Below are 47,704 nucleotides of genomic sequence, written 5' to 3' on the forward strand. Positions count from 1 at the left end.
GCCAGGATTACGACAAGTGCAATGGCTGTAAATAAATACTACCTGGGCCTGTTCCTATGCAGTGTTCGTGGAGTTTGATGGAGCAGCAGAAGGTGATGATATGCACCTCTGCATCGACCGATCACCGATATGAGCCTGCCAGAGTCGAACGCAAGCCTGCCTGTGTTATTTCCGCCCCACCCGTGCACGAATCTATGGCGATATTCATGATCCTGACTCTGAAGTGTCGGTGGCGATCCAGAGCAGGGGGTATCCGCTGCAGCCTGAGTGGGGACTGTTCTCAAACTAATTATCTGCCACGGCGCAAGACCCGGATTCAGATCCACGAGGATGAGCTGGTGCGTGTCGATAATCCGTTGAAGAAAGAGGCGCTGCCGACGCTGCCTGAGGCCGGTGAGACTCTGGACGATGTGGCTTGGTAGCTGACAGGGCCGAGGGTATAGGGCCAAGGGCTTGGGAATGAATTTTGGAATTTTTTGGAAGATGAATGAAGTGACGGAAATGCGATCCGGTTCGCCGAGCCTTTTTCCTCGGCCCTCTGCCCTTGGCCCCTGGCCCTGTTTCAGGAGGAACTGACCATGCATCCCGCGTTCTCTGTTATTTTTCTAACCACCCTCATTGGTGTGGGCCAGGGGCTGTTTCTGGCGCTCTATACCGGTCAACTCTATGCGCTGGCAAATTTGCTGCCTGCGCAGAGCAGTAACTTCTATGCGGTTGGGAGCATGATCTCTCTGGTACTGTTGTTTGCGGGTCTGATCGCCTCGCTGTTCCACCTGGGGCATCCGGAGCGTGCCTGGCGTGCGGCCACCCAATGGCGTACCTCCTGGCTCTCCCGTGAGGTGCTGGTCCTGCCGGCCGCCATGGGACTGATCTTTCTCTACGGTACGGTGCACTTTTTCGATCTGACGAAACCGCTGTTTGTTATCTCCGGCACCCTGCCGGTCGATTTCTCCCTGATTATCGGTGGTCTGGGTACGCTTGCGGTTTTTGGCCTGTTTCTCTGTACCGCGATGATCTATGCCAGTCTGCGCTTTATCAAGGCGTGGTATTCACCGCTGACGGTAGCGAACTTTCTGTTTCTCGGCATTGCTTCAGGGTTCATGCTCGCTTCGGCTTTCTCTGCCTACCAAGGGAATTCACTGGTGGGTTTCTACGGCACTTGGGCGGTGATTGCGACTCTGTTCGGCCTGCTGACCCGTGTTGCTACCCTCTACCGGAACGGCCGGTTCAGATGCAAGGTTGATTTGAAGTCGGCAGTGGGTGTTCATCATTCCCAGCTGGAGCAGAAGGCCCAGGGTTTCATGGGTGGATCATTCAATACGCGTGAGTTTTTCCACGGTAAATCCCAGGGATTGCTGAACCTGATCCGGTATGCATTTCTGCTGATGGTGTTTGCCGCGCCCGTGATCCTGATTCTGCTCGCTTATGCCCTGGAGTCGGAAACCTTGCCGCTGCTGGCTTTTGGGATCCAATACCTCGGCCTGATTTTGGAACGTTATCATTTTTTTACCGAGGCGCAGCATCCGCAGAATCTCTACTACCAGAGCATGGCGTAGCAATCTGGCAATATTTGACTCACTTGATGTGAAAAGAGGTGAAACCATGAGACGCGCAGTAAAAGTCTTCATCCTGTTCTTTCTTGGCCTGCAGAGCCTGCCGGCCAGCCCTGATGTTTTAGTCCTTGTGCATGGTTATCTGGGCAGCGCATCGTCCTGGGAGACCAGTGGCGTCAATGCGATTCTGGCTCAAAATGGCTGGCAGCGTGCTGGTCTTGCCACTCCTCAGGGGATTCTTCCGGGACCGGGAAGCAACGCTGTCAATAAGGTCTACCCGGTTGAGCTGCCGTCTCTTGCACCCATTGCGGTACAGGCGAATCTCCTGGGTGGCATGATCTCTGCGATCTCTGCCCGGCATCCTGATGAGTCATTGATCATGGCAGGTCACTCCGCTGGCGGTGTGGTGGCAAGAATGGTGCTTGTCCAAGGTCGGACTCCCAAGGTCAAGAGATTGATCACCATCGGGTCGCCTCATCTCGGTACTATTCGTGCGGTGCAGGCCCTGGATGCGACAGACAGTTCCGGACCCTTTGGCATTATCAAGGATTTCTTTGGGGGAGATCTCTACGATCTGGTCCAGGACTCCTGGGGAGTGTTGATCGATCTTACACCAGCCCAACCCGGTAGTCTGCTCTACTGGTTGAATGCCCAACAGCATCCGGATATCGACTATATCTCTGTGGTGCGTCCTGGACCGGTGGGTATTGGAGATGAAATGGTTCCGGTCTTCAGTCAGGACATGAATAATGTTCCCGCTCTGGCAGGCAAGTCCCAGCGTTTCGTTGTGGCTGCCAGTCATGAACTACAACCGGTAGATGGGGTGGGACTGGTGAATATTCTCAACAGGGAAGATTAACGCAGCGATTACGGGAACTTTTTTCTGCCTGCGTGGGCTTATAATCAACGAACTGCCGTGGTGGTGAATCCCTGCGGCCAATATTCGAAACATGAGTATTCAGTATGGGTAAAATTATTGCGGTTTTGGTGCTTCTGTCCGTTATGGCCGCACCTGCGTTTTCGGCATCTTACTATTTGGTGGAAAGTACCTTCAGGGATGCAGGTTGCGACTCATTCAAGACAAAGTTGCTGGCCGCCATGGAAGGGCAGGAGATCTATGTCGGTTGGTGTTCTGCCTTGGAAAACTATCTGCTGGTAATCGAATGTAGTTTTGCAGACTGTCGTGTGCTGAGAAAGAATCAGGAAAGGAAAATTCATGGTCTCGACCGTAAATGGTGAGTTACCTGACCAGTATGCCCTCCATCAACAGACTCTCCACCTTTGCACTCAGGTTGCGCACCTGATCTTGCTCATCCGCAATCCCGCATAGCTGGCCACCGGTGATCAGCATGGCCAATCCATGCACCATGGACCAGGTTGCCAGCGCAAGCAATTCAGTCTCTTCATTGCGAAAAATACCGGACTGCTTGCCGCTTTCTATCAGGTTTACCAAGCCCTGAAAGGCGTTATCCGCTGTAGAATCCAAGTTCTCTTTTGGACATTTTTCCATATCGATGAAGCCCCCGAACATCAACTGTGTGATCTCAGGGTTGTCCAATGCAAGTTCTACATAAGCGACACCGGTTTCGATCAGTTGCCGCTTCGGGTCACCGTCAAACTGCATGGCGGCGTTTCGCGTGCGCTCTGTCAATGTTTTGAAACCTGTTTCGGCAATCGCCACAAGCAGTGCATTTTTATCTTTGAAGTGACGATAGGGCGCAGTGTGACTGACACCTGCCTTTTTAGCCAGTTCCCGAAGACTGAACGCATTCGGGCCTTTGTCGCGGATCAGTTCGATTGCAGCGGCGATCAGCGTGCCATGCAGATTCCCGTGGTGGTATGTTTCGCCTGATCTCTTGTTCATTAACAATCTCCTCGGAGGGAGTATATCAGTCGATGTTGACATTGCATACATCTATGTATACGCTGTCAACATTGCTGTATGCATGTTGATACCGGGCTTTGTCCGCCATGAGTTCGTAGGCCTGTTCAAGCGTAGCGGATCAGGCAATAAATTAGGTACAACGCATAGCGTTTGCCGCTTCCGCTATGCTTGAACCGTCCTACATCTGAAATAGAGCAAACAGTGACAGAAGGGAGTGGAAGCGATGCAGAAGGTTTTGGGAGTGCTGCTACTGATCAGTGGCCTGATCGCTACTGAAATCCATGCGCAGGCGTTGGTGACGGCGCAAATCGCCACGCAACGGGAGGTGTTCTCAGGGTTTACCAGGGCACGCACGTTGCTGACACTCTCCGCTGAAGCCTCAGGCAGGGTGGAGGAGATAAATGCTGATGTGGGTGACCGAATCGACGCCAAGCTTCCGCTGGTTTGTCTTGATGACACCTTTATCAAACTGGATCTGCGTGCCAACAGAACTGAGACACAACGTCTTGAAATCGATGTCCGCCACTATCGAAAGCAGGTGAAACGTTTCAGTCAGTTGCTGAAACAGAAGAGTTCCTCCGAGAGCCAACTGGACGATGCGCAACGCAATCTTGACAGCGCCCGCAGTCAGATTGCTTCCCTCAAGGTGCAGAATGAGAAACTGCGTGAGAAAAAGAGCGCCACTGCATAAAGGCGCCTGAAGGTTGGCATCTGGTCGAGCGCCATGTGGAGCAGGGGCAGTGGATCAATGCCGGTGAACCTGTGGCTAAAGTTGGAGATTACAGTCGGTTGCTGGTGCCTTTTGCTCTATCGTTGGCGGAATTTCAGACCCTGCAGGGGCTGGGTGAGAAGCTGGCGCTCTTTCTGCCCGAACTGGGTCAGAGGATGGTGGCAAAGATCGAGCGGGTCTCCCCCTCCTTTGATGAAGCCTCCCACAAGATCTATGTTGAGTTGGAGATAGCGGTAGACGCCGGGACTGCAAGGGGCGGACTGCGTGCTGAGTTGACGCTCGATCTTCCCGCCCGTTCCGGGGCAGTGGTATTGCCTGCAGGGGCAGTGTCGGAACGATATGAGGAGCACTGGCTGAAACGTGCTGACGGCAGTGATATACGGGTTGTATTCCTGGGTCGTGCCAAGGGCAGGGAAGGGGAGTGGGTCAGGGTGACGGCTCCCGGGGTCAAGCCAGGCGATGAGTTCGTCATGGGTGGGGAGTAATCCGGTATGGAATCGGTGGTCCAATTCTCGTTAAGACAGAAGGTTTTCTACAACCTGATGTTCGTCGTTCTGATTGTGGTGGGATTTATCTCTCTCTTTTCTTTGCCGGCGGAACGCTATCCCAATTTTGGTTTTGGAGAGGTGATCATCTCCACGGTCTATCCGGGGGCCTCTCCGGTCGATGTGGAGAGTCTGGTAACCCGCAAGATAGAAGAGGCGCTCGAATCGGTAGATGATGTGGAGTGGATCAGTGCCACATCATTCAGCGGCCGATCCCACATTCGCTTAAAGTTTGTCGATGACGCCGATTATGACGTGCTTTATAACGAAGTGCGGTTTGAAGTGCTCAACGTTATCAGCGAACTGCCGGAAGGCGTTGACCCGCCCAACCTGATCAATGCCAAGGTGCAGGACTGGTTGCCGGTGATCGTGGTGAATTTCACCGGAGATCATGAGAATCGGGCGCTGGCACTGATGGCCAGGGAGATGAAAACCCGGCTGCAGAAGATCGGCGGGATACAGGAGGTTGAACTCTCGGGAGAGTATGTCCAGGAGTTTCACGTCAAACTCGACCCGGAGAAGCTTAAATCCCTTGGGGTCAGTTTCGATGCTGTTGCCAATGCATTAAGCAAGGCGAATGTGTCACTGCCCGCCGGTAAATTCAGTAACGTCGCAGGCGAATTCCTGGTCAAGGTTGATGAGCGCTTCGACTCTCTGAAACAGGTTTTGGGGACAGTGATCCGGGTTGATGCCGATGGCAGCCTGGTACGGGTTGAAGATGTGATAAGCCGGGCCGGGATGGGCTATCGGGATCCAACCGTAATCCCATCGGTAAACGGCAAACCTTCACTGGCGCTGAAGGTGACCAAGTCGGATGCCGGCAATGCCATGGATATCCGTGATGCTGTCGCGGCTGTGGTCGATGAGTATCGTCCCTTGCTGCAGGCGCAGGATGTGGAACTGGTCCTGACCCAGGACTCCACCGTCTATATCAAGGACGGGCTGAACACTCTCGGTATGAATATGCTGGTGGGTATCTCGCTGGTCTCCCTGATTATCTGGTATTTCATGGGCATACGTAATGCCGGTCTGGTTACCATCGGCATACCCTTCTCTTTCATGATCACCATGCTGATCATGTATCTCACCGGCAACAGCCTTAATGAAATCACGCTCTTTTCCTTTGTTCTGGTGACGGGGATTGTGGTGGATGATGCCATTGTGGTGACGGAAAATATCTATCGCCATGTGCAGGAAGGGCGTCCGCTGCGGGAGGCGATCGTCAAGGGGACTTCCGAAGTGGCCCTGCCGGTGATCGCCGCAACCATGACCACGGTGGCAGCTTTTCTGCCGATGCTGATCATGAGCGGAACGACCGGACAGTTTTTTGCCTTGGTGCCGAAGGCGGTCACCTTTGCCATTGTGGCCTCGCTGGTCGAATGTCTGTTGATCCTGCCCATTCACTACCTCGACTTTGGACCCAGAGCCGATAAGAAGATTGCCACTATGAAGCGGGACAATGCTCTGATGCGGGTGTTGCGGCGTTTTACCAGCAGACTGCTGAAACTGACAATGCGCTTTCGCCTGACCAGTGTGACCTTGGTGATGCTGCTATTCGCTGTTGCTGTGGTCGTGTTGGGTCTGTCGGCCAGCGGCAAGGTACCGTTGATCCGTATTCAATTCTTTCCCGATGACTACAAACTCTACTATGTCGATGTGGTGGGACCAGGCAACATACCGATCAGGGTGGTGGACAAACGTGTGCGGAAGATCTCTGAGGCAGTGATGGCGGATGGGCCGGGGATGGCCAAGGCAGCGGCCGGTTATGCCGGTTTCTACTTCAATGAGGATTATGAGCCGGTCTATGGTAACAATCACGGTTCGGTGATGGTGACCATGCCATCGGTGACTGAACAGACGTTTGATGATCCCCTGCTGCACTTGGATCGGATGCGGGAAAAACTCAAACCGATCTTTGAGACAGATGGATTTGAACTGCATATTCACCCGCAGAACGATGGCCCTCCAAGTGGCAAGGACATCAACGTGCGTGTGGTGGGTTCAAATATCGAATCGGTATCGGCCCTGGCGACGGATCTGCTTGATCATATGCGCAAGGATCCGGATATTGGAACACATCTGCTTGATCTGGCAGATGACCGGGGGCTACCGAAACGGGCGATTCAATTTGAAGTACTACAAGATCGAGTGGCTGAATATGGACTCGACAGCGCACAGGTGACGCAGTTGGCGGCCAGTGTATTGGATGGCCGCTATCTGGGTAAATACCGGCACATCGATGAAGAGGTTGATCTCAAACTCTATATCGACCCCGAGCGGCTGAAAGAGCCGGAAAATGCGCTCTATATCCCGGTTGTGGAGGATGCTGAACGTCCTCTCCATCTGGCCGATCTTGTCAGAATCCGTACCTACAATGAAGCTGGAGAGATAAAACGCTATCGAGGGCAAAGAGCCATCAGCCTGAAGGCAAATATCAAACCGGGTGCACCTACCTCAACGCCAACCATCGTGAACGGGGTAAAGCGCTATTATGAATCTGTTCGTGATTTATATCCCGGCGCAACGGTCACTTTTGGTGGAGAGCATGAAGATACGCGGCGATCATTCGAGTCGTTGGCCTACGCTTTCATCATTGCAGTGTTGGTCATGTATGTGATCCTGGCGACGCAGTTTCAGTCCTATCTACAACCGTTGATCATTCTGTCTGCAATCGTCTTTGCGTTGATTGGCGTGGTGTTCGGCAAGCTGGTGAGTCAGACACTCTTCACAGTCAACAGTTTTATTGCTGTCATCGGCGTGGCGGGTGTGGTGGTAAACGATGCACTGGTACTGGTCGATTTTATCAATAAACGTTATCGAAGCGGTATGTCACGCCGGGATGCCATCGTTGACGGTGTCCAGGTTCGATTGCGTCCTATTGTCTTGACGACGCGCACCACTACCCTGGGCCTGCTGCCGATGGCAGTAGGTTTTCCAAGTTATTCGCTCATCTGGGGCACCATGGCTTCGACCTTTGTCGCCGGACTGGCGACGGCAACCGCCTTGACCCTGTTTATCGTGCCCGTTTTGTGGGATCTGTTGCAGGGCTTGCAGGAACGCCGTGAACGCAGAAAAGCGTTGCGGGCAACGAACTGATAAAATCGGTGTCCTGTTTGGTGATTTGATACCCCCCAATGAAATTGCTTGCGCTCGAAACTGCTGCCGAAGCCTGCTCCGTCGCCCTTTCAATCGATGGTGAGATTCACTTGCGCTACGAAGTGCGCCCAAGAGGTCATAGTGAGCTGGTGCTTGCCATGATGGACGAACTGCTGAATGAGGCGGGTTTGGTGCCGTCGCAGCTGGATGCCATAGCATTTGGTCGGGGTCCAGGATCATTTACCGGAGTGCGGATTGCCACCGGCGTGGTTCAGGGCGTGGCATTTGCAGCTGACCTGCCAGTAGTGCCGGTCTCCACGCTTGCTGCCTTGGCCCAGCGTGCCTGCCGGGAGAGCGGCGCTAAACGGCTGTTGCCGGCGTTTGATGCGCGCATGGGTGAGGTCTACTGGGCGGCCTATCATCTTGGTGCGGTTGGGCTGGTTGAATTAGAGGGAGTGGAGGCAGTCGCGAAAGCCGAAGAGGTAAACCTTCCGGATGGCGATGGCTGGTATGGTGTCGGGACAGGCTGGGCTGTGTATGGTGAGCTGCTGGCAGAACGTATGGGCGCAGGTTTGGAACAACAGATGCCTGATCTCTATTGCAGTGCGGAGGATGTGGCCCTGCTGGGTGTGGCGGGTTTTAAGGCGGGGAATAGTGTGGCGCCTGAATTGGCTTTGCCGATCTATCTCCGGGATCGAGTTGCCAAAAAAAAATCGGCGTAACTATTCAGCACAATTCAACATACTAAGGAGAACGCTGGATATGCACCCTTTAGTAATCCGGCCAACTGTTGATGGGTTATGCTGGGCGCAGGGCTTTGTGGGAAAGCGAAAATTAGTTAACGTCTATCCGGAAACCCATATCTAACCACGAAGCGCACGAAGTACACGAAGAAAATTATTTCCGGATGGATGCCAGTTAACGAGTAGGCTGGTTCAAGCGCAGCGGAACCGGCAATGCCCGATCCGCTACGCTTGATCGGGCCTACATTATGGATAGTGGCTGTTTTGTTCAGTGATGTGGCTACTCTCTCGTGGCCAAGGCACTTTTCCAGGATTTCCTGTCTTCCGAATATCGCATGATCGCATCAAGAATCACATCGTTGCGTTTTTTTCTGTGAGACGCTGAATTGATAAGTGCATAGCATCGGGAACCATTCCCAAAACTATTTTCTATGTTATTTATAAATTAATTCACTGACTTGGATTTCCATCTGATTTTATTGTTTTTCAGCCTTCGAATCAGATGTTTTCGTTTCAATAATTTCTGAAAGTTGAAGGATTCGCTGTTCGTTGGATTCGACTTCCGCTTCGATCGCCTTCGTATCGGATTCGCTGTTGGTTTTTAGCAATTCGCTGAGTTCCTGATTACGCGATTTGCGGCGCTCAAGCTCATCACGGAATTGATCGAGCTCTTCTGCCTCATCGGCCTTGTCGAACATGATGGTTTCCGGTGAATCGTCACTGGCTACCAAATCATCCGGCTTGGCACTTGTGTCCGTCGGAATAAATCGGCTCTCCAATCCATATTGGCGCTGGTTCATAAAGGACGGAGAGACGATTTCGACACCGTTTTGGTGCAGTACATCCAATACCATCTTTCGCAGATTCGAGCGGGCAGTCAATAGATGTTTCACTTCCGGCAGAAATCCTGCGATTCGATAGGTTACCGCGTAATCGCCAATCTCGGTGACTTGAACGAAGCATTCGGATAATTTTACCTCCTCTGCTGCTTCGGTTAATAACGCCTCGACACGGGCGCGGGGTATTTCATAACCAAGAGAGAGGGTTGTTGAGATAATCGTGCCAGATCTGCGGACGACCGTGATGGGCGTCGTGATCAGAAACAGATTTGGAAAGATTGTCAGATCCCGGTCTTCGGTCTGGATCTCGGTGTGAAACAGCCCCCGGTCAGTGACTTTCCCGAATTGATCGCCGATACGGATGAAATCCCCAGATCGAAAACTGCGCACCACCCGCAGCATCAGCCCCGCCATGATATTGGTGACAAAGGTGGTGGATGAGAGGCCGATGACACCGGTAAGTACAATGCCGAGCAGACTGAGTATCTGTCCTCGTGCAGTATCCGACATCGGGATTTGAAAGAGCAGGATCAGTATTCCGACCAGTGTCAGGCCTAGAATGAGTAACTGGCGGGGCAGTTTTGCCTCTGCGCCCAGATTGGTGCGCTGGGTGATGAGGAATCTGTTGGATGTCCAGACAATCACGACAATAACTGCGGCAGTGATAAGTGCCGGCATATAGTGGCTGAACATAGGGAATGTATTAGACAGCCATTCCATGATCATGCCTTTCTACAGATTGCAGCACGCATGCGGCTGCCAAGTCGTGTGACGCTCAAAAACCGACTCCGATCCCGACGCCACTGCGGGAGTAGCCGCCGCTACCGACGCCTATGCCGAAGTGTATTCTGGGTTTGGTATCGCGTGCGACTGCTTTCGGCCAAAGATGGGCATCGGCTGTTTTGATGACCGGGAATTGATAATCCGCTTCGCCAACCTTGCCCGTTCTGATTTCACTGACAGGACCGCTTATGGTGACTTGGCGCCCCTTGCTATAGTCGACACTCTCAAGGTATCCCGGTGTGACCGCGATAAAACGTCCGGTTGGAGCGGCATCGAGATCCGGTTTGCCGTTCCCTTGCAAAGGGTAAGCGATCACTTCGAGTTCACTGCTGCTCTTCAGGTTCCGCAATTCCATGATGACACCACCCCATTCCACTGGGGATGTCCCGATACTCTGGTTTTTTTCAGCTATCTGCTTTGGTGTGACTGAGCGATCTCCTGCCGGCGCCCGGGTTTGGGGAGCGGCGCAAGCAGCCAAAGACAGGCACAGGGTGACGAAGAAAATACGTTTGAAATACTTTGTCATAGAGTTGCCCTACCAGTAGTAAGGGTACCTGTATCCAAAAGGATACCAGGGGTCATAAAAGGGATCACGATAGTAGCGATAAGGATAATCCTTCTCTTCCGGCCAGAGAAAGTAGACTTCCGCCTCGACCACTGGATAGGTGTAGTTATAGTCGCCGACACTGCGCTCGATCACCTGGGTGACAGATCCGGTTACGGTGAGTAATCGGTCTTTTGGGTACTCCTCCGGATCGAGAAACCCCTTCACTTTGACCATGAAGCGCCCCTGCCCATCACTGCCTGAATCCGGTTTTCCCTCCGAGGCCAGAGAGCGCGCCAATACTTCGATGAGGGTGCTCTCTTTGCGATTATCCACTCTGATAATGGTGCCGCCCCAGCGAACCCGGGAGCGATTGAAACGCCCGGATGCCTGTTGGACCTCGGCAACCTGAATATCTCCTGGTGGAGCCTTTTTGATCAGTTCTGGCACACTGGAGGAACAGCCGTTCAACAAGCCAGCCAAAATGCAAACGAACAGGCATCGTTGAAAATATGGAGTGCCGGTGCTGATCAGGTATCTGGTAAACATAGAAAACCGCTTTCTGGAGCTATTAGGCCTTTTCCAATATGGCAGAACAATCGCTAATTCAATTGTAGAACGATTTTGCTTACAGAGGGAGTTCCTGCAACCCCCAACAAAGCACGATCCTTTGCGCTGTCTACGGTTTTTATCGGCACAAATGAGCCTGGAGGTCTATTTTGTGAAAATAAACTCTGTCATCTGGTCTTTCAAAGCCTCAATTTCATCGCTGCTCAGTGCCAGCTCATTGATCGCATTGCCAAAAAATTCGGGTATGTTGCTTGCGGTTGTGGATTCTCTCAACAGAATTACGTCAAGAATGTAGTTGGCCGCCTTAATGGTCGCAATCAGCTCTCTGAGTTTTTCATCTTCAATTTCACTGCACGATTCTTGATGGTGGTGAAGAATAGTCAGGCAGATGATCTCGGGTAACTTCCAGCTCTCGGCCAGGATAAATCCGATTAAGGTATGGTTGGTCCCATATCTTCGCTCCTCCTCTTCTATCCACCTCCCAGGGTCTGACTTCGCTATCCTGAGAACCTGGTCATAATCGCTGAAGCGCTTGGCCATAAGGAGGGCGCCGGATTTATGAAAGAGGCCAGCAAGATAGGCTTCATCCTTGGCAACTGAACTGATTGAGCTGGCGATCCAGACAGCGCACTGGGCAACAGCATTGACATCTTCCCAGATCATCTGCACTGCGGGCTCAGTACTGTCGAATACATGTTTCAGCGCAGAAGCGATCACCAGGTTCTTGATGTTTTCCAGGCCCAGCAGAACCGAGGCATGTTGAATGGAATCAAATTTTCGGCCCATGCCGAACGCAGGGGAGTTGATGGTCTTCAGTACCAGTCCGGAAATTGCAGCATCCTGACTGATCATGTCGGCAACTCTAGCTATGTTGACATCTTTCTTCTGCATCTCCTGCTCAATGTTGAGTGCCACCTTGGGCAGGGAGGGAACGGGACTGCCTTTCATTATTTCATAGGCATTTCGCAGTTCTGATTCGGTTGGATAGAGCGCTGAATTCACAGAAGATTCTCGTGTGTTAGGCATTCGTTATATTTTAGCTGTTTGGAGAAGGAATTCCATGCAAACAGGTTGCTTGAGGAATCTAAGGGTAGGATGACAGCTGTTACGGGATCAGGCTGTCCCGCCGGTCGTGAGTGCTTGCAGTTTACTCATTGATCATCCGCTCTTTTTTTGCATCTTCCTGGAAGTAGTAGTCATACTTCCTGTGCATCTGATTCGTGAAGGTCCAGGCCTCATTATAGGACAGGCCGCTGTTCTTCGGGATGATGACCTTGACGTAAAGCTGGTTGGATTCCTGTGCTTTCAAACGAGTCAGTGACTGATCGAGCTGTTTGCGCGACACGGTATTGAAGACTTCGCTCCCGGGCGCCTTGTAATCGATGACAAGCTGCCCTTTGATCTTGGCGAAACGCACCACCACGACAAATTTACCCCGGGAGGTGCGGGCGGGCCGGACAAGTTTGTCGTATTTGATCTTGAGTGCTTGGAAGTCAATCTTCAGATCGGCAAGTGTCTGATCCGAGTCCATATTCTGGGCCTGTGCCACCGCCAGCTCCTCACTTTGAGCGCGATAGGATGTGCGCAGGCTCTTCAGCTCGCCCAAGGTCAATGTATGGCGCTTAGTGAGCCGATTCACATCTTCACTCAGATTTCCAACGCTACGGGTAGCGTCGTCGATGAGTACTTGCAGACGGTTGGTGTCTGTTGTCAGCCGGGTGACCTGCACATTGAGACTGTCTTTGTCGTGGGTGAGCCGGCTGACCTGCACATTGAGATCATCTTTGTCATGGGTAAGGCGGGTGATGTTGCTCTCCAGGTCGTCCCGTTCCAGTGACAGGCTGCTGATCTGGTGCAACTGGCTGGCGATGGCCGCTTCCTGCTGCTCCTGCTGCTCCTCCGCGCGCATCAGCTGCATGCGCATCATCGAGAGCTCATATTCGCGGGAGAGCAGGCGCTCCTCCAGCGTCTGGTTCTCCTCGCCTGCGGTTTTGACCAGTTCCATCGCCTCCTGCTCTGCGGCCATGGTTGAGCGCAGCTGGTCCAGCAGCTCCATGTTGCGGATCAGCAGAACCACCATTGCGAGCATGAATATCATGAGAATTACCGTCATGATATCGGTGAAAGAGGGCCAGAAGCCCTCCTCAGCCTGGGCCGCGTGGTGATTTAGTCGCAGATCGACGAAGCTGTTATCCATGCCGTTTAGTCAGGCTGGCGCAGTCGGAAGCCGCGAATCAGGATGTGTTTGATATCGGCCATGTCGCGGGTGTGCGACTTTGACTGTTCGGCAAAACCATCCAGCGTGTTGAGCATGTGCTGTTCCATCTCCTGAACGGCCTGCTGTGACTGGCCCATCTGCTTGACCAGTTCCTGCATGGAGCGGATCAGGCCGGTGAACTCGTAGAGCACACTGTCGGTATGGACATGGAAACGCGGGATCAGTTCGTTGACCGTGACCTGTTCCACGGCACTGACCAGATTGGTCTGGACGTCGGTGAGCTTCAGGTGGAAATAGCCGAAGATGACGTAGCAGACAATCGCGGTAATGGTGGTGGAGAGCGCCGTGGACATGCCGTGTATCATCATGCCCATGCCACCCACATTGATCGCATTCTCCAGCAGGTCAGAGGCGCCGATCAGGGCGATGGAGAGGGAGACGATGGTGCCGAAAACACCGGTCAGGATCAGGATGTTGTTGATGAACTTCGGCAGGCTGTTGCGCGTGCTCTCGTTGGCCAACAGGGTGGACGCCAGTGAGCCGTGGTTGACCGGGCAGTTCGCTTTGAAGAGTCCTTCCATGATGCGGTAGCGCATCACGATAATGGATTTTTTCGGCAGCTGGGCGTAAGGCTCCTCCATCCCCTCCCGCAGATTGCGCAGGAAACGGATCAGCGCATTCTCTTCGCGGACATAGTGGATGAAGATAAGAACCATGCGCAGAATGCCGATGAAGAACAGCCCGACAATGGTGCCGTTGATGATCAGGCCGGTGCTGGTGAGCTGATCCCGGAAATAGACCTGGTTGATAAAATCGAACTTCCAGACGATCAGTCCCGCGACCAGGGTGGACATGATGACCATCCTGATCAGGATGTTTCGACTGAAGTTACGACGTAACTGTATGCTTCCCAACGCGGCTTCTCCGACGGTGCTGCAAATCGGTTCAGTTTACCTCAGGAGAGTCTGGGAATTAAGAAGAAGATGGTAATTCTTTTCGGGAGACTGCCTAGAGCGGCTTATGAGGAAGATGTCTACGGCTATTTGACGGCAATCGTGGGAAAATCAGACCATGAGCACGCCCCGCATGTCACTGCTGGAGATCTTCGATGCCGCGCTGCAGGCGGTGGACGGCCGCCGCTGCGTAAGGGAGAGGCTGCGGCAGAGGCCGTTAAAGGGCCAAATATCCCTCGTGGCCGTAGGCAAGGCGGCGGGTGCGATGGCCGCGGGGGCCAGAGAGATTTTGGGTGAGCGTATCGTCTCGGCGCTGGTGATCTCCAAGTCTGGCCATCTGGACAGTGTTTCGGCCAGCTTGCCGGGCTGGGAGCTGTTTGAGGCTGGTCATCCACTGCCTGATAATCGGAGTCTGGCGGCAGGTGATCGTCTGATCGCTTTTCTTCAACAAGAACCACAACGACCGCTGCTTTTTCTGCTTTCAGGGGGGGCGTCCAGCCTGGTCGAGTCTCCTGTCGATGGTGTGGGGGGGGATTTTCTGGTTCGCTCCAATCGCTGGCTTCTGGGTAGCGGCTTGGCGATTGGCGAGATGAACCGGGTGCGCAAGGCGCTCTCCCGGATCAAGGGTGGTGGGTTGCTGCACTGGATGGGTGATCGACCGGTGACTGCACTGGCAATCTCCGATGTGCCGGGTGATGAGCCTGGCGTGATCGGTTCCGGGCTGTTGACGCCTGAGGTGATAACCCCCGATGGAATGGAAAACTTTGGTCTGCCAGACTGGCTGGATTCAGTTGTCAGGCAGGCCATTCGACAGCGGCGGATTTATGGGAACCAGAGCCCAGCCATCGAGATCATCGCCAACCTGGGGCAGGCAAAGGCTGCTGCCGCCCGGGAAGCCCGGAAACTGGGCTTCCGGGTAAAGGTGGTGGATGAGTTCGTTGCAGGAGATGCGACGGCGGCAGGCGTGCGGCTGGCTGAAGAACTCAAAGCTGCAGAGCCGGGTATGATGATTTGGGGTGGCGAGACAACGGTGATTCTGCCGCCTGAGCCGGGGCAGGGCGGCCGTAATCAGCATCTGGCCCTGGCCGCTGCTGGGGCGTTGCAGGGCCATGACAATCTTTGGTTTCTCGCTGCCGGTACGGACGGCACTGATGGTCCCACCGAAGATGCGGGTGCATTGGTGGATGGTGCCACGCTGACCCGGGCACGAAATGAGGGTTTCGACCCGGATCAGGCACTGCGCCGGGCCGACTCCGGTTCACTGCTGGAGGCGAGCGGAGATCTTGTGACCACCGGGCCTACCGGGACAAATGTAATGGATCTGATGTTGGGACTGAAATTGTAATGGTGAATGAAAAGAGCCTCTATCAGGCTGCCCGCCGCTGTCTGCTGGAAAAAGAGGTGGAAACAAAGCTGAATCTTACAGACCAGGTGGCGCAGGCCTGGCGGTTGGGGGAGTTGGGACTCAGCGACTGGAGCCCTGCGGACGCTATCGTCGAAGCAGGTCATCCCCCCCGGCCGGAACTGGTGCATCCAAGCCAGTTGCCCCGTCGTGGTCTCGGCACGGAGCAGGGACGTGTGGCACTGATCCACGCCATAACCCATATCGAATTCAATGCCATCAATCTGGCCTGGGACGCGGTGCAGCGTTTCCCCGACATGCCGGAGAAGTTTTATAGCGACTGGATACAGGTGGCGGTGGAGGAGGTGCGGCATTTCCGCCTGCTGCGGCAACGTCTGCGGGATGTCGGCGCCGATTACGGCGATTTTCCCGCCCACAATGGTCTTTGGGAGATGGCTGTCCGTACTGCCGATGATCCACTGGTCCGCATGGCATTGGTGCCCCGCATGCTGGAGGCCCGTGGACTGGATGTCACGCCGGGCATCATGGCGCGCTTCCGCAAGGCGGGGGACCAGGAGACGGTGGTGGTGTTGCAGGTGATCCTGGACGAAGAGGTGGGACATGTGCAGTTCGGCAGCGACTGGTTTGCCTGGCTCTGTGAGCAGCGGGGGGTGGACCCAGAAACCACCTATTTCGATCTGCTGAACAACTTTCTCAACGGCGAAATTCGCTGTCCCCTGCATCGGCAGGCGCGGCTGGATGCAGGTTTTTCGGAACAGGAGCTGGAACGTCTGGAGGCGTTATGCGCGAAACATTGAGATTGCTGTCTGAAAGCCCTAAACCGGCTTGAAGATTTCCACCCTAAGTCCTTCAGGCGACACCACTAATAATTCGGCATGATCGGGATGCCACTCCCCCAAAACAAAACGGCTGACTGCCACGTCGGACAACATGAAGTCGTGTCGGCCGGGACGGTGGGTATGTCCGTGGATCAGACGCCTGACGCCGTGATCCTCCATATATTGCGCCACAGTCGCTTGATTGACGTCCATGATTTCTGCCGCCTTCAGTGAGGTTGCCTCACCGCTCTTCGCCCGGTACTCCCGGGCAATGGCAATACGTTCCGGAATGGCCCTGGAGAGAAACTGTGTGATGAAGGCTGGATCGCGAACCTGTTTGCGGAACGCCTGATAGGGCAGGTCATCGGTGCAGAGCAGGTCGCCATGCATCAATAGCGTGGCTGTGCCGAAAAGATCGATCTGTGTTGGATCATCGATGAGTTCCGCGCCGGTTTGAGCGCAGAATTGCTCGCCAAGCAGGAAATCCCGGTTGCCGTGCATCAGCAGGATTCGGCTGCCACTGTTGTAGAGTCTCTTTAGTGCGGCCTTAATTTGTGGCGCGGGTTCGACTTCCAGATCGTCACCGATCCAGGTGTCGAAGAGGTCACCCAGGATAAAGAGCCTATCTGCGCCAGGGGCGCGGTGTTCGAGAAAATCGAGAAACAGCTGCACCGTCGACCGCCGGTCGCTGGAGAGGTGCAGGTCGGAGATGAAGAGGGTTTCGCCCAATTTAATGCATCCGGTAACTGGCTATTGAGCCAGTAATTATATGGATGATCCCCCTCACCCCAACCCTCTCCCCGAGGGAGAGGGAATGGTAAGGTGGTTTGTGGCCGACATTTAGTCGGTAATTTCCGCCTTCTCGATGACGATATCTTCGGCCGGAACGTCCTGATGACCCGCGTTCGTGGTGGTGTCAACGCCCTTGATCCTGTCGATCACGTCCATACCAGAGGTCACCTTGGCGAAGACGCAGTAGCCCCAGCCGTCCTGTCCCGGATGGTCGAGGAAGCTGTTGTTCGCCACATTGATAAAGAATTGGGCGGTGGCGGAGTGGGGGTCTCCTGTGCGGGCCATGGCGAGGGTGCCGATCTCGTTGGAAAGTCCGTTTTTCGCCTCGTTTTCGATCGGATCGCGGGTCTGCTTCTGGATCATTCCCGGCAGGAATCCGCCACCCTGGATCATGAAATTGCCTATGACACGGTGGAAGATGGTGCCGTCGAAAAAGCCATCCTCGACATACTGCTTGAAGTTGGCGCAGGTGTTGGGTGCGTTCTCTTCATCCAGTTCGATGACGATAGGGCCGAGGTTGGTGGTCAATGTAATCATGTAAATTGCCTGTCTTTTTAGTTAGATTGAAATAGTGCTGGGTCAGATATTATTTAACCACGCTGACCTTTTCGATGACGATGGGAGTGGTGGGCACATCACGCATGCCGCTTTTGATACCGGTCGGTTGGGATGCAATGCGGTCCACCACGTCCATGCCTTCAATCACCTCTCCGAAAACCGCGTAACCCCAACCGTCAGGCTTGGGGTAGTCGAGGGAGAGGTTGTCCTTGTGGTTGATGAAGAACTGGGCAGTGGCAGAGTGGGGATTGCTGGTGCGGGCCATGGCGATGCTTCCGCGTTTGTTCTTCAGACCATTCTTGGCTTCGTTGGAGACCGGATTACGGGGCTCTTTTCTATCCATATCGCTGGTAAAACCGCCACCCTGGATCATGAAACCTTTGATAACACGATGGAAGATGGTGCCATTGAAGAAGCCGTCTTCCACGTACTGGACAAAGTTGTCGACAGTTTTCGGCGCTTTTTCACGATCCAGCGCCAACAGGATATTTCCCTGACTGGTCTCCATCATGACCCGAACCGTCTCCGCCGCTACAATATTTGCAAAGATGCCGCTCAGCAGCAGAGTGAGTAGTGTTTTGAGAAAAAATTGCTTCATGAAGCGATGCCCCGTTAAACCTGATAATTTGAAGATGGCTATGATATAGCTTCTCTCAGGCAGGAAAAAGACCTTTCCGGCTGGGGGATCATCCCACCGATACCTTTCTCGACAAATGTTGTAGAAAACAGGTCTAATAAAAACTTCAAGTTTTCTTGGGGGATGCCGAATTAAATTGTATCGATTAATTTATATTGATGCGCTACGCCTGCGCATTCGGATGAGTTGACAATGTCGCAGTACTCTTCTGTTCAATGGAAAATCTTGCCTGCCATGGCCTGATATTCCTGATTATCATGGCAATTGCCACCGTCTATTCGGCCTATCAACCCAGAAAGCTCAGCTTCTGCCTCCGCCAAGCAGATGACCGATGTGCTAAACGGTTATCTGGACAGCATAATGATGTTGCAACACCATGGCCAATCGGGAGATGCTGCGGGAGAAGATTCTGTCCGCGAAGAGATTGTTGATGTCCGCATGCTCAGAGGAGGCGGTCGTAAGATTTATGGTCAGCTTTGATATCGAAAAGCCGACCAGTGATCTCGCCAGGCGGGCGTTGGTGGGAAGCATCGTTGAGCTGAAAAAGGTTGATGGGGCCAGAGTGCTCACCGTCATCCAACCTTTTTTGCGGAATCAACCACAACGGAACCAACTGCCTGACCACCGCCACGCGCTGCCGGAGGTACAGTGCTGAGTGCCAGTCGGATAAAACCTTTCACTGGCCAAACGGGACGCCGCAATCGAGCGGGAACTCTGGATTGGCGCCGGGATAAATCTGGTGATCCTGTTGATTGGTCTGGGTATAGTCAGTCTGATCATCCACAAAGTCGTGTATCTCCCCTCTGAGCCGTCTGCGCATGACCATGGAGGAGATCGGTTCAATAGCGTGGCTGTGCCGAAAAGATCGATCTGTGTTGGATCATCGATGAGTTCCGCGCCGGTTTGAGCGCAGAATTGCTTGCCAAGCAGGAAATCCCGGTTGCCGTGCATCAGCAGGATTCGGCTGCCACTGTTGTAGAGTCTCTTTAGTGCGGCCTTAATTTGTGGCGCGGGTTCGACTTCCAGATCGTCACCGATCCAGGTGTCGAAGAGGTCACCCAGGATATAGAGCCTATCTGCGCCAGGGGCGCGGTGTTCGAGAAAATCGAGAAACAGCTGCACCGTCGACCGTCGGTCGTTGGAGAGGTGCAGGTCGGAGATGAAGAGGGTTTCGCCCAATTTAATGCATCCGGTAACTGGCTATTGAGCCAATAATTATATGGATGATCCCCCTCACCCCAACTCTCTCCCCGAGGGAGAGGGAATGGTAAGGTGGTTTGTGGCCGACCTTTAGTCGGTGATTTCCGCCTTCTCGATGATGATGTCTTCCGCCGGAACGTCCTGATGACCCGCGTTCGTGGTGGTGTCAACGCCCTTGATCCTGTCGATCACGTCCATACCAGAGGTCACCTTGGCGAAGACGCAGTAGCCCCAGCCGTCCTGTCCTGGATGATCGAGGAAGCTGTTGTTCGCCACATTGATAAAGAATTGGGCGGTGGCGGAGTGGGGGTCTCCCGTGCGGGCCATGGCGAGGGTGCCGATCTCGTTGGAAAGTCCGTTTTTCGCCTCGTTCTCGATGGGATCGCGGGTCTGCTTCTGAACCATGCCCGGCAGAAACCCGCCGCCCTGGATCATGAAGTTGCCGATGACCCGGTGGAAGATAGTGCCGTCGAAAAAGCCGTCCTCTACATACTGCTTGAAGTTGGCGCAGGTGTTGGGTGCGTTCTCTTCGTCCAGCTCGATGACGATAGGGCCGAGGTTGGTGGTCAATGTAATCATGTAAATTGCCTGTCTGTTTAGATTGAAATTTTGCTTGGAGGCTGTCGGATATTATTTAACCACGCTGACCTTTTCGATGACGATGGGAGTGGTGGGCACATCACGCATGCCGCTTTTGATACCGGTCGGTTGGGATGCAATGCGGTCCACCACGTCCATGCCTTCAATCACCTCTCCGAAAACCGCGTAACCCCAACCGTCAGGCTTGGGGTAGTCGAGGGAGAGGTTGTCCTTGTGGTTGATGAAGAACTGGGCAGTGGCAGAGTGGGGATTACTGGTGCGGGCCATGGCGATACTGCCGCGCTTGTTTTTCAGACCATTCTTGGCTTCGTTGGAGACCGGATTACGGGTCTCCTTTTTATCCATATCGCTGGTAAAACCGCCGCCCTGGATCATGAAACCTTTGATGATGCGGTGGAAGATGGTGCCATTGAAGAAGCCGTCTTCCACGTACTGGACAAAGTTGTCGACAGTTTTCGGCGCTTTTTCACGATTCAGCGCCAGCAGGATATTTCCCTGGCTGGTCTCCATCATGACCCGAACCGTCTCCGCCGCTGCAATATTTGCAAAGATGCCGCTCAGCAGCAGAGTGAGTAGTGTTTTGAGAAAAAATTGCTTCATGAAGCGATGCCTCGTTAAAACTGATAATTTTGAAGGGACCAATGATATAGCTTCTCTCAGGCAGGAAAAAGACCTTTCCGGTAGGGAGATCATCCCACCGATACCTTTCTCGACAAAATGTTGTAGAAAACAGGTCCTAATAAAAAACTTCAAGTTTTCTTGGGGGATGCCGAATTAAATGGTATCGATTAATTTATATTGATGCGCCCTACGCCTGCGCATTCGGATGAGTTGACAATGTCGCGGTATATTTCTGTTCAATGGAAAATCTTGCCTGCCATGGCCCTGATATTCCTGATTATCATGGCAATTGCCACCGTCTATTCGGCCTATCAGCAGAAAGCTCAGCTTCTGCGCTCCGCCGAAACCCAGATGACCGATGTGCTAAACGGTTATCTGGACAGCATGAATGCCATGATGTTTACCGGCACCATGGCCAATCGGGAGATGCTGCGGGAGAAGATTCTGTCCCGCGAAGAGATTGTTGATGTCCGCATGCTCAGAGGAGAGGCGGTCAGTAAGGTTTATGGTCCCGGCTTTGATATCGAAAAGCCGACCGATGATCTCGCCAGGCGGGCGTTGGTGGGAGAGCGCATCGTTGAGCTGAAAAAGGTTGATGGGGCCAGAGTGCTCACCGTCATCCAACCTTTTTTTGCGGAATCCAGCCACAACGGTACTAACTGCCTGACCTGCCACGCGCTGCCGGAGGGTACGGTACTTGGCGCCGGCCGTCTAAGCCTTTCCCTGGCCAAACGGGACGCCGCAATCGAGCGGGAACTCTGGATTGGCGCCGGGATAAACCTGGTGATTCTGTTGGTCGGTCTGGGCATCGTCAGTCTGATCATTCGTAAAGTCGTTATCTCTCCCCTGAGCCGTCTGCGCAGGACCATGGAGGAGATCGGTCAACACGCCGACCTGCGCCCCCGGGTGGCAGGTGGTGCGCATGATGAATTTCACTATGTCGGCAAGGCAGTGAACGATATGCTCAACCGTTTTCAGCCCACCATCCATGAACTCAGCACCACGATGGATAATCTGGCGGTCTCTTCCGATGAGTTGGCTCAGGTGTCCGCTTCAAGCCGTGAGGATTTCTCTGAGCAGGGAACCCAGACGTATCAGTTGAAAATCGCTATTGGCGAGATGGCGACCGCTGCCGAAGATGTGGCCAGGAACGCCGCTGGTGCTGCGGAAACGGCAAAAAGTGTTCGCGAACATGCAGCCGGTGGCAAAAACGTGGTGTCAGAGGTCTCCGCGTCGATCAACAATCTCTCAAATCGCGTCGCCGAGGCGTCAGAGGTAGTGCAGAAACTCGCAGGAGATACCCAGAGTATCGGGCAGGTTTTAGCCACGATCACGGGTATTGCGGAACAGACCAATCTGCTGGCGCTCAATGCCGCTATTGAGGCGGCCAGGGCGGGTGAGCAGGGACGGGGTTTCGCGGTGGTGGCCGACGAGGTGCGCAATTTGGCGCAACGAACCCAGGAGGCGACTCGGGAGATCCAGATCAGCATCGAACATCTCGATAGCGCCACGAACCAGGCTGTGACTGTGATGCGGGAAAGTGGAAAGGAGGCGCAGCAGAGTGTCGAGGATGCGGCGCGGGCAGGTGCTGCATTGGATGAGATTACCCTGGCCGTTGATGCAATCACTGACATCAATGCCCGTATTGCTACAGCTTCGGAAGAGCAGTCTGCGATGGTTGTGGGAATCAACAACAGCATCCTTGCTATCAGTGAAGTCACGGATCGTACGGCAGAAGGGGCGCTGAGTATCTCCGAGACCAGTGAAAAAGTTGCCGTTATTGCCGGACAACTGGATCAGATGGTCAATCAGTTCAAGGCCTGATTTCGCCGCAACAATCCTCTTCGGCATGGATTGCCGGCTGTCTCTCTACCCCACTGTTTTGTGAAGCGGGCAGGTTTTCGCTACCATGCGCGCATTTCGCAGACACTCTCAGGGTAGCGGGCCAGCCATGCTCAAGATCTACAACGACCTCAACAACCGCAAAGAAACGTTTGAACCTCTGGAAGCCGGCAAGGTGCGGATGTATGTCTGTGGTATGACCGTCTACGACCTCTGCCACCTGGGGCATGCGCGGGTGATGGTGGTATTCGATGTGGTGGTCCGCTACTTCCGTCACCTCGGCTACGATGTCACCTATATCCGGAATATCACCGATATCGATGACAAGATCATCGCCCGCGCCAATGAAAATGGCGAGCCTTTCATGGAGTTGACCGATCGCTTTATCCTGGCGATGCATGAGGATTCGGACGCATTGGGCATTCAACCGCCGGATGAAGAACCCAGGGCTACCGGCCATATGAGCGAGATTCTCGCCATGATCGACAAGCTGATCGCCAGGGATCACGCTTATGTGGCGGAAAATGGTGATGTCTATTACAGCGTGCGCAGTTTTGCCGGTTATGGAAAACTGTCGGGCAAGTCGATCGACGATCTGGAATCGGGGGCTCGTGTCGAACCGGGGGATGCCAAACGCGATCCGTTGGATTTCGCCCTCTGGAAGGCCGCCAAGCCAGGCGAACCGGCATGGGATTCTCCCTGGGGACAGGGGCGTCCGGGCTGGCATATCGAGTGCTCGGCCATGTCCTGCACCGCTTTGGGCGATACCTTCGATATCCACGGCGGCGGGGCCGATCTGACGTTTCCCCATCACGAAAACGAGATCGCCCAGTCAGAGGGCGCGACCGGCCACCCGTTTGTAAAATATTGGATGCACAACGGTTTTGTGCGCATCAACGACGAGAAGATGTCCAAATCACTGGGCAACTTTTTCACCGTGCGGGAGATTCTGCTGCGATACCAGGCAGAAGAGGTGCGCTACTTCATTCTCACCAGCCAATATCGCAGTCCTCTCAACTACGATAGTGAGCACCTCGACAACGCCCGCGGTGCACTGACCCGTTTCTACACTGCGATGCGGGGCTTGCCGCAGGTTGAGTCAGTCGGAGCTGAAGCTTTTTCCCAGCGTTTTCACGATGCTATGGGTGACGACTTCAACACGCCTGAAGCGCTGGCTGTGTTGTTTGACATGGTGCGTGAAATCAATAAGTTGCGTGATACTGATCAGGCGGCGGCAGCCGGTCTGGCGGCGGAACTGCGTCGCCTGGGTGATGTGCTGGGTATCCTGCAGGATGATCCGGAGCGTTATCTCAAGGGGGGAGAGCCGGGTGCAGATGATGGACTCATGGACGATGAGATTGACGCCATGATCCAGCAGCGTATCGATGCCCGCGTCAGCAAGGATTGGGCCGAGGCAGACCGCATTCGAGACGCGCTGCAAGAGGCGGGAATCCTCCTCGAAGATGGTGCGCAAGGCACCACTTGGCGCAGAGGCTGAATCTCTAATTTTCATAGATTACTCTGAGCGTAGGCCCGATCAAGCGTAGCGGATCGGGCGTTTACTCCGTGAGCAGAGACTGAGGGTATTAATTTGGAACGGCGTCTCGCCGCGATTTATCCCTCTACGGAGATATCGTGACGAAGCATCACTCCGATACCTGACGCTATTATTAAAGAAATCCCCTCCCCGGACGATTATCAAGGACAGATCCTTTGTTTTCTTACGACGCCCAACCAACATTAAAGGGGCGCCGGAGAGACAAAACCTGCTTTTATCGATCTTGATGAGGGAATTTTAATGTCTATCAAAGGACAATCGCTTAGCTCCAGGCTGCTGCTATTGGCGCTCGTCGGCACCCTGCTGATGGGCTCGGCTGCCGCATACGGCGTGATTTCACTGCTCAATGTGCTTGAAATCTATGACTATGCCCTGGACCGCCAAGTCAGCAATGAACGCCAGATGCTCATTATGCAGAGTGACTTTAAGAAGCAGGTGCAGGAGTGGAAAAATGTCCTGCTACGTGGATCTGATGCCAAGAATCTTAATAAGTACTGGGGTAAATTCGAAGCCCAGGAGGCCTCGATAAAGGCAAGTGGGGCAAAGTTGCTGCCCCGGCTGGAAGATGATGCTGCGAAGCAGATTTTGCGATCGTTTCTCGCCTCCCATGAGCAGATGGGGCGTGCCTATCGAGCGGGGCTGGAGAAATTCAAACAGTCTGGCTTTGATCCCAAGGTGGGTGACAAAGCGGTAAAAGGGATCGACCGGGAACCCACCAGAAAACTGGCCGAAGCGGCGGAGAATATCTCGCAGCGGCTCTACCAATCCACCAGTCACTTGCGCGACCAAAGTAGCGATGCGCTGTACGTCAGTCTGTTGATTGCGTTGATTGCGCTGGTTGCTATGGTAGGTTTCACTGTCTGGATGTTAAAACGCGTCATCATCAATCCCACAAAGGATATCTCTGTTTCCCTCAAGCGATTTGCCGATGGGGATTTCAGTGATCTTGATATCAAGCATCATGGCGGTGAACTGGGTGAGGTGGCGGAGAGTGCGATACAGGTAAAAGAGCATCTCGGCGGTATTATCCGTGAGGTCAGGGGGAGTGCCCATGAGTTGACCCAGGCAGCGGGTAGGCTCTCAGTGGCAACCCGCAGCACCCAGGACGATCTGGGGCGGCAGCAGGGCGAAATCCAGCAGGTGGCAACGGCAATGGATCAGATGTCTGCCGTAGTCAGTCAGGTTTCCAGTAACGCCCAAGCGGCCGTTGAGGCCGCGCACAGCGCGGATGCCGCCGCCACTGAGGGCTGTAGGATTGTGGAGGCGGGTATCATTGAAGTCAGCGGGCTGGCACAGGATGTGGAGGGTGCTGCTGATGTGGTGCAGAGCCTGGAAGGGGATGTGGCCAACATCAGCTCGGTACTCGATGTCATCAAGAGCATTGCGGAGCAGACCAATCTGTTGGCGTTGAATGCGGCCATTGAGGCGGCGCGGGCAGGCGAGCAGGGACGGGGTTTTGCTGTGGTTGCTGATGAAGTCAGGACGCTGGCGGGGCGTACTCAGGAGTCAACCAATCGAAGTCGCTGCCAGCATCGCCAGGCCAGGCATCGAACAGCGCCCGGTCTTCAGCAGGCAGACTATCCTCCATCCGGTCTTCCAGGGCCATCAAATCCTCCACCACAGCAGCCCACTGCAGTGCAAATTCCTCCTCCACTCCAATACAGGGGTCACCGCACTTGCAGTCAGGCACTCATCAGATCAGCAGGGGATGAACGACTACCGCCGTGCCCAGAGCTGCCTGGAGCACCGGCATGTCCCTGCAGAAAACGGGTGGGGGGCGCCACGCCCTCCATGGCGACAAGTTCACCACTCGCCTGGGCATGGGTAATGGCGCCCGCAAGCGGCTGTGCGGCGAGGGTGAAAAGGATTACCTCGTTGTCATCGAAGGTGCGCTGCTCAATCTGACGCACCACCAGTACGCCGAGTACCCTGCGATTCTGGATAATCGGCACACCGAGAAAACCATGATAGCGGGTTTCGCCTGTCTCATGGGCAAACAGATAGCGACGATGATTGGGGCATCCGCAACATTGACCGGCTCGGCGCGCTCGCACACCAGCCCAATCAGTCCCCGATGCAGCGGGAGTCTGACTTTACCCAGCAGACTGCAAACCTTCGGTGGCCCGCAGTACATGTTCGCGCCGCTCGAAATCGGTCAGGTAGACGGAACAGACATCGGCGCCCACCGCTTTTTTCACCCGTGTTACGATAAGTTCCAGCGCCTCGCCCAGATCGGGGGCAGCGTTTACCTCTTTGACGATTCGATGCAGGGTTTCGAGCATTAGTCCTCAGAGATCAGGTCAAATAAACAACATGCTGGGGCTGTAGGCATGATCAAGCGTAGCGGATCAGGCAATAGACTAAAAAACGGTATTTGCCGGTTCCGCAAGCTTGAACCGGCCTACGGGCTGCCGATCTTTCAGCGCCGATTTTGCCGCAAAAAGTTCGAATGCGAACGCGCCGGCATACCTTCGGGATAGAGCAGCGGCGCCAACTCCTCCAGAGCACGGGCATAAACACTGCGTTTGAAATAGATCACTTCCCGCACCGGCAGCCAGTATTTCACCCAACGCCACTCATCAAATTCCGGCGTGTCGGTACTGTCGAAACAGAACGAATCCTCTGGACATTTTGTCTTCAACAGGAACCAGACCTGCTTCTGCCCAATGCAGAGGGGTTGGCAGTTCTTACGGATATAACGTGCCGGAAGACGATAACGCAACCAATCCCGCGTTGCGCCCATGATCTCGACCTGGTGGGGCTTCAGGCCGACCTCCTCTTCCAGTTCCCGGTACATCGCCTGTTCAGGCGTCTCATCGCTATTAATTCCGCCCTGAGGAAACTGCCAGGCATTCTGACCCACACGGCGTCCCCAGAACAACTGTCGATGGTTGTTGCAGAGAATGATGCCGACATTGGGCCGAAAACCATCAGAATCGATCAAAGGTTCAACTCTTATCCAGTTAACAGGGTGCTGTGATTTTTCCATAAACCCAGTTTATCGGCAAGCAAATCAGACAACATAAGACTTTGCTTATAAATAAAAATCCGGTACCTTTGGGCTATTGGGACTCTTCGTAGGAAGATCTCAGCAACCAACAGGACTTAACCTATGGCCCTTGCCCTCTTCGACCTCGATAACACATTGCTGGCCGGGGACTCCGACTATCTCTGGGGGACTTGGCTGGTGGAGAACGGGGTTGTGGATGGCGAATTCTACGAACGCGAAAACGAACGATTCTACCAGGAGTACAAAGAGGGCCGGCTCGATATCCTCGAGTTTCTGCGTTTTTCTCTGCGACCGTTACGTGACCATGAACCGGATCAGTTGCTGAAATGGCGGGCAGCATTCCTGACCGATAAAATCGACCCGATCATCAGCACAGGCGCCCGACAACTGCTACAAAAACACAGGGATGCAGGCGATGAGCTGATGATCATCACTGCCACCAACGCCTTCGTCACCGCTCCCATCGCCGAAATGTTCGGCGTGGAGAACCTGATCGCCACCGAACCTGAGAAAATCGACGGCAGATATACCGGCGAAGTGGCGGGAGAACCCTGTTTCCAAATCGGCAAGGTCAACCGGCTCACCCAGTGGCTTGCGCAAAAGGGAATGGATCTGCGAGGCAGCTGGTTCTACAGCGACTCCCACAACGACATCCCTCTGCTGGAACGCGTCGACCATCCCGTGGCAGTCGACCCGGATGAGACACTGCTCCGCCATGCCGGGGAAAAGTATTGGCCCATTCTCAACCTGCGTGACGCAAAATAGGCCATACTTAAGGGGAGTTCTGAATGACTCGGTTATTGTCATCTCGACCGTATGGAGAGATGACAGGTTTCTCTATTCATCCAGAGTTTCCTTAAAGCATCAGCTTATCCAGGCAGACCGCAAAGCATGAACAGAACCGCCTTTTTCGCCGTCTTGATCGTCCTGATTGGCGGCATCTATTATGTACTCAAAACCTCCGACGCCCCGCCGGAACAGGACATCACCCTGACACCCAAGCAGTACATCGAACTGGTGGAGCGAAAAAAGGCGGCCCGCCTCGCTGCCTCAAAGCTGGAGGCATCCATACAGCGCTCCGAAGAAAAACTGAAACAGGCGCGGCAGGAAGCGAATCAGCGCTGACAGATCGAACGCTGGCCAGGGTTTTCCACCGCATCGGCGATAGCGTTTACCAGATCCCCCAACTCTTCTGCGGTCACGACCTCCAGCAGACGCCGCATGACCTTCGGATCGATAGCCGCCTGCACGGTACGGCCGTCCTTCAGGGTGATATTGACCCCGGCCGCATGCACATGATCCTCTCCCTCGGCTTCCGCAACCAAAATCTCGTTGAAGTCCAGCATCTTGTCGTAGAAGGCCTCAACCCGATCATTGAGATCGTCGTCGATATCCTCCGGCAGCATCACCAACCAGCCCTCATCGCCTTTTGATGTCTCCGGCACCATCTCCTGATCCTGCAAAAACTCAATGAAACGCCGCCATGGACGCTCATCGAAAAAGATATATTCCAGCACCTTACCCCTCTTCTCATTTCATAGAGGTCGGAGTCAATTTTGACTCCGACCTTTTCACCTGCCTTACATAAGCACCATTTAACTTACCCTAAAAGCGGGAAATTTTTTAGTTGCGGACTCACGGTTTGAGCCACCCCCCTTGTTATGGTGACTGTAGCCGCTAACAAAAGGAGCAACAGATCATGCAACGCCGGACCTTCCTGCACACCCTGTTTGGCAGCCTGGGCATCGGGCTGAGTGGACAAATCAGTGCCAACACCCAACTTCTGGAACCGCAACGCCGAGTGTTACTGCAAGAGTCACCTCTGGCCGGTTACCAATACTACCGCGCCTCAGGCATCTGGCAGTTTCTTCAGCTCGGAGAGACCCTGACACTGCGCCGCGAGTCCGCCAACCGATACGACCGCAACGCCATCGCCGTCTGGTTCAAAAACGAACACCTGGGATACGTCCCGCGCAGCGAGAACCGCACCCTCGCCCAGATGATGGACCGGGGCGAACAACTGGATGGGCGTATCGTAAGACTTATGGAGGATGACAATCCCTGGCGGCGGATACGGTTTAGTGTTTTTTTGAGCACATGAAACGGGTTCGGTTATGCTGACATAACAAACCTCTTTAGAGTAAGGTTATTCACGCATGGATGAGAAGGATGACAAACAGATGGGTAACTTTCCGAAGTGCCAGAGCTGTAGTGGAAGTAGGACGGGGCTTTCTCAATGCTACCCCTGGTATGCACAATCAAGGTAAAAGACAGGGTAGGGACGAGAGGTTCTCATGAAAGAGATCTGTGCCAACCAACTGCCCCCAGACATATTCTGGGGCAAACTCAGAACCAGGGATGACCATGCTCCAATAGCTTTTCTTCCTCTGGTACACCATTGCCTGGATGTTGCCTCGGTATTCCGCAAACTTACCGCCCTACCCCTCATCTCACAGCGCCTGGAAACTGCCGCCAGCGTGGTTCTTTCCCCAGCTCAACTTGACCGCCTGGCGGTTCTGGCCCTGCTTCACGACTTCGGCAAGGCCAACCTCGGTTTTCAGAAAAAACCCTTCGATCCCAAGGCACCACGAGCCGGGCATGTTTTTGAGACAGCGCCATTGCTCAATGTGGAGCACTTGGCCAACCAGCTCGCCCAATCACTGGATTGGGGTGAATTGATGAGCTGGTTCGCAGAGCAAGAGACACTGAAAGCCTATCTCTTCGCCATCCTTTCTCATCATGGGCGGCCCATCCATGAAAATGGATTGGGTACAGCTGCACAGAATTACCGCCGGGCAAAAAAATATTGGTGGGTCAGCGATGGCCAGCGTGATCCCTTCCACGCCATCGCCGAACTCATGGAGGTGGCGCGTAAAGCATTTCCTGCCGCCTTTGCCGGAGATGTCCCACGCATCCCGAACCCGCCACAGCTACAGCACCGCTTCGCCGGACTGCTGATGCTGGCCGACTGGTTGGGTTCTCACGACGCTTACTTTCCAATCGACAACGGAAGGGCAAACCGACTGAAACTCGCCCCTGACACCGCCACCCGCATACTCCGGGACGTGGGATTGGATGTCCGCGCCAACCAACAATCCCTGCAAAAACAATCATGGCAATTTGAGCCCCTGTTCGGCTTTCCACCCCACCCGTTACAGCAGGCCCTGGATCAGCTGCCAACGGATGATCCCGCCCACCGCCTGCTCATTGCCGAAGCGGAGACCGGCTCTGGCAAGACCGAAGCGGCCCTGATCCGCTTCTTCCGGCTCTTTGCCTCCAAGGAGGTGGATGGCCTCTACTTCGCCCTGCCGACACGGGTAGCTGCGCGGGAACTCTATCAGCGTGTATTGAAGTGTGTGGAAAAGGCTTTTCCCGACCCGACTACCCGCCCCATGGTGCTGCTGGCAGTGCCTGGTTATGCCAAGGTGGATGGAATAGAAACAAAGCTGCTGCCCGACCGGGCGGCAAGATGTAGTGATGAGAGCGATCAACAGCTCCAGGAACGTACCTGGGCTGCCGAACGCCCCAAGCGATTCCTCGCCGCCACCATCGCCGTCGGCACCATCGACCAAGCCCTGCTCAGCGCCTTGCAGACGCCTCATGCCCATCTGCGTTCTGTCTGTCTGGACCGCCAACTGCTGGTGGTGGATGAGGTCCACGCCTCCGATCCCTACATGCGCCACCTGCTCAGCGAGTTGCTCCGGCACCATCTGGTTGGCAGCCATGCCTTGCTGCTCTCCGCCACCCTGGGAGCGGTGGCACAGGATGCCTTTCTCGGTGCCGCCGGGGCAAGGCGATCTGAGTCTAAACTCAATGATGCGCTCAAAACGCCTTATCCCGCCCTGACCAACGGCGTGGGCGAGCGCCTGCCCCTCGTGGCAGCAAGCACTCGGTCGAAGTCCGTGACGGTTGAGTGTGTCCCCCACCTCTCTGATCCGGGCGCCCTACTGCTAACTATCCAGCAAGCGCTGGCACAAGGAGCCCGTATCCTGGTGGTGCTCAATACCGTGGGCCGCACCCTGGCGTTGCAGCGAGCGGTGGAGGATGCAGTGCCAGCGGATACCCTGTTTCACTGCCGAAATGTCATCACCCCCCACCATGGCCGTTACAGCCCGGCAGACCGGGAACTGCTGGATGGCGCCGTCAGTCAACGCCTGGGTAAGGGGAGTGCCCCCGGCCCCCTGCTGCTCATCGGAACCCAGACCCTGGAGCAGAGCCTGGATATCGACGCCGACCTGCTCATTACCGACCTCTGCCCGATGGATGTGCTACTGCAACGTATCGGCCGCCTGCATCGTCATGATCGAGAACGCCCGACCGGCATGAAAGAGGCTCGTTGTCTGCTGCTTACTCCCGAGAGCGGCAGCCTAGAGGATTGGCTACAAAGTGATGGCGAGGCGACTGGAAGCGCCAAGCGTATTGGACTGGGAAGTGTTTATGCCGATCTGCGAACCCTGCAGCTCACCTGGGACTATCTCCAGCAACACCCACAGATCGAGATCCCCCGCGACAACCGGCTGCTGGTGGAGAGTGCCACCCACCCGGATGCACTGGCGCAATTAAAAAATTCACGTTGGCAAAAGCACGCCCAAAAGCAATTTGGTGCTTTGATAGCTCAAGAAGACAAGGCGGATGGAGTTTCCCTTATTGGCTGTTATGACAAATCTTTTGGCACCTTTGCATTTCCAAAAAAGATGGAAGAAAAAGTTTCAACCCGGCTGGGCTTAAATGCATTACGACTCCCGTTGCCTGTGCCTATCGATAGCCCTTTTGGCATCCATATCACAGAAATGATAATACCTGGCCACATGGCTCCAGAAAGATTGAAAGAAGAAGAGATAACTGACCTAAAACCAACCGAAGGTGGCTTCAAGTTCCGCCTTGGCCCCAAATACTACCGCTACAGCCGTCATGGATTGGAGATCCTCGATGAATCTACTAACTGACCCTGTCTTTCATGCTCAGACCCGCCAAGGGTTGAAGCAGCTTAGTCTGCCAGCCCTCCTTGTTGCACTGGGCCGGGATGAGATTGACTCTCTTACAGGTCTGCAACGCCATCAGGAGGATGCATTTCATATCTTTCTCTGCTATCTCGCTGCCGCAGTATTGGAGCGTGAGCAGAAAAATGACCCAAAACAGGAAAAAGCTTTTTGGTGTAACGCCATCCGCCGCCTTGATGGTGGTGGAGATTCTGCCTGGACTTTGGTTGTTAAGGATATAACTCAACCAGCATTTATGCAGCCAGCCTTGCCTTCGAGAATCTTGTATGAGGAAAAATTCACAAAAAATGGGAAGGCTGAACCGGATGCTTCTACGCCAGATGTTCTTGACTTGTTAGCCACGTCAAAAAACCACGACATTAAAGCACGCAGAACAAACCATGATAGCGAAGAGGCATGGGTTTATGCCCTCATCAATCTACAAACAATGACTTGTAGAAATGGGGCTGGTAATGAGGGCGTTGCACGCATGAGTGGCACCTTCAGTGCTCGAATGAGAGTACAGATCTTGATTAGCAAACGCCCCGGCAAACAATGGGTGAGAGACGTAAAAAAGTTGCTTAAGTACCGCCCCATTATTCTTAATCGAAAGTTACGGTATAAGCCCGATGGCATTGTTTTGACATGGGTTGAACCATGGGATCTTGAGTCCAGTTATATAACCACTGATCTTGATCCTTTCTTTATTGAAATAAGCAGGGCAAGACGACTTGTGATAACAAATAGAGGGATCGCAGCTTATAACGCTAGCGCCTTGCATAGAGTGTTGCCAAAGTCAGTCAGAGAGCAAATTAATGGAGACTTGGGTGACCCATGGATACCGATAGATACAGAGAAATCACAAGCCTTCAACGTTTATTCCGAGGGGTTCACTCCTAGAATTACAAGAGACTTGCTGTTTGGCATTATTGACAGTAGTGAGATTATTAAAAGGCCATATATGCAAGAGCCAGAAGCGGATGACTCCGATTGTTGGTTTTATGCGTCGGGTCTTTCCAGGCGAGGGAAGGATAGTAATACGGAAGGATTCCATAGTGTTTGCATCCCGATGAAAAAGGAAGCTACTCATTTACTTTTCAGTGCAGGTAAAGATCGTGACATGCTCGCTGAAATGAGCGAAGAGGGTCTACATTTAGCCGCAATAATAGAAGGGCTATTAAAGAAAGCCTTACACTCTTTATTGCTTGGGGGGGTGAAGGAAAACGAACTGCCGAAAAGAAAAAAGGATATTCCAAGAGAAGTACAGCAATGGACAAAGGAAGCCCTTCTTGTCTACAGCGAAGCCTGGTCCCGCTACTACTTCGACTGGCTCTGGCGCACACTGGATCACGACGATGAGGATCAGGCCCGTCTGGAGTGGCTGACCGCCCTCAAAGAGAAGGCAGTCAAGGTGCTTGATGACGCCATCGACCGTCTGCCAGAGCGCCAGGGCCGCCGCTACCGGGCGCAAGTCAGGGCCCGCGGCCTCTTTTACGGTTCCCTCTACAAACAGTTCGACGAACTCAAGGAGCAACGTGATGCAAAACACACAGCCTGAACGTGCTGAACACCGCAGTAACCCACTCGCTTCGATCATCGGCTCGATCAGCGGCCTGATCGCCAGCGAACATTTCCCCAACGGCGACCGCGCCGCGCTCAAGCGGATGAACCCGAAGAAAGAACCGCCTCTGAGCTTCTACCGCTTTGCCTTCCGCCATCTGCCGCAGAACTGGCAGGGCCAGCGCAAGGCGTGGCAGGCGATCCTCACCGGCATGGCTCTGATGTCGCCCCATATTCACAACTTGAAACAACCGCTGGGCAAGGTACTGGCAGAAGAACACTTCTCTGAAGCTCGGCTGGAACGGCTGCTGGCCGCCGAGGGCGAGACCCGGCGTACCCTGACCCTGCGTGCCGTGCGTTTCCTGGCGGCGAAAAAGCGGCCCGTCAACTGGGTCGATGTTGCCGGACTACTACTGACCAGCGATGCAGAGAGACGGGAGAAGCTCCATCTGTGCATCGCCGGCGACTACTATAAAAACTTCAAAGAGAAGGAGTAATCATCATGTTTCTGCAAATGCATACCCTCACCTCATTTCATGCCAGCCTGCTCAACCGCGACGACGCGGGTCTCGCCAAAACTATTCCCTTTGGAGATGCATCACGCCTGCGGGTCTCTTCCCAATGTCTAAAGAAGCATTGGCGCGATGCCTTACAAGAAAACCTTAACCTTCCTGATGGACTTAGAACCAGAGAGTTTTTTTCGCGTGAAGTGAAGCGTCGATTGACTGAAGAAAAAGGGGTTACCGATGAATTTGCCCACTCCTTAGTACTGACTTTAGCAAAAGGGATTATTAAATCAAAGGGAAGCCCCGTCGATGAAAATACACTGAGAATGGAACAACCTGCCCTATTTGGTAAACCTGAAGCTGATTTTTTCGTGGCGCTGCTGGCCGAATGCGCCGAGGCAGAAGACGAAAAGGCGGCCAAGGCGCTGCTGGCAGAGCGCCTCAAGACCGACAAGAAAGGCTTCAATGCGATGCTCAGCCAAGCCGGTCATGGCAACCTCTATGCAGGCTTTGAGGGGGCGCTGTTCGGCCGCTTTGTCACCTCCGATATCCTGGCCCGCTCCGACGCGGCAGTACATGTAGCCCATGCTCTCAGCGTCCACCCGGTAACCACCGAAGTGGATTACTTTACCGTGGTGGATGACCTCAACAAGGACGAAGAGACCGGTGCTGCCCACGCCGGTGATATGGAACTGGGCAGCGGCCTGTTTTACGAATATGTGGCCGTTGATATCCCCCTGCTGGTCTCCAACTTCACCGCCTGCGAGCCTAAGGTATGGCGGAAACAGAATGCTACCGATGTCAAGACCACCCTCAAGGCGTTGCTCAAGGCCATTGCTACCGTTACTCCAGGCGCTAAGCTTGGCGCCACCGCCCCCTATGCCCGGGCCGACTTTGTCTTGTTTGAAAGCGGCTGCCAGCAACCCCGCAGTCTGGCCAATGCCTATCTCCAATCCCTGCGCTTCCAGGAGGGTGATGACCCGATGCAGCGGGCCGTGGATGCACTGGGAGGACATCTGCAAGCGGTCGATGGCATGTACGGGGTCACGGCGGATCAACGCGTGGCCGCCACCACCAAGGAGAGTGGCGCCCTTGCTGGCATCTCAGTCAACTCATTGGATGCCGCTATCGATGAGACCTTGAACGCCATCTTCGGAGCCTGATGTGATGGATGCCCTGATACTGCGCTTCGACGCGCCGCTGATGAGCTTCGGCGGGGTAATGGTGGACCAGCACGGCCCCACCGACCGCTTCCCCGGACTGGCCATGCTGACCGGCCTGCTGGCCAACGCCCTCGGTTACCGGCACGGCGACTTTGACAGGCTGCAGGCATTGCAGGCGCGAATTCAATTCGCTGCCCGCTGGGACGTGGAGCCGGAGCCTATCGTCGATTATCACACTGTGGATCTTGGACAGCCCAAGATGATGGGGTATGTCAACGGCACACAACCATTGGGATGGACTACACGGGGCAGCCCTGAAGGACGAGGGAAAGGGAAGGCAACGAAGGAAACTCATATCCGTTACCGCCACTACTGGGCCAATGGCGTCATGACCCTCGCTGTCACCCTCGAAGGCGAAGGCGCACCCAATCTGGATGAACTGGAGGCCGCCTTGCGCCGACCCGCCCGGCCCCTGTTCCTCGGCCGCAAGACCTGCCTCCCCGCCGCGCCCGTTCTGTTGGCGCGAGTCCAGGCCGCTGACGTACTGGATGCGCTCTGCGGCTACTCCGCCCATCCCAGGATTGCAGAGAACGACGAAGAGACTCTGGCCGCCTGCTGGCCCGCCGGCATCCCCGGTGGCGTGCATGCCCGCACGGTCAGTCGCTACGACCAGCGGGAGTGGCGAAACCAGATCCATGCCGGCCGCCGTGAGTACAATGAAGGCCGCATCGAGAGGCCCGCATCATGACCACGCCACTCACCATGCTGGAGCTTCGGCTCAACCCCCAGGGATTGATTCGTTTCGCCCAGGAAAACAATGTCAACCGCAACCGGGATGAGGATCTGGGATACGCTACCCATGCCTGGCTCAAGGCCATCTTTCAAGAACACTCGCCCAAACCTTACCGGCTCATCCGAGGCGCCAATCTCAAGCTGCTCGGGTACAGCTCCGATTCAGGCCCGGACCTGCTGGAACAGGCCCGGACCTTCGCCAGCCCCCTGGCGCTGGGGGTGACCCGAATCGAAGACCTGCAACACGCCAAGTCCATGCCCAACGAATGGCGGCCGGGGCGGCGGCTTGGATTTGAATTGGTGGTCTGTCCCACCAGCCGCAAAGAGGGTCATGAAAAGGATCTCTACCGCCATCGCATGGAGCGGTTGGCAGAAGGGGAGCAGGCTCCGTCGCGGGAGACTGTCTACCGGGAGTGGCTGGAAAAACAGATGGGCGATGCGGCCAGACTGGAAAAGGTCAGCCTTGGGGAATTCCGGTTTGTCTCCCAGCACCGGCGGGGAATAAAGATAAAGCTGGATCGTCCCCAGGCGCTGCTCAAAGGTGCGCTGACGGTAGCAGACAGTGATGCCTTCAACCGTCTGCTGGCCCGTGGAATCGGCCGCCACCGAGCCTTTGGCTACGGTATGCTGCTGCTGAAACCGGCATGAAAGGGGGGCTCTTTCCCGGCCGCCTCGGGCTGGCCGAATCCCGCATCCCCCATGCCGACCGGCACGGCCTGATCTGGCTGTCACGCGGCAAGCTGACCGTAAATAACGGCACTCTCCACTTCACAGCAGCCAAATCTGAGGAGTTGGACGCCGGTGATTACGCCATTCCCTACCAAGGCGTCTCCATGATCCTGCTGGGTCCCGGCTCAACCGTTAGCCACGACGTGCTGCGGCTGTTGGCCCGGCATGGCACCCTGCTGGCCGCAGTCGGTGAGGGCGGCGTCAAATTCTATACCGCCCCCCCCAATGGGGCAGGGACGCTCTGAGGTGGCCCGCCAGCATGCCCGTCTCTGGGCGGACGAAACGGCCCGGCTGGACGTGGCCCGGCGCATGTACGCCTTCCGCTTCGGTCGGGTCCTGCCACACCGGGACATCGCGGTGCTGCGCGGCATCGAAGGGGGGCGCATGAAAAAGACCTACCAAATCCTGGCCGACGAGCACGGCATCCCCTGGAAGGGCCGCCGGTATGATCGTCAAAACCCGAATGGCGCCGACATTCCCAACCAAGCTATCAACCACGCCGCAACTTTTGTGGAAGCTGCTGCCGACGTGGCCGTCGCCGCCCTAGGTGCGCTGCCACCACTAGGCTTCATCCATGAGGACTCCAGCAACGCATTCACCCTCGATATCGCGGATCTTTACCGCGCCGAAATCACCCTGCCAATGGCCTTCACAGTCGCCAAAAAGGCCATTGACAACCCAGAGCTACCTCTGGAACGCACCCTACGCCGAGAAGCCGCACTGCAATTCCGCAAACAAAAGCTGATCGCCAAAATGATCGACCGGATCAAGGAACTGCTACATGCCGATGACCGTGATAGTGACACGTAATGTCTCCGGCCGGATGCGTGGATTCCTGGCCTCCTCCATGCTGGAAATGGCCCCGGGCGTCTACAGCGCCCCCAAGATGTCACCCGCTGTACGCGAACGTGTCTGGAATGTCCTCACAGAATGGTTTACTGCCGAACAGGGGGCATCAGTAACCCTCCTCTGGGCCGACAAAAATCAACCAGGAGGCCAAAACGCCAGAACACTGGGACTCCCCCCCACCAAACTGGTTGATCTGGACGGGTTACTCGTTACCCACCGACCCACCATATAATTTCCACGCTCTTTAACAATTTGTTACTATTCATGCTGTTAGATGCTAGAGCCTCCCCCGCATCCGCGGGGATCGACCTCCACTGACACTCCCCGTGATCCTGCAAAAACCGCCTCCCCCGCATCCGCGGGGATCGACCCTCAACACCTCAGGCAAGATGCTCGCCAACTACGCCTCCCCCGCATCCGCGGGGATCGACCAACTGACCACCCTGCAGCACAAATACCGCGTACGCCTCCCCCGCATCCGCGGGGATCGACCCACTCTCTGATCTAGTTCCTTTTGTTTCTGTCGGCCTCCCCCGCATCCGCGGGGATCGACCCTGGCGCCTTGCCAGACTCCATTTCCCACATCAGCCTCCCCCGCATCCGCGGGGATCGACCCTTCAGCTCATTTGCTTCCTGCACCCAAAGTTCGCCTCCCCCGCATCCGCGGGGATCGACCCTTAACTGGATACGGATCGACAAGAACTAGGTGGCCTCCCCCGCATCCGCGGGGATCGACCTGCAGTATTTGAGATCGAGTCCAGGCCTCAAACGCCTCCCCCGCATCCGCGGGGATCGACCTGCCATACTCTCTTCCAAGCTCATGCCGCTACCGCCTCCCCCGCATCCGCGGGGATCGACCTCAAGTCGCGGGCGGTTGAGTCATGAACGAACTGCCTCCCCCGCATCCGCGGGGATCGACCCCTTGCTAAGTGATTGGGAGAAGTGCGGTCTTTGCCTCCCCCGCATCCGCGGGGATCGACCTGAACCTCTCTGACTATATAGATGCGTATTTTGGCCTCCCCCGCATCCGCGGGGGTCGACCTTGAGTGTTCGGGGGAATTGTCAACCTTGGCTTGCCTCCCCCGCATCCGCGGGGATCGACCCTTTTGCGCGGACCGTTTATGTCCATTCCCGATGCCTCCCCCGCATCCGCGGGGATCGACCTATAACGTCGCAAATAACTGGGCGTTAAAAGTGTTGCGCGTTTTTTGCGCGACGCTTTTAACGCTCCATGTTGATTTGCCTTGTTAGGCGAATTACCAGAACCATATAGAGTTGTCATTCTTTGTACCACCGCGTATCTCTGATTTAACACTAAAGTCATATTCACCTTTTTTGTATTTTTCCAAGGCATCGGTTAGCTTGATAACACCAGCAGAACCAATATTTATCATTAGAACACTGCCATCAATGTTCACAGATATTCCAATATGATCCCTATTGTAATTGAGTTTAACTTTTGAGTAATACTCGTAGCGCCTGTTATAACCATTAACTGATGCGACTTTATCTGTTGTTTTAGTTAGGTTTATTGTCCTTTTCCCTTCATCATGAATTTTCAGGATACTGAACAGTTGTAAGATATTGTCCGTAGATAGTTTGTCGCTACTTAGATGTAAGCCACCATAGCTTCGTTTTGAGTTATTAGCATAATGCCAAATATATAATTTACCTTCCTGATTCCAGTTATTTAAGGCAGTGCTGTTCATTTTTCTACGCCTAACGCCTTGCTCAGCGGCAGTTTAAAGTGGCACGTTTTTGCGTATGCAAAAAAAGTGACGCTTTAAACTGTCCGCTGGAGCTATTTGTTATGTGCTTTCATTGAGTGATGCACCCTTAGATTGGTTGTGATAACTGCACAACAACTCGGCATTTTCTAAAACTGTTTTTCCACCTTTAGCATGAGGTATAACATGATCTGCTTGGTAGTCTGACCAACCAACTTTTGCTTCGTTTTCTGGTTTTTCTTCTCTCAAGCACTGTTGGCAAAATCCTTTTCCTTTTCGGTAAATGATAATCCGCTCAAGCTCAGTAAATGCCCTTTTTTCATCTTTTTCTATTAGTTCTTTGTTATTATCTTGTAGATATTGGAAAAACACCTGACGCAAAATAATATCCCTTATTTCTAAATCTTTTTCGCCTTGCTGCCTTCTATTGCTAAAGGTCAGTAAATCAGTATCAGTTGATTCATCATATGTTTTCCAGCGTGTATGGAAATGATAAATAAACTCTCTGATATTTATTTTGGTGCTGTCATCTATTACATAGTATTTATGTAAATGCCTAATTAGTAAGTATACAGAAATTATAAAATACTCAACTGACAACTCTTTGATGCCAGATGTGGCGTCAAGCATTGGGTCATCTTTGAATATTTCATAGAATACTTTTAAATGACTTTGGTAACTGGCTGTGCCACTTTCTTACTCATTCTCAAAGTCATAATTCCCAATGCCATCATCTTGTTTTGAACTATTAATAAACTCTTCAATTTTTCTATCGCTCAAATCAGCATAACCTTCTTGGTATACTTCGTTCAGTTACGTATTGCTGATGCGAAACTTTCTCTTGGCTAAGGCCTTCAACTTCATCATTAGAATCCACTACTATGCCGTCTGCTGACTTCTGCCCAATCACCTCATGCATTACTGCATGAAGCGCTACCACCGGTGGTGGTCGCAAAGTCGGGCAGATCTCCCCGGGTAAGAGCATGATCTTTCCCTGCACAACTGCCGCATTTAGCATCCCCCATGTTCTCCAGGCGGGTTTCGTGATGTTGTGCTCACTCACCCAGGGGTTCGGCCTTATATGCGATTTCTGTTCGTCAGCTCGCAGGTTTGCACTTAGGCTTCTTTCAGACGGTTGGTCGCCCTTCCGCCCTTGCCATCGGCTAGTACTTTTTAAAGGTGACTTTTCGTCTCCTTTCTGGAATATGTACAGAGGACTTTCACCTCATAAAATCATGCCCATGCCGGGCACACACAAAAAGCTCCAGCGGACAGGCTAAAGCGGCACTTGTTTTGCTTACGCAAAAACGTGCCACTTTAGCCTGCCGCTGAGCAAGGCGTTATGAGTAAAATACATCATCGTGTCTGAACTGAAAAAAATACACTGCAATACATGCAAACGTGAAACCAACCATGAGTTGTTGGCAACACATGATTGTGACTACCATGAAGCAGAGGGCAAAGTGCTTATGTGGTATGAAAATACACGCTATGGATTTTGGGTATGCAAAGGGTGTGATACAGCAATATTAGAAGAAAAGTATACCTGCTCAGGAATGCATGATAGTAATGGAGAAGATATCTACTCCTATGAATATTCTCCTGAAAGAAAAAATAAAGCATCACGTACAGCAAAGAAATTTGCTCATATTAATAAAAAACTAAATTCAGCCTACTTAGAAATCATAAATGCACATAACCAAGGCCTCGTAATTATATCTTCCATAGGGGTTAGAGCTTTATTAGAGGGTATTTGTGTAGAAGAAGGTATAGATGACAATGTAAGTAGAGGTCTAGCCGGTAAAATCAAAGAGCTACAAAATAAAGGAAATATTCCAAAGAGCATAATTGATGGCTTAAATAGCCTGAAATTTATCGGAGACAATGCAGCTCACAGGTTAGACTCAAGTGATACTCACACTATTAAGCTGTCAACTGTCGATTCAAGCGCTGAACGCCGGTTTTGTCTCGAAGATGCTTTCGAGAAGAAGAGCTGTTTATTTCCTCCAACGACCGGTCGCAACAGGCGGCTTGAGTTGAGTTGAGTTACATTTTTTCCATCACACCGAGTTATGTCACATCGCTGTTTAACACTAGGAGAGTCAGCAAAATGAAGAAGTTGATCATCGCCCTCAGTCTGGCCGGCCTCTGCGCCCTGCCTGTCACTGGACAGGCCGCTAAATATAAAGAGGTCTCCGTCAGCAACGGCGGCACCATCACCGGCAAGGTGAGTTTTGCCGGCAAGGACAAAGCGCCCAAACGAACAATGATGTCTGCGGCACAGGTACCCGTGAGATCGACTCCGTCCGGGTCAATAACGGCTCACTGATGGACACAGTTGTCTATCTGGACTACAGGTCAAAACAGGCAAAGCCTTCGACTACGCCTCGATTTCAAATGCAGTCCTGGATCAGAAAGGTTGTGAGTTCAAACCCTTCCTGCAGGTAATGAAGAACGAAACCAAGATCGCAGCCGTCAATCAGGATCCTATCCTGCATAATATCCACACCTACGAGATCATCGGACGCACCAAGAAAACCGTCTTCAACGTAAGTCAGCAAACCCAACACCCGTCACCAAAAGCAGTCGAAACTGGAAGCACGGATCCGCCATGAAGGTTGAGTGTGACGCCCATGATTTCATGCACGGTTTCGTCTTTGTCGCCAAGAACCCCTACTACGCTATGGTAGCGGAGGACGGCACTTTCAGCATCGACAATGTACCCCCGGGCAAATACACCATCAAGGCCTGGCACGGCACTCTGAAGGACCAGAAATCCAAGGTTGAGGTTGCCGCCGGCGGCACCGCCAACGTGGATTTCACCTTCAAGTAAAACCTTGAGGGGACTGTCGGATAGCCTATTCCGGCAGTCTCCCATGGAGACCGGACTATGATATTTTCAAAACGGCTGAACCTGGCGCCGCTCGACTATCTCGCCATCGTTGCCGGGATCATCAATGCATTGGTGATCGGAGCCATCGTCGTCTACTGGTTTCTTAATAACTAAAAGGTGGCAGGTTAAAGGTGACAGGCGACACGTCCTGAATCCTGCGACCTGTAACCTGTAACCTGTAACCTGTCTCCTTTTTATCTATGCCCGCACAAACTCAAGCCAGCTCCAATGCGCCGATAAGGCTACCTACCTATGAATCCATCCTGTTCGCGGTGGACTCTTCCGATCATTCAAACCGCAGCATCACCGAGGCAGTCAATCTGGCTGGCATCTGGAACAGCGCCCTAACTGCCGCCCACGTCTATGCGGCCAAACTGCACGATGTGCGCTTTCGCCAAATGGAGGGGGGGCTGCCGGAACAGTTTCGCGAAGAACAGGAACTGGAGCGCCAGCGGGATGTGCATGACGACCTGATCACCCGGGGACTGTCGATCATCACCGACTCCTATCTTGATCAGGTGGAAAGGCAGGCACAACAACAGAACATCGAACTCAAACGCTGCTCTCTGGAAGGCAAGAACTACCGGGAACTGGCGCGTGAGACCAACAGCGGGAACTACGACCTGCTGGTAATGGGCGCCCTGGGCCTTGGCGCCGTCAAAGGCAGCCGGCTCGGCACCGTTTGCCAGCGTGTCGCAAGACGCAGCAACATCGACATGCTGGTGATCAAGGATCCCCAACATTCAATCAAGAGAGGCCCCATCGTGGTCGCAGTGGACGGCTCCACCCGATCCTACGGCGGTCTGCTCACCGCCCTCGCCCTGAGCAAGGCGTGGGACGTCCCGGTGAAGGTGATCTCCGCTTTCGATCCCTATTATCACTACGTCGCCTTCAATCGTATCGCCGGCGTACTCTCCGAGGAGGCAGGCAAGGTGTTCCGTTTCCAGGAGCAGGAGAAACTGCACGAAGAGATCATCGACTCCGGCCTGGCGAAGATCTACCAGGGACATCTTGAAATCGCGCGGAATATCGCTGCGGATCAGGGCATGCGAGTGGAGATCAAACTGCTCGACGGCAAGCCTCACGACGTCATCAACCGCTACCTGAAACTGGAACAACCCTCTCTGCTGGTGATCGGCAAGCTGGGCATCCACGCCGACGACGAACTCGATATCGGCGGCAATGCCGAGGCCCTGCTCAACGACGTGGATTGCGCGGTATTATTGAGCCAGCGGGAGTACCGCCCGCCGGTGGAGCGCATCGCCGAGGTCACCACCTCCTGGACCCACGAGGCAGAGGTTCGCATGGAGCGGGTCCCCTCCTTTGTGCGCAACATGGCGCGCATGGCGATCCTGCGCTACGCCCAGGAGCACGGTCATACGGTCATCACCGAAAGCATCGTTGAAGAGGCCACCGCCCAGCTGATGCCGGGACGCGCCGAACAGGCGATGTCCGAGATCGTCGAGGCCTACGACAATGGTGAGTTGAAACGCAAACCCTCTGCCGAAGAAGCCATGCGCTGGGATGAAGCGGCCAAACAACTGCTGCTCACGGTGGATAACCTCAGTCTGCGGGGCAACCTGAGCATGCGGGCGGAGAAGAAGGCACGGGCCGCCGGTCTGCGTATCGTCTCCGCAGAACACATCGAGCCGTTTCTTGACAAGGACCTTGATGAGGGCCGAGGGCCAAGGGCCAAGGGCCTAGGAAAAGAACGCTCTGCCCCACCCTCGGCCCTTGGCCCTGATTCCTCGGCCCTGATACATTGGCAGGCCGCGGCACTGGCCCGTCTGATGCGGGTCCCCGAGGGTTTCATGCGGGACGCATCGAAACAGCGCATCGAAGAGTATGCCAGTGAGCAGGGACTCAGTGAGGTCTCCCTGCAAACCGCCGAAGCGGGACTGGACAGGACCCGGGATGCTATGGCGTCGGCCATGCAGGGCGATGCTCAACCCGCCGCCCCGGCAGCGGAGAAAAAGAGCGCCTGCCCCTTTGCCGAACTGATACAACCCGCACCACAGCCAACGCCCTCCGCCCTTGAACACAGGCTGGATTGGGACAGCGATGCTGAGGCAATGCTTGCCAACGTCCCTGCCGGTTATTGCCGCGATATGACGGTGAAGGCTGCTGAAACCATTGCCGGACAGAGCGGCATGGAACAGATCGATGCGGATTTTCTGGGCCAGGTCATGCAGACCTTCACCCAGGGTTCAGCAACCGTAGAGGAGACAATGCCCTGGAATGAAGGTGCCCGAGAGCGCATCGCCAAGGCGCCTGAGATGGTTCAGGGCATGCTGGTGAAAGAGATCGAGGGTTGGACCCGACGGCAGGGACTCGACCGGGTCGATCACGATGCGGTGGACGCGGTGAAGGCAGAGTGGGCCGAAGGTGGCGTATTCCACCTCGATCCCAGCGATCCCCGCAACGGGAACACCTGACCGGGCCACCCTATGTCTGATCGCGACCTTTTTCTTCTGGCAGTCAACCTCACCCGCCGCTGTAATCTGGCCTGCGACCACTGTTACATGGACGCCGACGCCCGGGAGAGCGGCGGTCAAAACGAACTCACCACCAACGAGGTCAAAACACTGTTGGAGGAGGTCGCCAGCCGCAGCAATGAGACCATGGTGGTGCTCACTGGAGGCGAACCCCTGCTGCGTCGTGACTTGGTGGAACTGGTCAACCACGGCAGTTCACTGGGACTCTCCATCGTGGTCGGCACCAACGGGGTTTTGCTCAATGAGTCCAGGGTACAGCAGCTGAAGGCGGCAGGCGTCATGGGTTTGGGCATCAGTCTCGACTCCCTGGATCCCACTCAGCACGACGGCTTTCGCGGCTGCCCCGGCAGTTGGGAGAAGACCCTTGCAGGCATGGAGACCTGCCGCAAGCTCGATCTGCCTTTCCAAGTCCACTTCTCGGTCACCGAACAGAATGCCCACGAGATCCAGGGCATGATCGACTTCAGCCGGGCCGCCGGCGCCCATGTGCTGAACATCTTCTTCCTGGTCTGCACCGGTCGCGGCGAGTCGATGAGCGACATCACCCCGCAACGTTACGAAGCCGTGTTGAAACAACTGGTAGAGGCCCAGGCCGCCACCAGTGACCTGATCATCCGCGCACGTTGCGCACCCCACTACAAGCGCATCGCCTACCAGCTCGACCCGGAATCCCCTTTGACCCGAGCCCAGGGATACGAGGGCGGCGGCTGCCTTGCAGGCATTCACTACTGCCGTATCACCCCGGAGGGCGGTGTCACCGCCTGCCCCTACATCCCCGATGAAGAGGGAACTATCCGGGAGACGACTTTCTGGCAGATCTGGGACAACTCCCCCACCTTCGCCCAGCTGGCCCACCCAAAACTGGGCGGCAAGTGCGGTAAGTGCGAATATCAACAGCTCTGCAGCGGCTGCCGTGCACGACCCAAGGCCCTCGGCGGCAGCCTGATGGACGCCGACCCCTGGTGCTCCTACCAGCCGGAGGGCAAGCCGATAATCCAGCCACTGGTCCCCGCAATAGCCGATGATGTGACTTGGTCGTCCGAAGCGGAAAAGCGTCTCTCCCGGGTTCCCGGATTTCTGCGCAAGATGGTACGCAAACGGGCTGAAGACCATGTGCGGAAACTGGGAAAAGCTGTGGTCACCCCGGAGCATATGGCGACTTTGGCAAAAAATCGCTTCAAAAACGGCATGCCCTCCGGTCCACCCGGTAACGTCAGTTCCATCGCCGAGGCGGGAGCGCAACCCATCAGCGATGCGCCTCCCCTGCCCTGGACAGCTGAGGCGCAAACCCATCTCGATACCCTGCCCCCTTTCCTGCAGGAGGGCGTCCGCCAGGTGGCAGAAGACGTCGCGCGCAACGAGGGCCGGCTGGAAGTCAACATGAAGCTCCTGCAACGTCTGGAGGATGAAGACGAACCCAGGCGCGCCTTCCCCTGGGATGAAGAAGCGGAACATCTGCTGAAAATAGCCCTGTCCGACCGGGGGCCCCAGGTCAGCCTCTTCGTCCAGCCATCGATGGAAGCCGCAGTGGAACGGGAGGTGAAACGCCGCCGGGCACAGCGGGTGGCCGTCGAGGATGTCGTCAAGGTGCTGGATACCCTGATGGCCGGGGTTGAATGGAATCCTGAAGCACTGGCACGGGTGAAGACCGCCCCCGAATTCGTCCGTGCCGGCATCAAAAAAGCCGCCGAATTCGCCGCCCGCCGGGAAGGCCTTGAGGAGATTACCAGCAACGACCTGACCCGGTTCCGCAACCGCGCCATGATGCGGGCGGTACGGCGCATGAAGGGATTCGATATGAAGACCCTCGACTTCGACGCCTTCAGTATCGCAAAAGAACGCATGCCCCGTCTCAAAGACAACGAACAGGCCGCCAGACGTTTCGCTGAAATTCGCGAATACGTCGAAAGCCACCAGAACCCGGACGGCAGCGGACTCGGCACATTGGGGCGGGACCTGATCGAAAAGATGCGGCGGGAATTGAAGGAAGGTGACAGGTGACAGGTATCAGGGAACAAAACCGGCTCTTCGACTTGGCACATGAGTCTGTAGGCCCGATCAAGCGTAGCGGATCGGGCGGCCAGAGCATGGCGAAGCTTTCGAGGGTGCCGGTTCCGCTACGCTTGAACCGGCCTACAACTCTTTTCCTATTGTCGCTTCAGAACCACAACCAACCTGTAACCTGAATATGATCGAAGCGAATATTCTCATCATCGGCGGCGGTATCTCCGGCCTTTCCACTGCATGGTGGCTGGCCGAGGGTGGCGCTCGACCCGAGGTCTGGGATGCAGCACCACGTCTGGGCGGCAAGATTCGCAGTCATAGTGAATCCGGTTATCTGACCGAGGATGCCGCCGGTATTCTGATGAACTTTCACCAGGAAGTGGATCAGTTGGTTGAGGCATCGGGCCTGTCCGATAAGAAGATTTCACGCGGCACCGATATGCGCCGCTATGTGGTACATAAAGGTGAGCTTCGACCGGTTCCTATGAAACTACCCGCCTTGTTAAAATACCCTTATGAGCAATAATGCAACGGAACCAGTAATAACAA

Annotated in this window: 51 protein-coding genes, 1 pseudogene and 1 CRISPR repeat array; of the genes and pseudogenes, 31 read left to right on the forward strand and 21 right to left on the reverse strand. The window is 54.5% G+C overall.

Annotated elements, in window-relative coordinates:
- Nucleotides 1–206: 206 nt before the first annotated feature.
- From G9Q73_RS06120 to G9Q73_RS06135, 4 genes are all read left to right on the forward strand, one after another.
- Nucleotides 207–422 carry a hypothetical protein gene (locus G9Q73_RS06120; protein ID WP_177419005.1) on the forward strand — a complete coding sequence of 72 codons (216 nt, stop codon included), beginning with the start codon at nt 207–209 and terminating at the stop codon, nt 420–422.
- Nucleotides 423–578: 156 nt separating this feature from the next.
- The gene (locus G9Q73_RS06125; RefSeq protein WP_177419006.1) at nt 579–1,556 is read left to right on the forward strand and encodes a dimethyl sulfoxide reductase anchor subunit family protein; all 978 of its coding nucleotides are present in this window, start codon (nt 579–581) and stop codon (nt 1,554–1,556) included.
- Nucleotides 1,557–1,602: 46 nt separating this feature from the next.
- The gene (locus G9Q73_RS06130; protein ID WP_177419007.1) at nt 1,603–2,412 is read left to right on the forward strand and encodes an esterase/lipase family protein; all 810 of its coding nucleotides are present in this window, start codon (nt 1,603–1,605) and stop codon (nt 2,410–2,412) included.
- A gap of 104 nt (nt 2,413–2,516) precedes the next feature.
- A complete protein-coding gene (locus G9Q73_RS06135) occupies nt 2,517–2,792 on the forward strand; it encodes a hypothetical protein (RefSeq protein WP_177419008.1) in 276 nt (91 codons plus the stop codon).
- A 1-nt stretch (nt 2,793) separates the two neighbouring features.
- Here G9Q73_RS06135 and G9Q73_RS06140 read toward each other — a convergent pair whose 3' ends face one another.
- Entirely contained in the window at nt 2,794–3,417 is a 624-nt protein-coding gene (locus G9Q73_RS06140) for a TetR/AcrR family transcriptional regulator (protein WP_177419009.1), read from the reverse strand.
- A gap of 244 nt (nt 3,418–3,661) precedes the next feature.
- On the opposite strand from G9Q73_RS06140, the gene G9Q73_RS06145 reads away from it, so the two are divergent.
- The 4 genes from G9Q73_RS06145 to tsaB all read left to right on the forward strand — a co-directional run bounded on the left by G9Q73_RS06145 (nt 3,662) and on the right by tsaB (nt 8,531).
- Nucleotides 3,662–4,129, forward strand: coding sequence for an efflux RND transporter periplasmic adaptor subunit (locus G9Q73_RS06145; RefSeq protein ID WP_177419010.1), 468 nt, complete (start codon nt 3,662–3,664; stop codon nt 4,127–4,129).
- Nucleotides 4,130–4,200: 71 nt separating this feature from the next.
- Nucleotides 4,201–4,653, forward strand: coding sequence for an efflux RND transporter periplasmic adaptor subunit (locus tag G9Q73_RS06150; protein WP_500814662.1), 453 nt, complete (start codon nt 4,201–4,203; stop codon nt 4,651–4,653).
- A gap of 6 nt (nt 4,654–4,659) precedes the next feature.
- Nucleotides 4,660–7,809 carry an efflux RND transporter permease subunit gene (locus tag G9Q73_RS06155; RefSeq protein ID WP_177419012.1) on the forward strand — a complete coding sequence of 1,050 codons (3,150 nt, stop codon included), beginning with the start codon at nt 4,660–4,662 and terminating at the stop codon, nt 7,807–7,809.
- Nucleotides 7,810–7,847: 38 nt separating this feature from the next.
- On the forward strand, nt 7,848–8,531 hold the full coding sequence (tsaB, locus tag G9Q73_RS06160) for a tRNA (adenosine(37)-N6)-threonylcarbamoyltransferase complex dimerization subunit type 1 TsaB (protein WP_177419013.1): 684 nt from the start codon (nt 7,848–7,850) through the stop codon (nt 8,529–8,531).
- Between the two features lie 497 nt (nt 8,532–9,028).
- Here tsaB and G9Q73_RS06165 read toward each other — a convergent pair whose 3' ends face one another.
- The 6 genes from G9Q73_RS06165 to G9Q73_RS06190 all read right to left on the reverse strand — a co-directional run bounded on the left by G9Q73_RS06165 (nt 9,029) and on the right by G9Q73_RS06190 (nt 14,360).
- A complete protein-coding gene (locus G9Q73_RS06165; protein WP_177419014.1) occupies nt 9,029–10,111 on the reverse strand; it encodes a mechanosensitive ion channel family protein in 1,083 nt (360 codons plus the stop codon).
- 55 nt (nt 10,112–10,166) lie between these two features.
- The gene (locus G9Q73_RS06170; RefSeq protein WP_177419015.1) at nt 10,167–10,700 is read right to left on the reverse strand and encodes a Slp family lipoprotein; all 534 of its coding nucleotides are present in this window, start codon (nt 10,698–10,700) and stop codon (nt 10,167–10,169) included.
- 9 nt (nt 10,701–10,709) lie between these two features.
- Nucleotides 10,710–11,267: a Slp family lipoprotein gene (locus G9Q73_RS06175; protein ID WP_177419016.1), complete on the reverse strand. Its 558-nt coding sequence runs from the start codon at nt 11,265–11,267 to the stop codon at nt 10,710–10,712.
- Nucleotides 11,268–11,432: 165 nt separating this feature from the next.
- Entirely contained in the window at nt 11,433–12,314 is an 882-nt protein-coding gene (locus G9Q73_RS06180) for an HDOD domain-containing protein (RefSeq protein WP_369408848.1), read from the reverse strand.
- A gap of 121 nt (nt 12,315–12,435) precedes the next feature.
- A complete protein-coding gene (locus tag G9Q73_RS06185; protein WP_177419018.1) occupies nt 12,436–13,485 on the reverse strand; it encodes a coiled-coil domain-containing protein in 1,050 nt (349 codons plus the stop codon).
- A 5-nt stretch (nt 13,486–13,490) separates the two neighbouring features.
- Nucleotides 13,491–14,360, reverse strand: a complete 870-nt coding sequence (locus G9Q73_RS06190; protein WP_246345064.1) for a hypothetical protein — start codon at nt 14,358–14,360, stop codon at nt 13,491–13,493.
- Nucleotides 14,361–14,577: 217 nt separating this feature from the next.
- Between G9Q73_RS06190 and G9Q73_RS06195 the strand changes: the two genes are divergently transcribed.
- A complete protein-coding gene (locus G9Q73_RS06195) occupies nt 14,578–15,804 on the forward strand; it encodes a glycerate kinase type-2 family protein (protein ID WP_177419020.1) in 1,227 nt (408 codons plus the stop codon).
- Nucleotides 15,804–16,619 (forward strand): ferritin-like domain-containing protein, encoded by an 816-nt coding sequence (locus G9Q73_RS06200; RefSeq protein WP_177419021.1) that lies wholly within the window; start codon nt 15,804–15,806, stop codon nt 16,617–16,619. Before G9Q73_RS06195 ends, G9Q73_RS06200 begins: the two co-directional genes overlap by 1 nt.
- Before the next feature lie 18 nt (nt 16,620–16,637).
- Here the strand turns inward: G9Q73_RS06200 and G9Q73_RS06205 are convergent, their stop codons facing one another.
- The 7 genes from G9Q73_RS06205 to G9Q73_RS06235 all read right to left on the reverse strand — a co-directional run bounded on the left by G9Q73_RS06205 (nt 16,638) and on the right by G9Q73_RS06235 (nt 21,027).
- Nucleotides 16,638–17,369, reverse strand: coding sequence for a UDP-2,3-diacylglucosamine diphosphatase (locus G9Q73_RS06205; protein ID WP_177419022.1), 732 nt, complete (start codon nt 17,367–17,369; stop codon nt 16,638–16,640).
- Between the two features lie 111 nt (nt 17,370–17,480).
- Nucleotides 17,481–17,969, reverse strand: a complete 489-nt coding sequence (locus G9Q73_RS06210; protein WP_177419023.1) for a peptidylprolyl isomerase — start codon at nt 17,967–17,969, stop codon at nt 17,481–17,483.
- 49 nt (nt 17,970–18,018) lie between these two features.
- A complete protein-coding gene (locus G9Q73_RS06215; RefSeq protein ID WP_177419024.1) occupies nt 18,019–18,588 on the reverse strand; it encodes a peptidylprolyl isomerase in 570 nt (189 codons plus the stop codon).
- Between the two features lie 375 nt (nt 18,589–18,963).
- Entirely contained in the window at nt 18,964–19,203 is a 240-nt protein-coding gene (locus G9Q73_RS06220) for a hypothetical protein (RefSeq protein ID WP_177419025.1), read from the reverse strand.
- A gap of 18 nt (nt 19,204–19,221) precedes the next feature.
- The gene (locus G9Q73_RS06225; protein WP_177419026.1) at nt 19,222–19,806 is read right to left on the reverse strand and encodes a UDP-2,3-diacylglucosamine diphosphatase; all 585 of its coding nucleotides are present in this window, start codon (nt 19,804–19,806) and stop codon (nt 19,222–19,224) included.
- A gap of 111 nt (nt 19,807–19,917) precedes the next feature.
- Entirely contained in the window at nt 19,918–20,406 is a 489-nt protein-coding gene (locus G9Q73_RS06230) for a peptidylprolyl isomerase (protein WP_177419027.1), read from the reverse strand.
- Between the two features lie 51 nt (nt 20,407–20,457).
- Nucleotides 20,458–21,027, reverse strand: a complete 570-nt coding sequence (locus G9Q73_RS06235; protein WP_177419028.1) for a peptidylprolyl isomerase — start codon at nt 21,025–21,027, stop codon at nt 20,458–20,460.
- 279 nt (nt 21,028–21,306) lie between these two features.
- On the opposite strand from G9Q73_RS06235, the gene G9Q73_RS06240 reads away from it, so the two are divergent.
- From G9Q73_RS06240 to G9Q73_RS20675, 3 genes are all read left to right on the forward strand, one after another.
- The gene (locus G9Q73_RS06240) at nt 21,307–22,872 is read left to right on the forward strand and encodes a methyl-accepting chemotaxis protein (RefSeq protein WP_177419029.1); all 1,566 of its coding nucleotides are present in this window, start codon (nt 21,307–21,309) and stop codon (nt 22,870–22,872) included.
- Nucleotides 22,873–22,999: 127 nt separating this feature from the next.
- Entirely contained in the window at nt 23,000–24,388 is a 1,389-nt protein-coding gene (gene cysS / locus G9Q73_RS06245) for a cysteine--tRNA ligase (RefSeq protein WP_177421298.1), read from the forward strand.
- Between the two features lie 1,221 nt (nt 24,389–25,609).
- The gene (locus G9Q73_RS20675; RefSeq protein ID WP_246345543.1) at nt 25,610–26,353 is read left to right on the forward strand and encodes a methyl-accepting chemotaxis protein; all 744 of its coding nucleotides are present in this window, start codon (nt 25,610–25,612) and stop codon (nt 26,351–26,353) included.
- On the opposite strand, the pseudogene G9Q73_RS20680 reads toward G9Q73_RS20675, so the two are convergent.
- From G9Q73_RS20680 to G9Q73_RS06260, 3 genes and pseudogenes are all read right to left on the reverse strand, one after another.
- Nucleotides 26,335–26,502: pseudogene (locus G9Q73_RS20680) on the reverse strand (GAF domain-containing protein); the annotation flags it as partial. The gene G9Q73_RS20675 and the pseudogene G9Q73_RS20680 overlap by 19 nt on opposite strands.
- A gap of 39 nt (nt 26,503–26,541) precedes the next feature.
- Nucleotides 26,542–26,730, reverse strand: coding sequence for a hypothetical protein (locus G9Q73_RS19495; protein ID WP_246345066.1), 189 nt, complete (start codon nt 26,728–26,730; stop codon nt 26,542–26,544).
- A gap of 137 nt (nt 26,731–26,867) precedes the next feature.
- Nucleotides 26,868–27,392, reverse strand: coding sequence for an RNA pyrophosphohydrolase (locus G9Q73_RS06260; RefSeq protein WP_177419030.1), 525 nt, complete (start codon nt 27,390–27,392; stop codon nt 26,868–26,870).
- Between the two features lie 168 nt (nt 27,393–27,560).
- Here G9Q73_RS06260 and G9Q73_RS06265 point away from each other — a divergent pair, with 168 nt between their 5' ends.
- The gene (locus tag G9Q73_RS06265) at nt 27,561–28,223 is read left to right on the forward strand and encodes a histidinol-phosphatase (RefSeq protein ID WP_177419031.1); all 663 of its coding nucleotides are present in this window, start codon (nt 27,561–27,563) and stop codon (nt 28,221–28,223) included.
- A gap of 126 nt (nt 28,224–28,349) precedes the next feature.
- Nucleotides 28,350–28,583, forward strand: a complete 234-nt coding sequence (locus G9Q73_RS06270) for an aldehyde dehydrogenase (protein WP_177419032.1) — start codon at nt 28,350–28,352, stop codon at nt 28,581–28,583.
- Here the strand turns inward: G9Q73_RS06270 and G9Q73_RS06275 are convergent.
- Complete coding sequence (locus tag G9Q73_RS06275; RefSeq protein ID WP_177419033.1) at nt 28,574–28,975, reverse strand: hypothetical protein; 402 nt, start codon at nt 28,973–28,975, stop codon at nt 28,574–28,576. The two genes, G9Q73_RS06270 and G9Q73_RS06275, sit on opposite strands and share 10 nt — an antisense overlap.
- Before the next feature lie 182 nt (nt 28,976–29,157).
- On the opposite strand from G9Q73_RS06275, the gene G9Q73_RS06280 reads away from it, so the two are divergent.
- The 10 genes from G9Q73_RS06280 (at nt 29,158) to cas2e (ending at nt 38,268) form a co-directional block, all read left to right on the forward strand.
- Nucleotides 29,158–29,559: an HIRAN domain-containing protein gene (locus G9Q73_RS06280; protein WP_177419034.1), complete on the forward strand. Its 402-nt coding sequence runs from the start codon at nt 29,158–29,160 to the stop codon at nt 29,557–29,559.
- Nucleotides 29,560–29,752: 193 nt separating this feature from the next.
- Entirely contained in the window at nt 29,753–32,404 is a 2,652-nt protein-coding gene (gene cas3, locus G9Q73_RS06285; RefSeq protein ID WP_177419035.1) for a CRISPR-associated helicase Cas3', read from the forward strand.
- The gene (gene casA / locus G9Q73_RS06290; RefSeq protein WP_177419036.1) at nt 32,388–33,995 is read left to right on the forward strand and encodes a type I-E CRISPR-associated protein Cse1/CasA; all 1,608 of its coding nucleotides are present in this window, start codon (nt 32,388–32,390) and stop codon (nt 33,993–33,995) included. Before cas3 ends, casA begins: the two co-directional genes overlap by 17 nt.
- The gene (gene casB / locus G9Q73_RS06295; RefSeq protein ID WP_177419037.1) at nt 33,976–34,494 is read left to right on the forward strand and encodes a type I-E CRISPR-associated protein Cse2/CasB; all 519 of its coding nucleotides are present in this window, start codon (nt 33,976–33,978) and stop codon (nt 34,492–34,494) included. The genes casA and casB overlap by 20 nt, the downstream gene beginning before the upstream one ends.
- A gap of 5 nt (nt 34,495–34,499) precedes the next feature.
- On the forward strand, nt 34,500–35,666 hold the full coding sequence (gene cas7e / locus G9Q73_RS06300; protein ID WP_177419038.1) for a type I-E CRISPR-associated protein Cas7/Cse4/CasC: 1,167 nt from the start codon (nt 34,500–34,502) through the stop codon (nt 35,664–35,666).
- A gap of 4 nt (nt 35,667–35,670) precedes the next feature.
- Nucleotides 35,671–36,414 (forward strand): type I-E CRISPR-associated protein Cas5/CasD, encoded by a 744-nt coding sequence (gene cas5e, locus G9Q73_RS06305; protein WP_177419039.1) that lies wholly within the window; start codon nt 35,671–35,673, stop codon nt 36,412–36,414.
- Nucleotides 36,411–37,106, forward strand: coding sequence for a type I-E CRISPR-associated protein Cas6/Cse3/CasE (gene cas6e, locus G9Q73_RS06310; RefSeq protein ID WP_177419040.1), 696 nt, complete (start codon nt 36,411–36,413; stop codon nt 37,104–37,106). Before cas5e ends, cas6e begins: the two co-directional genes overlap by 4 nt.
- Entirely contained in the window at nt 37,103–37,432 is a 330-nt protein-coding gene (locus G9Q73_RS20155; protein WP_304956561.1) for a CRISPR-associated endonuclease Cas1, read from the forward strand. The genes cas6e and G9Q73_RS20155 overlap by 4 nt, the downstream gene beginning before the upstream one ends.
- 1 nt (nt 37,433) lies before the next feature.
- Nucleotides 37,434–37,997, forward strand: a complete 564-nt coding sequence (gene cas1e / locus G9Q73_RS06315; protein WP_369408850.1) for a type I-E CRISPR-associated endonuclease Cas1e — start codon at nt 37,434–37,436, stop codon at nt 37,995–37,997.
- The gene (gene cas2e, locus G9Q73_RS06320; RefSeq protein ID WP_304956563.1) at nt 37,975–38,268 is read left to right on the forward strand and encodes a type I-E CRISPR-associated endoribonuclease Cas2e; all 294 of its coding nucleotides are present in this window, start codon (nt 37,975–37,977) and stop codon (nt 38,266–38,268) included. The genes cas1e and cas2e overlap by 23 nt, the downstream gene beginning before the upstream one ends.
- A gap of 50 nt (nt 38,269–38,318) precedes the next feature.
- Nucleotides 38,319–39,200: a CRISPR direct-repeat array (repeat unit 28 nt; unit sequence GCCTCCCCCGCATCCGCGGGGATCGACC).
- 92 nt (nt 39,201–39,292) lie between these two features.
- Here the strand turns inward: cas2e and G9Q73_RS06325 are convergent.
- Complete coding sequence (locus G9Q73_RS06325; protein ID WP_177419042.1) at nt 39,293–39,745, reverse strand: hypothetical protein; 453 nt, start codon at nt 39,743–39,745, stop codon at nt 39,293–39,295.
- A 99-nt stretch (nt 39,746–39,844) separates the two neighbouring features.
- Entirely contained in the window at nt 39,845–40,393 is a 549-nt protein-coding gene (locus G9Q73_RS06330) for an HNH endonuclease (protein WP_177419043.1), read from the reverse strand.
- A 731-nt stretch (nt 40,394–41,124) separates the two neighbouring features.
- Here G9Q73_RS06330 and G9Q73_RS06335 point away from each other — a divergent pair.
- Together G9Q73_RS06335 and G9Q73_RS19500 are read left to right on the forward strand one after the other, a co-directional pair.
- Nucleotides 41,125–41,808, forward strand: coding sequence for a DUF4145 domain-containing protein (locus tag G9Q73_RS06335; RefSeq protein WP_177419044.1), 684 nt, complete (start codon nt 41,125–41,127; stop codon nt 41,806–41,808).
- Nucleotides 41,809–41,873: 65 nt separating this feature from the next.
- Nucleotides 41,874–42,092 (forward strand): hypothetical protein, encoded by a 219-nt coding sequence (locus G9Q73_RS19500; protein WP_246345068.1) that lies wholly within the window; start codon nt 41,874–41,876, stop codon nt 42,090–42,092.
- 64 nt (nt 42,093–42,156) lie between these two features.
- Here G9Q73_RS19500 and G9Q73_RS19505 read toward each other — a convergent pair whose 3' ends face one another.
- Nucleotides 42,157–42,330: a hypothetical protein gene (locus G9Q73_RS19505; RefSeq protein ID WP_246345070.1), complete on the reverse strand. Its 174-nt coding sequence runs from the start codon at nt 42,328–42,330 to the stop codon at nt 42,157–42,159.
- Nucleotides 42,331–42,374: 44 nt separating this feature from the next.
- Here G9Q73_RS19505 and G9Q73_RS19510 point away from each other — a divergent pair, with 44 nt between their 5' ends.
- The 4 genes from G9Q73_RS19510 to G9Q73_RS06355 all read left to right on the forward strand — a co-directional run bounded on the left by G9Q73_RS19510 (nt 42,375) and on the right by G9Q73_RS06355 (nt 47,681).
- Nucleotides 42,375–42,596, forward strand: a complete 222-nt coding sequence (locus G9Q73_RS19510) for a carboxypeptidase-like regulatory domain-containing protein (protein ID WP_246345071.1) — start codon at nt 42,375–42,377, stop codon at nt 42,594–42,596.
- Nucleotides 42,597–42,856: 260 nt separating this feature from the next.
- Nucleotides 42,857–45,091, forward strand: a complete 2,235-nt coding sequence (locus tag G9Q73_RS06345) for a universal stress protein (protein ID WP_177419045.1) — start codon at nt 42,857–42,859, stop codon at nt 45,089–45,091.
- A gap of 12 nt (nt 45,092–45,103) precedes the next feature.
- The gene (locus G9Q73_RS06350; protein WP_177419046.1) at nt 45,104–47,152 is read left to right on the forward strand and encodes a radical SAM/SPASM domain-containing protein; all 2,049 of its coding nucleotides are present in this window, start codon (nt 45,104–45,106) and stop codon (nt 47,150–47,152) included.
- A gap of 187 nt (nt 47,153–47,339) precedes the next feature.
- Nucleotides 47,340–47,681: an FAD-dependent oxidoreductase gene (locus tag G9Q73_RS06355; protein ID WP_177419047.1), complete on the forward strand. Its 342-nt coding sequence runs from the start codon at nt 47,340–47,342 to the stop codon at nt 47,679–47,681.
- Nucleotides 47,682–47,704 lie beyond the last annotated feature (23 nt).

Source organism: endosymbiont of Lamellibrachia barhami (genome assembly GCF_011947365.2).
Lineage (GTDB): Bacteria > Pseudomonadota > Gammaproteobacteria > Chromatiales > Chromatiaceae > QGON01.

Bases quoted from the DNA above. Each gene is read 5' to 3' on its own strand.
- G9Q73_RS06120 (WP_177419005.1), top strand. From the start codon at position 207: ATGATCCTGACTCTGAAGTGTCGGTGGCGATCCAGAGCAGGGGGTATC.
- cas6e (WP_177419040.1), top strand. From the start codon at position 36,411: ATGACCACGCCACTCACCATGCTGGAGCTTCGGCTCAACCCCCAGGGA.
- G9Q73_RS19510 (WP_246345071.1), top strand. From the start codon at position 42,375: ATGAAGGTTGAGTGTGACGCCCATGATTTCATGCACGGTTTCGTCTTT.
- G9Q73_RS06345 (WP_177419045.1), top strand. From the start codon at position 42,857: ATGCCCGCACAAACTCAAGCCAGCTCCAATGCGCCGATAAGGCTACCT.
- cas5e (WP_177419039.1), top strand. From the start codon at position 35,671: ATGGATGCCCTGATACTGCGCTTCGACGCGCCGCTGATGAGCTTCGGC.
- G9Q73_RS20675 (WP_246345543.1), top strand. From the start codon at position 25,610: ATGTCTGCCGTAGTCAGTCAGGTTTCCAGTAACGCCCAAGCGGCCGTT.
- G9Q73_RS06330 (WP_177419043.1), bottom strand. From the start codon at position 40,393: ATGCTTGACGCCACATCTGGCATCAAAGAGTTGTCAGTTGAGTATTTT.
- G9Q73_RS06195 (WP_177419020.1), top strand. From the start codon at position 14,578: ATGAGCACGCCCCGCATGTCACTGCTGGAGATCTTCGATGCCGCGCTG.
- G9Q73_RS06170 (WP_177419015.1), bottom strand. From the start codon at position 10,700: ATGACAAAGTATTTCAAACGTATTTTCTTCGTCACCCTGTGCCTGTCT.
- G9Q73_RS06190 (WP_246345064.1), bottom strand. From the start codon at position 14,360: ATGTCCACCCTGGTCGCGGGACTGATCGTCTGGAAGTTCGATTTTATC.
- casA (WP_177419036.1), top strand. From the start codon at position 32,388: ATGAATCTACTAACTGACCCTGTCTTTCATGCTCAGACCCGCCAAGGG.
- G9Q73_RS06145 (WP_177419010.1), top strand. From the start codon at position 3,662: ATGCAGAAGGTTTTGGGAGTGCTGCTACTGATCAGTGGCCTGATCGCT.
- G9Q73_RS19500 (WP_246345068.1), top strand. From the start codon at position 41,874: ATGAAGAAGTTGATCATCGCCCTCAGTCTGGCCGGCCTCTGCGCCCTG.
- G9Q73_RS06135 (WP_177419008.1), top strand. From the start codon at position 2,517: ATGGGTAAAATTATTGCGGTTTTGGTGCTTCTGTCCGTTATGGCCGCA.
- G9Q73_RS19495 (WP_246345066.1), bottom strand. From the start codon at position 26,730: ATGCTCGAAACCCTGCATCGAATCGTCAAAGAGGTAAACGCTGCCCCC.
- cysS (WP_177421298.1), top strand. From the start codon at position 23,000: ATGCTCAAGATCTACAACGACCTCAACAACCGCAAAGAAACGTTTGAA.
- G9Q73_RS06265 (WP_177419031.1), top strand. From the start codon at position 27,561: ATGGCCCTTGCCCTCTTCGACCTCGATAACACATTGCTGGCCGGGGAC.
- cas2e (WP_304956563.1), top strand. From the start codon at position 37,975: ATGACCGTGATAGTGACACGTAATGTCTCCGGCCGGATGCGTGGATTC.
- G9Q73_RS06185 (WP_177419018.1), bottom strand. From the start codon at position 13,485: ATGGATAACAGCTTCGTCGATCTGCGACTAAATCACCACGCGGCCCAG.
- G9Q73_RS20155 (WP_304956561.1), top strand. From the start codon at position 37,103: ATGAAAGGGGGGCTCTTTCCCGGCCGCCTCGGGCTGGCCGAATCCCGC.
- G9Q73_RS06210 (WP_177419023.1), bottom strand. From the start codon at position 17,969: ATGATTACATTGACCACCAACCTCGGCCCTATCGTCATCGAACTGGAT.
- G9Q73_RS06175 (WP_177419016.1), bottom strand. From the start codon at position 11,267: ATGTTTACCAGATACCTGATCAGCACCGGCACTCCATATTTTCAACGA.
- G9Q73_RS06235 (WP_177419028.1), bottom strand. From the start codon at position 21,027: ATGAAGCAATTTTTTCTCAAAACACTACTCACTCTGCTGCTGAGCGGC.
- G9Q73_RS06215 (WP_177419024.1), bottom strand. From the start codon at position 18,588: ATGAAGCAATTTTTTCTCAAAACACTACTCACTCTGCTGCTGAGCGGC.
- G9Q73_RS06220 (WP_177419025.1), bottom strand. From the start codon at position 19,203: ATGACGGTGAGCACTCTGGCCCCATCAACCTTTTTCAGCTCAACGATG.
- G9Q73_RS06355 (WP_177419047.1), top strand. From the start codon at position 47,340: ATGATCGAAGCGAATATTCTCATCATCGGCGGCGGTATCTCCGGCCTT.
- G9Q73_RS06180 (WP_369408848.1), bottom strand. From the start codon at position 12,314: ATGCCTAACACACGAGAATCTTCTGTGAATTCAGCGCTCTATCCAACC.
- tsaB (WP_177419013.1), top strand. From the start codon at position 7,848: ATGAAATTGCTTGCGCTCGAAACTGCTGCCGAAGCCTGCTCCGTCGCC.
- G9Q73_RS06200 (WP_177419021.1), top strand. From the start codon at position 15,804: ATGGTGAATGAAAAGAGCCTCTATCAGGCTGCCCGCCGCTGTCTGCTG.
- cas7e (WP_177419038.1), top strand. From the start codon at position 34,500: ATGTTTCTGCAAATGCATACCCTCACCTCATTTCATGCCAGCCTGCTC.
- G9Q73_RS06155 (WP_177419012.1), top strand. From the start codon at position 4,660: ATGGAATCGGTGGTCCAATTCTCGTTAAGACAGAAGGTTTTCTACAAC.
- G9Q73_RS06350 (WP_177419046.1), top strand. From the start codon at position 45,104: ATGTCTGATCGCGACCTTTTTCTTCTGGCAGTCAACCTCACCCGCCGC.
- G9Q73_RS06165 (WP_177419014.1), bottom strand. From the start codon at position 10,111: ATGGAATGGCTGTCTAATACATTCCCTATGTTCAGCCACTATATGCCG.
- casB (WP_177419037.1), top strand. From the start codon at position 33,976: ATGCAAAACACACAGCCTGAACGTGCTGAACACCGCAGTAACCCACTC.
- G9Q73_RS06280 (WP_177419034.1), top strand. From the start codon at position 29,158: ATGCAACGCCGGACCTTCCTGCACACCCTGTTTGGCAGCCTGGGCATC.
- G9Q73_RS06125 (WP_177419006.1), top strand. From the start codon at position 579: ATGCATCCCGCGTTCTCTGTTATTTTTCTAACCACCCTCATTGGTGTG.
- G9Q73_RS06140 (WP_177419009.1), bottom strand. From the start codon at position 3,417: ATGAACAAGAGATCAGGCGAAACATACCACCACGGGAATCTGCATGGC.
- G9Q73_RS06240 (WP_177419029.1), top strand. From the start codon at position 21,307: ATGGCCCTGATATTCCTGATTATCATGGCAATTGCCACCGTCTATTCG.
- G9Q73_RS06270 (WP_177419032.1), top strand. From the start codon at position 28,350: ATGAACAGAACCGCCTTTTTCGCCGTCTTGATCGTCCTGATTGGCGGC.
- G9Q73_RS06230 (WP_177419027.1), bottom strand. From the start codon at position 20,406: ATGATTACATTGACCACCAACCTCGGCCCTATCGTCATCGAGCTGGAC.
- cas3 (WP_177419035.1), top strand. From the start codon at position 29,753: ATGAAAGAGATCTGTGCCAACCAACTGCCCCCAGACATATTCTGGGGC.
- G9Q73_RS06325 (WP_177419042.1), bottom strand. From the start codon at position 39,745: ATGAACAGCACTGCCTTAAATAACTGGAATCAGGAAGGTAAATTATAT.
- G9Q73_RS06130 (WP_177419007.1), top strand. From the start codon at position 1,603: ATGAGACGCGCAGTAAAAGTCTTCATCCTGTTCTTTCTTGGCCTGCAG.